The 57,671-nt window shown below is 56.2% G+C and carries 44 protein-coding genes and 3 tRNA genes (1 of these 47 running past the window's edge); 30 read left to right on the top strand and 17 right to left on the bottom strand.

The features are described 5' to 3' along the window. The 3 genes in view from ptrA to recD are tightly spaced (each overlapping or abutting the next) and all read left to right on the top strand, a layout consistent with a single transcriptional unit that may run on beyond the window. On the top strand, positions 1–1,876 hold the 3' portion of the coding sequence (gene ptrA, locus DD606_RS01780; protein ID WP_048209543.1) for a pitrilysin. Its footprint begins 1,007 nt before the window's first position; the window shows 1,876 of its 2,883 coding nt (coding positions 1,008–2,883); its start codon lies off the left edge, out of view; the stop codon is at positions 1,874–1,876. Next, positions 1,873–5,415 carry an exodeoxyribonuclease V subunit beta gene (gene recB / locus DD606_RS01775; RefSeq protein WP_129258107.1) on the top strand — a complete coding sequence of 1,181 codons (3,543 nt, stop codon included), beginning with the start codon at positions 1,873–1,875 and terminating at the stop codon, positions 5,413–5,415. The genes ptrA and recB overlap by 4 nt, the downstream gene beginning before the upstream one ends. Further along, positions 5,412–7,232: an exodeoxyribonuclease V subunit alpha gene (recD, locus tag DD606_RS01770; RefSeq protein WP_099544171.1), complete on the top strand. Its 1,821-nt coding sequence runs from the start codon at positions 5,412–5,414 to the stop codon at positions 7,230–7,232. Before recB ends, recD begins: the two co-directional genes overlap by 4 nt. Before the next feature lie 33 nt (positions 7,233–7,265). On the opposite strand, the gene argA is transcribed toward recD, so the two are convergent. Beyond that, positions 7,266–8,597 (bottom strand): amino-acid N-acetyltransferase, encoded by a 1,332-nt coding sequence (gene argA / locus DD606_RS01765; RefSeq protein WP_129258105.1) that lies wholly within the window; start codon positions 8,595–8,597, stop codon positions 7,266–7,268. Positions 8,598–8,824: 227 nt separating this feature from the next. On the opposite strand from argA, the gene amiC reads away from it, so the two are divergent. Further along, positions 8,825–10,078 (top strand): N-acetylmuramoyl-L-alanine amidase AmiC, encoded by a 1,254-nt coding sequence (gene amiC / locus DD606_RS01760; RefSeq protein WP_003862766.1) that lies wholly within the window; start codon positions 8,825–8,827, stop codon positions 10,076–10,078. Positions 10,079–10,167: 89 nt separating this feature from the next. Here the strand turns inward: amiC and DD606_RS01755 are convergent. The 3 genes from DD606_RS01755 to DD606_RS01745 all read right to left on the bottom strand — a co-directional run bounded on the left by DD606_RS01755 (position 10,168) and on the right by DD606_RS01745 (position 10,613). Then, positions 10,168–10,244, bottom strand: a tRNA-Met gene (locus DD606_RS01755). Positions 10,245–10,288: 44 nt separating this feature from the next. Next, a tRNA-Met gene (locus DD606_RS01750) sits at positions 10,289–10,365 on the bottom strand. A 171-nt stretch (positions 10,366–10,536) separates the two neighbouring features. Continuing rightward, positions 10,537–10,613, bottom strand: a tRNA-Met gene (locus DD606_RS01745). Between the two features lie 208 nt (positions 10,614–10,821). Between DD606_RS01745 and mltA the strand changes: the two genes are divergently transcribed. Together mltA and tcdA are read left to right on the top strand one after the other, a co-directional pair. Beyond that, positions 10,822–11,919, top strand: coding sequence for a murein transglycosylase A (gene mltA, locus DD606_RS01740; protein ID WP_003862765.1), 1,098 nt, complete (start codon positions 10,822–10,824; stop codon positions 11,917–11,919). A gap of 75 nt (positions 11,920–11,994) precedes the next feature. Next, positions 11,995–12,801, top strand: coding sequence for a tRNA cyclic N6-threonylcarbamoyladenosine(37) synthase TcdA (tcdA, locus tag DD606_RS01735; RefSeq protein WP_006811804.1), 807 nt, complete (start codon positions 11,995–11,997; stop codon positions 12,799–12,801). Here tcdA and csdE read toward each other — a convergent pair. Both csdE and csdA read right to left on the bottom strand, forming a co-directional pair. Further along, a complete protein-coding gene (gene csdE / locus DD606_RS01730; protein WP_003862762.1) occupies positions 12,792–13,238 on the bottom strand; it encodes a cysteine desulfurase sulfur acceptor subunit CsdE in 447 nt (148 codons plus the stop codon). The genes tcdA and csdE overlap by 10 nt on opposite strands. Beyond that, entirely contained in the window at positions 13,238–14,443 is a 1,206-nt protein-coding gene (gene csdA / locus DD606_RS01725; protein WP_022651789.1) for a cysteine desulfurase CsdA, read from the bottom strand. Before csdA ends, csdE begins: the two co-directional genes overlap by 1 nt. Positions 14,444–14,634: 191 nt before the next feature. Between csdA and DD606_RS01720 the strand changes: the two genes are divergently transcribed. The 4 genes from DD606_RS01720 to rlmM all read left to right on the top strand — a co-directional run bounded on the left by DD606_RS01720 (position 14,635) and on the right by rlmM (position 17,658). Next, complete coding sequence (locus DD606_RS01720) at positions 14,635–14,862, top strand: YgdI/YgdR family lipoprotein (RefSeq protein WP_003862759.1); 228 nt, start codon at positions 14,635–14,637, stop codon at positions 14,860–14,862. A gap of 350 nt (positions 14,863–15,212) precedes the next feature. Continuing rightward, positions 15,213–16,130 carry a glycine cleavage system transcriptional regulator GcvA gene (gene gcvA / locus DD606_RS01715; RefSeq protein ID WP_003862758.1) on the top strand — a complete coding sequence of 306 codons (918 nt, stop codon included), beginning with the start codon at positions 15,213–15,215 and terminating at the stop codon, positions 16,128–16,130. Between the two features lie 39 nt (positions 16,131–16,169). After that, entirely contained in the window at positions 16,170–16,565 is a 396-nt protein-coding gene (locus tag DD606_RS01710) for a DUF423 domain-containing protein (RefSeq protein ID WP_003862756.1), read from the top strand. Next, positions 16,558–17,658, top strand: a complete 1,101-nt coding sequence (gene rlmM, locus DD606_RS01705) for a 23S rRNA (cytidine(2498)-2'-O)-methyltransferase RlmM (protein ID WP_003862754.1) — start codon at positions 16,558–16,560, stop codon at positions 17,656–17,658. Before DD606_RS01710 ends, rlmM begins: the two co-directional genes overlap by 8 nt. A 57-nt stretch (positions 17,659–17,715) precedes the next feature. Here rlmM and xni read toward each other — a convergent pair whose 3' ends face one another. The 5 genes from xni to queF all read right to left on the bottom strand — a co-directional run bounded on the left by xni (position 17,716) and on the right by queF (position 24,131). Next, a complete protein-coding gene (xni, locus tag DD606_RS01700) occupies positions 17,716–18,471 on the bottom strand; it encodes a flap endonuclease Xni (RefSeq protein WP_063979317.1) in 756 nt (251 codons plus the stop codon). Positions 18,472–18,583: 112 nt separating this feature from the next. Next, positions 18,584–19,951, bottom strand: a complete 1,368-nt coding sequence (locus DD606_RS01695; protein ID WP_003862751.1) for an L-serine ammonia-lyase — start codon at positions 19,949–19,951, stop codon at positions 18,584–18,586. 62 nt (positions 19,952–20,013) lie between these two features. Continuing rightward, complete coding sequence (locus DD606_RS01690) at positions 20,014–21,303, bottom strand: HAAAP family serine/threonine permease (RefSeq protein ID WP_003862749.1); 1,290 nt, start codon at positions 21,301–21,303, stop codon at positions 20,014–20,016. 504 nt (positions 21,304–21,807) lie between these two features. Next, a complete protein-coding gene (gene ppnN / locus DD606_RS01685; protein WP_003862748.1) occupies positions 21,808–23,172 on the bottom strand; it encodes a nucleotide 5'-monophosphate nucleosidase PpnN in 1,365 nt (454 codons plus the stop codon). Between the two features lie 116 nt (positions 23,173–23,288). Beyond that, positions 23,289–24,131: an NADPH-dependent 7-cyano-7-deazaguanine reductase QueF gene (queF, locus tag DD606_RS01680; protein ID WP_023323687.1), complete on the bottom strand. Its 843-nt coding sequence runs from the start codon at positions 24,129–24,131 to the stop codon at positions 23,289–23,291. A 69-nt stretch (positions 24,132–24,200) separates the two neighbouring features. Between queF and syd the strand changes: the two genes are divergently transcribed. The 8 genes from syd to DD606_RS01635 all read left to right on the top strand — a co-directional run bounded on the left by syd (position 24,201) and on the right by DD606_RS01635 (position 32,534). After that, positions 24,201–24,746 (top strand): SecY-interacting protein, encoded by a 546-nt coding sequence (gene syd / locus DD606_RS01675; protein ID WP_003862744.1) that lies wholly within the window; start codon positions 24,201–24,203, stop codon positions 24,744–24,746. A gap of 631 nt (positions 24,747–25,377) precedes the next feature. Beyond that, positions 25,378–25,707: a YqcC family protein gene (locus tag DD606_RS01670; protein WP_045897941.1), complete on the top strand. Its 330-nt coding sequence runs from the start codon at positions 25,378–25,380 to the stop codon at positions 25,705–25,707. Further along, entirely contained in the window at positions 25,704–26,489 is a 786-nt protein-coding gene (gene truC / locus DD606_RS01665) for a tRNA pseudouridine(65) synthase TruC (RefSeq protein WP_109949009.1), read from the top strand. Before DD606_RS01670 ends, truC begins: the two co-directional genes overlap by 4 nt. A 15-nt stretch (positions 26,490–26,504) precedes the next feature. Continuing rightward, positions 26,505–26,954: a flavodoxin gene (locus tag DD606_RS01660; protein ID WP_023295346.1), complete on the top strand. Its 450-nt coding sequence runs from the start codon at positions 26,505–26,507 to the stop codon at positions 26,952–26,954. Between the two features lie 308 nt (positions 26,955–27,262). Continuing rightward, a complete protein-coding gene (gudP, locus tag DD606_RS01650) occupies positions 27,263–28,618 on the top strand; it encodes a galactarate/glucarate/glycerate transporter GudP (protein WP_003862734.1) in 1,356 nt (451 codons plus the stop codon). After that, on the top strand, positions 28,618–29,958 hold the full coding sequence (locus tag DD606_RS01645) for an enolase C-terminal domain-like protein (RefSeq protein WP_003862733.1): 1,341 nt from the start codon (positions 28,618–28,620) through the stop codon (positions 29,956–29,958). The genes gudP and DD606_RS01645 overlap by 1 nt, the downstream gene beginning before the upstream one ends. A 15-nt stretch (positions 29,959–29,973) precedes the next feature. Beyond that, the gene (gene gudD, locus DD606_RS01640) at positions 29,974–31,311 is read left to right on the top strand and encodes a glucarate dehydratase (protein ID WP_003862731.1); all 1,338 of its coding nucleotides are present in this window, start codon (positions 29,974–29,976) and stop codon (positions 31,309–31,311) included. A gap of 77 nt (positions 31,312–31,388) precedes the next feature. Further along, positions 31,389–32,534: a glycerate kinase gene (locus tag DD606_RS01635; protein ID WP_023314755.1), complete on the top strand. Its 1,146-nt coding sequence runs from the start codon at positions 31,389–31,391 to the stop codon at positions 32,532–32,534. A 50-nt stretch (positions 32,535–32,584) separates the two neighbouring features. Here DD606_RS01635 and barA read toward each other — a convergent pair whose 3' ends face one another. Continuing rightward, positions 32,585–35,344 (bottom strand): two-component sensor histidine kinase BarA, encoded by a 2,760-nt coding sequence (barA, locus tag DD606_RS01630; protein ID WP_003862726.1) that lies wholly within the window; start codon positions 35,342–35,344, stop codon positions 32,585–32,587. Between the two features lie 57 nt (positions 35,345–35,401). Between barA and rlmD the strand changes: the two genes are divergently transcribed. The 5 genes from rlmD (at position 35,402) to eno (ending at position 43,084) form a co-directional block, all read left to right on the top strand. Further along, complete coding sequence (gene rlmD / locus DD606_RS01625) at positions 35,402–36,700, top strand: 23S rRNA (uracil(1939)-C(5))-methyltransferase RlmD (protein WP_048244844.1); 1,299 nt, start codon at positions 35,402–35,404, stop codon at positions 36,698–36,700. 51 nt (positions 36,701–36,751) lie between these two features. Continuing rightward, a complete protein-coding gene (gene relA, locus DD606_RS01620) occupies positions 36,752–38,983 on the top strand; it encodes a GTP diphosphokinase (RefSeq protein WP_058674934.1) in 2,232 nt (743 codons plus the stop codon). A gap of 67 nt (positions 38,984–39,050) precedes the next feature. Further along, positions 39,051–39,842 (top strand): nucleoside triphosphate pyrophosphohydrolase, encoded by a 792-nt coding sequence (gene mazG, locus DD606_RS01615; protein ID WP_129258104.1) that lies wholly within the window; start codon positions 39,051–39,053, stop codon positions 39,840–39,842. A 223-nt stretch (positions 39,843–40,065) separates the two neighbouring features. After that, the gene (gene pyrG / locus DD606_RS01610) at positions 40,066–41,703 is read left to right on the top strand and encodes a glutamine hydrolyzing CTP synthase (protein WP_003862718.1); all 1,638 of its coding nucleotides are present in this window, start codon (positions 40,066–40,068) and stop codon (positions 41,701–41,703) included. 82 nt (positions 41,704–41,785) lie between these two features. Beyond that, positions 41,786–43,084, top strand: coding sequence for a phosphopyruvate hydratase (gene eno / locus DD606_RS01605; protein WP_006811784.1), 1,299 nt, complete (start codon positions 41,786–41,788; stop codon positions 43,082–43,084). 52 nt (positions 43,085–43,136) lie between these two features. Here eno and DD606_RS01600 read toward each other — a convergent pair whose 3' ends face one another. Next, positions 43,137–43,961 (bottom strand): MurR/RpiR family transcriptional regulator, encoded by an 825-nt coding sequence (locus DD606_RS01600; protein WP_015571725.1) that lies wholly within the window; start codon positions 43,959–43,961, stop codon positions 43,137–43,139. Between the two features lie 166 nt (positions 43,962–44,127). Here DD606_RS01600 and DD606_RS01595 point away from each other — a divergent pair, with 166 nt between their 5' ends. The 3 genes from DD606_RS01595 to queE are packed head-to-tail and all read left to right on the top strand — an operon-like array spanning position 44,128 to position 47,120. Beyond that, positions 44,128–45,687, top strand: a complete 1,560-nt coding sequence (locus DD606_RS01595) for a maltose/glucose-specific PTS transporter subunit IIC (protein WP_017382825.1) — start codon at positions 44,128–44,130, stop codon at positions 45,685–45,687. After that, positions 45,687–46,394, top strand: a complete 708-nt coding sequence (locus DD606_RS01590) for an N-acetylmannosamine-6-phosphate 2-epimerase (protein WP_023314748.1) — start codon at positions 45,687–45,689, stop codon at positions 46,392–46,394. The genes DD606_RS01595 and DD606_RS01590 overlap by 1 nt, the downstream gene beginning before the upstream one ends. A 54-nt stretch (positions 46,395–46,448) precedes the next feature. After that, positions 46,449–47,120 (top strand): 7-carboxy-7-deazaguanine synthase QueE, encoded by a 672-nt coding sequence (queE, locus tag DD606_RS01585; RefSeq protein ID WP_006811780.1) that lies wholly within the window; start codon positions 46,449–46,451, stop codon positions 47,118–47,120. A gap of 17 nt (positions 47,121–47,137) precedes the next feature. On the opposite strand, the gene DD606_RS01580 is transcribed toward queE, so the two are convergent. Beyond that, entirely contained in the window at positions 47,138–48,535 is a 1,398-nt protein-coding gene (locus DD606_RS01580) for an MFS transporter (protein WP_045343916.1), read from the bottom strand. Positions 48,536–48,562: 27 nt separating this feature from the next. After that, positions 48,563–49,732 (bottom strand): M20 aminoacylase family protein, encoded by a 1,170-nt coding sequence (locus tag DD606_RS01575; protein WP_063158761.1) that lies wholly within the window; start codon positions 49,730–49,732, stop codon positions 48,563–48,565. A gap of 171 nt (positions 49,733–49,903) precedes the next feature. Between DD606_RS01575 and DD606_RS01570 the strand changes: the two genes are divergently transcribed. Then, complete coding sequence (locus DD606_RS01570; protein ID WP_129258102.1) at positions 49,904–52,258, top strand: helix-turn-helix domain-containing protein; 2,355 nt, start codon at positions 49,904–49,906, stop codon at positions 52,256–52,258. On the opposite strand, the gene queD is transcribed toward DD606_RS01570, so the two are convergent. Beyond that, positions 52,243–52,608: a 6-carboxytetrahydropterin synthase QueD gene (queD, locus tag DD606_RS01565; protein ID WP_006811776.1), complete on the bottom strand. Its 366-nt coding sequence runs from the start codon at positions 52,606–52,608 to the stop codon at positions 52,243–52,245. The genes DD606_RS01570 and queD overlap by 16 nt on opposite strands. Before the next feature lie 303 nt (positions 52,609–52,911). Here queD and cysJ point away from each other — a divergent pair, with 303 nt between their 5' ends. The 3 genes from cysJ to cysH are packed head-to-tail and all read left to right on the top strand — an operon-like array spanning position 52,912 to position 57,179. Beyond that, on the top strand, positions 52,912–54,717 hold the full coding sequence (gene cysJ, locus DD606_RS01560) for an NADPH-dependent assimilatory sulfite reductase flavoprotein subunit (protein ID WP_023314744.1): 1,806 nt from the start codon (positions 52,912–52,914) through the stop codon (positions 54,715–54,717). Further along, entirely contained in the window at positions 54,717–56,429 is a 1,713-nt protein-coding gene (cysI, locus tag DD606_RS01555) for an assimilatory sulfite reductase (NADPH) hemoprotein subunit (RefSeq protein WP_003862696.1), read from the top strand. Before cysJ ends, cysI begins: the two co-directional genes overlap by 1 nt. Positions 56,430–56,444: 15 nt before the next feature. Further along, positions 56,445–57,179, top strand: coding sequence for a phosphoadenosine phosphosulfate reductase (gene cysH / locus DD606_RS01550; protein WP_032610046.1), 735 nt, complete (start codon positions 56,445–56,447; stop codon positions 57,177–57,179). 226 nt (positions 57,180–57,405) lie between these two features. Here cysH and DD606_RS26160 read toward each other — a convergent pair. Continuing rightward, positions 57,406–57,671 (bottom strand): hypothetical protein (locus DD606_RS26160; protein WP_214442972.1); only part of this gene is annotated, 266 nt, incomplete at its 5' end.

The following is a 57,671-nucleotide window of genomic DNA, read 5'->3' as shown; positions in this document are numbered from 1 at the left end:
TCGCGCTGACTCCGATCCCGTTGTAAATGGGAATAGCGGCGTGCTGGCCATCTCCGCGACGCTGACCGATAAAGGGCTGGCTCACCGGGACGACGTCGTTGCGGCCATTTTCAGTTACCTCTCTCTGCTGCGCGACAAAGGCGTCGATAAACGCTACTTTGACGAGCTGGCGCACGTGCTGGATCTCGATTTCCGCTATCCCTCTATCACGCGTGATATGGACTACGTTGAGTGGCTGGCAGATACCATGATCCGCGTGCCGGTGGAACATACGCTGGATGCGGTAAATATTGCCGACCAGTTTGACGCCGGAGCGCTCAAAGCGCGTCTGGCGATGATGACTCCGCAGAATGCCCGCGTCTGGTATATCAGCCCGAACGAACCGCATAACAAAATGGCCTACTTCGTTGATGCCCCGTATCAGGTTGAAAAAATCAGCGAACAGACCTTCGCGGGCTGGCAGAAAAAGGCGGGGGAAATTGCGCTGAAGTTACCGGAGCTTAACCCCTACATCCCGGACGATTTCTCGCTGATCAAACCCGCAAAGGCGTATCCGCACCCGGAGCTGATTGTTGATGAGCCGACGCTGCGCGTGGTCTACACCCCAAGCCGCTATTTCGCCGACGAGCCAAAAGCGGATGTCAGCGTGGTGCTGCGTAACCCCAAAGCAATGGACAGCGCCAGAAACCAGGTGCTGTTTGCGCTTAATGATTATCTGGCCGGTATTGCCCTCGATCAGCTCAGCAACCAGGCTGCCGTTGGTGGTATCAGTTTCTCCACCAACGCCAATAACGGCCTGATGGTGAATGCCAACGGCTATACCCAGCGTTTGCCGCAGCTGTTCCAGGCGCTGCTGGACGGTTATTTCAGCTATACGCCTACGGAAGAACAGCTCGAGCAGGCTAAGTCCTGGTATGCCCAGATGATGGATTCTGCCGAGAAGGGTAAAGCCTACGATCAGGCGATTATGCCAGCACAGATGCTGTCGCAAATTCCGTACTTCCAGCGCGAAGATCGCCGCGCGATATTGCCCTCAGTCACCTTAAAAGAGGTGCTGGCTTACCGTGATGCGCTGAAAACCAATACCCGTCCGGAGTTCCTGGTTGTAGGGAATATGAGCGAAGATCAGGCTAAAACGCTGGCGCAAAACGTCCGTGCGCAACTGGGTTCAAAAGGCGATGAGTGGTGCCGTAACCAGGATGTGCTGGTAGAGAAAAAGCAGAACGTGATCTTCGAAAAAGCGGGAAGCAGCACGGATTCCGCGCTGGCCGCGGTGTTTGTCCCTGTCGGTTATGACGAATTTACCAGCTCTGCCCAGAGTGCTGTGCTTGGTCAAATTATTCAGCCGTGGTTTTACAACCAGCTGCGCACCGAAGAGCAGCTGGGCTATGCGGTGTTCGCTTTCTCCATGAATGTGGGCCGTCAGTGGGGGCTGGGCTTCCTTCTGCAAAGCAGTGACAAGCAACCCGCTTACCTGTGGCAGCGTTATCAGGCGTTCTTCCCGCAGGCGGAAGCAAAACTGCGCGCCATGAAGCCGGAAGAGTTTGCCCAAATCCAGCAGGCGGTTATCGCCCAGGTGATGCAACCGCCGCAGACGCTGGGTGAAGAGGCCTCGCAGCTGAGCAAAGATTTTGATCGCGGTAATATGAAATTTGATTCGCGTGATAAAATAGTGGCCGAAATAAAACAGCTGACGCCACAAAAGGTTGCCGATTTCTTCCATCAGGCGGTAGTAAAACCGCAGGGTATGGCCATCCTGTCTCAGGTTTCTGGCAGCCAGAACGGGAAAACGGACTACGTAAAATCAAAAGAGTGGACCGTCTGGAAGAGCGTCAGCGCGCTGCAACAAACAATGCCCTGGAGTAAGAAAGAATGACCCATACCGCTGAGCCGCTTGATCCCCTAAGTTTACCTCTACAGGGTGAGCGACTGATTGAAGCCTCAGCGGGAACGGGAAAAACCTATACCATCGCCGCGCTCTATCTGCGTCTGCTGTTGGGGCTCGGCGGCAACGCCGCTTTTTCGCGCCCGTTAAGCGTGGAAGAGCTGCTGGTGGTAACCTTCACCGAAGCGGCCACTGCCGAGCTGCGTGGCCGTATTCGCAGCAACATTCATGAGCTGCGCATTGCCTGTCTGCGTCAGACGACGGATAACCCCCTCTACGCGAGCCTGCTGGACGAGATTGCGGATAAGCAACAGGCCGCGCAATGGCTGCTGCTGGCCGAACGGCAAATGGATGAAGCGTCCGTCTTCACCATTCACGGTTTTTGTCAGCGCATGCTGAGCCTGAATGCGTTTGAATCCGGCATGCTCTTTGAGCAGCAGCTTATTGAAGATGAATCCGAGCTTCGCTATCAGGCCTGTGCGGATTTCTGGCGTCGACACTGTTATCCGTTGCAGCGCGACATTGCCGAAGCGGTTCACGCCCTGTGGAAAGGTCCGGAAGAGCTTCTTCGCGCCATCGACCGTTACCTGCAAGGCGAGGCGCCGGTCATTAAATCTCCTCCGCCTGCCGATGAAACGCTGGCCTCGCGCCATGAAAAGATCGTCGCCAAAATTGCCGCGCTTAAGCAGAAGTGGAATGAGTCGGTCGGTGAAATTGATGCAATCATCGAAAACTCAGGCATCGACAGACGCAAGTTCAACCGTGGGAACCAGGGGAAGTGGATCGAAAAGATCAGCGCCTGGGCCCAGGAGGAGACGCGGGGCTACCAACTTCCGGACGCACTGGAAAAATTTTCGCAACGCTTTTTGACCGAGCGAACCAAAGCCGACGGTATTGTGCCTGAGCATCCCCTGTTTGTGGCGATTGAAGCGCTGCTTGCGGAGCCATTAACGCTCAATGACCTGATGATCACCCGCGCCATGACGGAGATCCGCCAGGCCGTCGCGCGCGAAAAACGTCGCCGGGGCGAGCTGGGGTTTGATGACATGCTGAGCCGCCTGGACGAAGCCCTGTCCAGCGAGAATGGTGAAGCGCTCGCCAGCGCGATCCGTACCCGTTTTCCGGTGGCGATGATTGACGAATTTCAGGACACCGACCCCCAGCAGTACCGCATTTTTCGCCGCATCTGGCGACAGCAGCCCGACACTGCCCTGTTGTTGATTGGCGACCCTAAACAGGCGATTTACGCCTTCCGTGGGGCAGATATCTTCACCTATATGAAAGCCCGTAGTGAAGTTGTCGCGCATTACACGTTAGACACCAACTGGCGTTCCGCTCCGGGGATGGTTGAGAGCGTCAATGCGCTGTTCAGCCGTATGGAGACGGCGTTCATGTTCAAGGAAATCCCTTTTCTGCCGGTGAAATCCGCCCCAAAAAACGCATCCCTGCGCTTCGAAGTCAGTGGCGCGGAGCAGCCCGCCATGACCTTCTGGCTGCTTGAAGGGGAAGGCTATGGCGTTGCTGATTATCAGGCGGCGATGGCCCAGCACTGCGCCGCGCAAATCCGTGACTGGCTGAGCGCAGGCAACCGCGGCGAGGCGCTGCTGTGGAAGGGGGAACAGGCAAATCCTGTTAAAGCCTCTGATATTACCGTGCTGGTGCGCAGTCGTCAGGAAGCGGTGTTAATCCGCGATGCGCTAACATTGCTGGATATTCCGTCAGTGTATCTCTCTAACCGTGACAGCGTGTTCGACACGCTGGAAGCCCAGGAAATGCTCTGGCTGCTTCAGGCGGTACTGGCGCCGGAGCGCGAAAATACGCTTCGAAGCGCGCTGGCCAGCTCTATGCTGGGGTTGAACGCGCGCGATATTGATGAGCTCAACCATGACGAAAACGCATGGGATGCGGTGGTTGAAGAGTTTGTCCATTACCGTGAACGCTGGCAAAAACGCGGCGTCATGGCGATGCTGCGCGAATTGATGACGCGGCGTCAGATTGCCGAAAATATGCTGGCGTCATCCGGCGGTGAAAGGCGTCTTACCGATATTTTACACATTAGCGAACTGTTGCAGGAAGCCGGCACCCAGCTTGAAAGTGAACATGCCCTCGTGCGCTGGCTGGCGCAGCAAATCGCGGATCCAAACAGTAACGCCTCAAGCCAGCAGATGCGTCTTGAGAGCGATAAGCATCTGGTGCAAATCGTCACCATTCACAAATCGAAAGGTCTCGAGTATCCGCTGGTCTGGCTGCCCTTTATCGCCAACTACCGCGTTCAGGATCAGGCCTATTATCATGACCGCGAGACTTTCGATGCGGTGCTCGATCTCAGCAAGGCGGAAACCAGCGTTGAGCTGGCGGAAGCGGAGCGTCTGGCGGAGGATTTGCGCCTGCTTTACGTGGCGCTGACCCGTTCTGTCTGGCATTGCAGCCTGGGCGTCGCGCCGGTTTTCCGCCGTCGCGGGGAGAAAACAGGGGAGAGCGATTTCCATTTAAGCGCCTTAGGGCGGCTTATTCAGCGTGGTGAGCCGAAAGATGCGGCGGGGTTGCGCCTCTGTATTGAGTCGCTTTGCGGAGACGATATCGCCCTGCATATCCCTTCTCTGCCAGACAACAGCCGCTGGGAAATGGCGCAAGAGCCCGTGACCGATCTTAACGCGCGCCAGATCACACGGGTGCTTGCCGACGACTGGCGCGTCACCAGCTACTCTGGCCTGCAACAGCACGGGCAAAGTATTGCGCAGGATCTCATGCCGAAGCTGGACGTGGATGCCGCAGGGGTAGGCGATGTTCCGGTTGAACCGACGTTAACTCCGCATCAGTTCCCACGCGGCGCGTCGCCGGGCACCTTTTTGCACAGCCTTTTTGAAGAGCTTGATTTCACCCAGCCTGTCAGTGAGGAGTGGGTGCTGAAGATGTTGCAGAGCGGAGGCTATGACGCGCACTGGCAGCCCGTTCTCACTGACTGGATCAACGCCATTTTGCAAGCGCCGCTGACGGCGCAGGGCTTCTCTCTTCGCCAGTTAACGGCCAAAAATAAGCAGGTTGAGATGGAGTTTTATCTGCCCGTCGCAGGCCCGCTTAAGGCCGACGCGCTCGATGCGCTTATCCGTCAGTACGATCCGCTGTCAGCCGGTTGCCCGCCGCTGAACTTCCGTCAGGTGCAGGGCATGCTGAAAGGGTTTATCGACCTGGTCTTCCGTCACGAAGGACGGTACTACCTGCTGGATTACAAATCAAACTGGCTGGGCGAGAACAGCGCAGCCTATACCCAGCAGGCGATGGCGGCGGCCATGCAAATGCATCGCTACGATCTGCAATATCAGCTCTATACCCTGGCGCTGCACCGCTATTTGCGCCACCGTATTGCGGATTACCGCTACGACGATCATTTTGGCGGCGTCATCTACCTGTTCCTGCGCGGGGTTGACGCTGCCGATCCGCGCTCCGGGATCTTCAGCACTCGTCCGGATGCGGAATTGATTAATAAAATGGATAACCTGTTTGCAGCAAACACGGAGGAGATGGCATGACGATGCAGGACTTATTGCTGGATGCGGTAGAGCAACGCGTGCTGCGTCAGCTGGACGTGCAGTTTGCCATGATGATTGCCGCTGACCAGCCCGCCGTGATGCTTGCCGCTGCCCTGTTGAGTAAAGATGCCGGAGAGGGGCATGTGTGTCTGCCGCTCTCGCGTCTGGTGGTTGACGAGAAAATGCCGCCTGTCCTCCAGTCCTGCTTTGCGCTGCTGGGAGATAAGGTGGACTGGCAGAAAATCTTGCGGGAATCGTCAGCCGTTGGGCCGGGAGACAACCAGGCACCGCTGATCCTGACGGGGGAGCGCTTATACCTGAACCGCCTGTGGCGAAATGAATTGACGGTAGCGCGTTTCTTTAGTGAGACCAATGCGCCGCTTCCCTGCGACGAAGCACAGCTTCGCCAGACGCTGGACAGGCTGTTTGACTCCGGTGAGGACACAGACTGGCAGAAAGTGGCGGCGGCCGTCGCCCTGACGCGGCGGATCTCGGTGATATCCGGCGGCCCGGGAACGGGGAAAACAACGACCGTCGCAAAGCTGCTGGCAGCCCTGATACAGCTTTCAGGAGAGCAGCGATGCCGTATTCGTCTGGCGGCGCCCACCGGGAAGGCTGCGGCGCGTCTGACCGAATCACTGGGCGGCGCGATGCAACAGCTGCCGCTCACTCAGGAGCAGCTTGCGCTTTTCCCGGGTGAAGCAAGTACTCTGCACCGTCTGCTCGGTGCGCAGCCGGGTAGCCAGCGGCTGCGCTACCATGCGGGTAATCCGCTGCATCTGGACGTGCTGGTGGTGGATGAAGCCTCCATGATCGACCTGACCATGATGTCGCGCCTGATTGATGCTCTGCCACCCCATGCGCGGGTGGTTTTCCTGGGCGATCGCGACCAGCTCGCCTCTGTAGAAGCCGGGGCGGTGCTGGGGGATATCTGTACCTACGCCAGTTACGGTTATACCGCCGCGCGGGCGCAGGAGCTCGCCCGTCTGACCGGTTGTTCGCTTGAACCCGATCACACGCCGATCGCGGGCGCACTGCGTGACAGCCTCTGCCTGCTGCAAAAAAGCTACCGTTTCGGTAGCGACTCCGGCATCGGCCAGCTGGCTGCGGCGGTCAACCGTGGCGACAGGCACGCCACGCGCACGGTGTTTGACGGTTCCTTCACTGACATTGAAAAGAAATCGCTGCAAAGCGGGGAAGAGTATCAGGCTATGCTTGAGGAGGCTCTCCAGGGATACCAGCATTTTCTGAGCTGCGTGCAGCAGCGCAGTCAGCCCGGACAGGTCATCGCCGCATTTGGCGAATACCAGCTTCTGTGCGCATTGCGGGAAGGGCCGTTTGGCGTCACGGGCCTGAACGACAGGCTGGAGCAGTTGCTGGTGCAGAAACGCAAAATTAACCGTCAGCTGCATTCGCGATGGTATGAAGGCCGGCCAGTGATGATCTCCCGCAACGACAGTGCGCTGGGGCTGTTCAACGGGGATATCGGCATTGCGCTCGATCGCGGTAACGGTCTGCGCGTCTGGTTCCAGCTACCGGACGGTAGCGTGAAGTCCGTCCAGCCCAGCCGCCTGCCAGAGCATGAAACGGCATGGGCGATGACGGTACATAAATCTCAGGGCTCCGAGTTCAACCATGCGGCGCTGATCCTGCCGACACAGCTGTCGCCGGTAGTGACCCGCGAACTGGTCTACACCGCCATTACCCGTGCGCGCCAGCGCCTGTCGCTGTATGCGGATGAGCGCGTGTTGAGTCAGGCGATTGCCACCCGTACCGAGCGCAGAAGCGGATTAAGCGCGATATTTGAATCTGTCTGAGTGAACACCCTCTCCAACAGGAGAGGGTGACTGTTATCCCAGGTCCGCCATTAACACCTTCGAGCGGCGCTGGTAGTTGTACATCTCTTTCTTACTTTCCGGCAGGGAATCAATATCCACCGGCGTGAAGCCGCGCTCCTGGAACCAGTGAATACTGCGCGTGGTGAGCACGAACAGCTTGCTCAGACCCATCTGGCGCGCCTGTGCCGCCACGCGTTCAAGCAGCACTTCCCCCCGTGAGGAGCTACGGTAATCAGGATGCACGGCGACGCACGCCATTTCGCCAATCTGCTCTTCCGGGAACGGATAAAGCGCCGCACAGGCAATGGTCAGGTTATCGCGCTGAATGATGGTGAACTTGTCGATCTCCATCTCCAGCTGCTCCCGGGAGCGGCGAACCAGAATGCCCTGTTGTTCCAGCGGACGGATCAGCTCCAGAATGCCGCCGATATCGTTGATGGTGGCACGGCGGATCTGCTCGGCGCTCTCCATGACGATCTGCGTACCGATCCCGTCCCGGGAGAACAGTTCCTGCAACAGCGCACCGTCTTCCTGATAGCTGATCAGGTGGCTGCGGCGCACCCCGCTGCGGCACGCTTTAACGGCGCCGCGCAGAAAACGCACGGTACCGGAATAGTAATCGCCTTCTGCTTCCAGCGCTTCCACGCGCGCCTGGGCTTCATTCGGAAAAAGTTCTGGCACAATTACGCCCTCATCGTTCACGACACCCTGCGAGGAGCAAAAGCCGATCATTTTTTCCGCTTTCAGCTTGATGGCCAGCTGGGTGGCAATCTCTTCTGAGGTCAGATTAAAACTTTCACCCGTTACGGAGACGGCAACGGGCCCCATCAGGACGATCGCGCCATTGTCTAACTGGCGGTGAATGGCGTCTTCATCAATACGGCGGATGCGACCGCTGTGGCAGTAATCCACGCCATCGTCCACGCCGAGCGGCTGAGCGATGATAAAGTTGCCGCTCACCACGTTAATGTGCGCGCCCTGCAACGGCGTATTATTCAGGCTCATCGACAGGCGGGCGGTGATATCGAGCTGCAACAGACCCGCCGCCTGTTTGACCAGTTCGAGGGTTTTCGCATCCGTCACGCGCGTGTGTTTGTGGTAGATCGGCTCATGGTGATGGGCGGCCAGGTTGGCTTCGATTTGCGGACGTGCGCCATACACCACCACCAGACGGATGCCGAGGCTGTGCAGCAGGCCGATATCATTGACGATGCTGGAAAAGTTTTCATGCTCAATGGCTTCGCCGCCAAGCATGATGACAAACGTTTTTCCCCGATGGGTGTTGATATAGGGAACAGAATGGCGGAATCCCTGGACCAGTTCGGTTCTGCGTTCCTTAACCATGACACAACCCTTAGTGAATGTTTATTCGTAATTTATGTATTTTTATTCGATCGTGGCCGCGTGTGCAAGCCTAAATTTTCTGCGACCCACAGAAAATAATAAGTAATCCGTGCGTTAACGTATGATTGTTTACCCTTTTATAGATGACAGTTTATGCGTCATTCGTTAAAGTTTTCGGTCAATTTGGGCGTTTTGTTCATCAATCAGATTTCTTGCTCGGGAGAAGCATGTCGGGATCCAATTCAGCAATAAGCCGCCGCCGCCTGTTAAAAGGGGCCGGGGCGATGTGGTTGCTTAGCGTCAGCCAGGTGGGTCTTGCCGCCACAAGCCAGGTAGTCGCGGTGCGCGTCTGGCCGTCGTCGACCTATACGCGCGTGACGGTCGAGTCCAATCGCGTGCTGAAATACAAGCAATTTGCCCTCAGCAATCCTGAACGTGTGGTGGTTGATCTCGAAGGTGTGAACCTCAACTCCGTGCTTAAAGGCATGGCAGCACAAATCCGTGGCGACGATCCGTTTATCAAATCGGCGCGCGTCGGGCAGTTCGATCCGCAAACCGTGCGCATGGTGTTTGAGCTGAAGCAGAACGTGAAACCGCAGCTCTTTGCCCTTGCGCCTGTTGCCGCCTTTAAGGAGCGTCTGGTGATGGATCTCTATCCAGCGAATGCGACGGATATTCAGGATCCGCTCCTGGCATTACTTGAGGATTACAACAAAGGCGATCTCGACAGCCAGGTTCCGCCAGCGCAAAGTGGTCCAAAGCCTGGCAAGGCGGGGCGCGATCGCCCGATTGTGATCATGCTCGATCCTGGCCACGGCGGAGAAGATTCCGGCGCCGTCGGGAAATATCGCACCCGCGAAAAAGATGTGGTGCTGCAAATTGCCCGTCGTCTGAAGGCGTTGATCGACAAAGAGGGCAATATGCGCGCCTATATGACGCGCAACGAAGATGTCTTTATTCCGCTGAAGGTCCGCGTGGCAAAAGCGCAAAAGCAGCGCGCGGATCTGTTTGTCTCTATTCATGCGGATGCCTTCACCAGCCGCCAGCCGAGCGGATCCTCAGTGTTTGCCCTGTCAACAAAAGGGGCGACCAGCACCGCGGCGAGATACCTGGCGGACACGCAGAACGCCTCGGATTTAATCGGTGGTGTGAGCAAAAGTGGCGACCGTTACGTCGACCATACGATGTTTGATATGGTGCAGTCGCTGACTATTACCGACAGCCTGAAGTTTGGTAAAGCGGTGCTGGGCAAACTGGGCCGGGTCAACAAGCTGCACAAAAACAGCGTCGAGCAGGCCGGATTTGCGGTACTGAAAGCGCCGGATATTCCTTCCATTCTGGTCGAAACCGCGTTTATCAGTAACGTGGAAGAGGAACGTAAGCTCAAGACGGCTAAATTCCAGCAGGAAGTGGCGGAGTCGATTCTGGCGGGGATCCGGGCCTACTTCTCAGACGGGGAAACGCTGGCGCGGCGGGGGTAGGGCATTAAGCCGGGTATCATGCCCGGCATTTTCACAAACGCCAGATACAAAAAAACACCCTTCAGGGTGTTTATTGTTTTAAGAAGTGTTGGTTGCGGGGGCCGGATTTGAACCGACGACCTTCGGGTTATGAGCCCGACGAGCTACCAGGCTGCTCCACCCCGCGTCCGTCTTTCTACACTTGTAGAAACTTACTTCTTCAAATTTGATTGGTTGCGGGGGCCGGATTTGAACCGACGACCTTCGGGTTATGAGCCCGACGAGCTACCAGGCTGCTCCACCCCGCGTCCGTCTTTTTGCTTCGTATTTCAAACCACATCTGCGTTGACTTTCCTCGTTCACCTCAGTCACTTACTGGAGTAAGCTCCTAAGGATTCACTGCGTCGTCGCCTTGCTGTGATTCGAACTACTTCGCAAAAACTTCTACAGTCGTAGAAGATACTTCATCAAATTTTAATTGGTTGCGGGGGCCGGATTTGAACCGACGACCTTCGGGTTATGAGCCCGACGAGCTACCAGGCTGCTCCACCCCGCGTCCGTGGAAGCGCACTATACTCGGATAGGTTTGTGATGCAACCCCTTTTTCACATAATTCATTATTTTGTATGCAAAATGAACGGCAAAAGCCACTTTGGACTATTTTTTGTGCAGAATTTGCCAAAGGGAAGGCGATTGCATTTCATTAACACGGTGGGTTTGTTATCTTCATCTCGCGGAATTGGGCAACTAAAAGACGAGATATAATGAAAGGACGTTGGGCGAAGTATCTGATGACAGGCGCAATGGTGGCGATTCTTGCGGCCTGCTCTTCCAAACCGACCGATCGCGGTCAACAGTATAAAGACGGGAAATTATCCCAGCCTTTCTCTTTAGTTAACCAGCCCGATGCCGTGGGTGCTCCAATCAATGCCGGGGATTTCTCCGAGCAGGTGTACCAGATCCGCAAAGCGTCGCCGCGCCTGTATGGCGCACAGAACAACGTTTATAGTGCCGTGCAGGACTGGCTGCGTGCAGGCGGTGATACCCGCAATATGCGCCAGTTTGGTATCGATGCCTGGCAGATGGAGGGGGCGGATAACTACGGTAACGTCCAGTTTACCGGTTACTACACCCCGGTTGTCCAGGCGCGACACACGCGCCAGGGCGAGTTCCAGTATCCCATTTACCGTATGCCGCCGAAACGCGGTCGTCTGCCGTCCCGCGCCGAGATCTACGCCGGCGCGCTGAGCGAAAATTATGTTCTGGCCTACAGCAACTCGCTGATGGACAACTTCATTATGGACGTGCAGGGCAGCGGCTATATTGATTTTGGCGACGGCTCGCCGCTGAACTTCTTTAGCTATGCCGGTAAAAATGGCCATGCCTATCGCAGCATCGGTAAGGTGCTGATCGACCGTGGCGAAGTGAAACGAGAAGATATGTCGATGCAGGCTATCCGCGAATGGGGCGAAAAGCACAGCGAAGCGGAAGTGCGTGAGCTGCTTGAGCAGAACCCATCGTTTGTTTTCTTCAAACCGCAGAACTTTGCGCCGGTGAAAGGGGCGAGCGCCGTCCCGCTGATTGGCCGCGCTTCTGTGGCATCGGATCGTTCGATTATTCCGGCGGGTACCACTCTGCTGGCGGAAGTTCCACTCCTCGACAACAACGGCAAATTCAACGGCAAGTATGAATTACGCCTGATGGTGGCGCTGGACGTGGGTGGGGCGATTAAAGGCCAGCACTTCGACATTTATCAGGGCATCGGCCCGGATGCCGGCCATCGTGCAGGCTGGTATAACCACTACGGACGCGTGTGGGTGCTGAAGACAGCGCCGGGTACCGGAAACGTATTCAGCGGCTGATTGTGGTATTCTGAGCGCAAGACGGATTACGGTTCAGGGTGAGGAATACCTCACCCTTTTTACATCTGAGGTTTTATGTCTGTGGTAATCAGCGATGCCTGGCGCCAGCGTTTCGGCGGCACGGCACGGTTATATGGTGAAAAAGCCCTGCAACTGTTCGCGGATGCGCATGTCTGCGTGGTGGGCATTGGTGGCGTGGGTTCGTGGGCGGCAGAAGCGCTGGCGAGAACCGGCATTGGCGCAATTACGTTGATTGATATGGATGATGTCTGCGTGACTAACACTAACCGTCAGATCCACGCCCTGCGTGATAACGTCGGTCTGGCGAAGTCCGAGGTGATGGCGGAGCGTATTCGTCTCATCAACCCGGAGTGCCGGGTGACGGTGATCGACGACTTTGTGACGGCAGATAACGTCGCGGAGTACATGAGCAAAGGCTACAGCTATGTGATTGACGCCATCGACAGCGTGCGGCCAAAAGCGGCGCTGATCGCTTACTGTCGTCGTTACAAGGTGCCGCTGGTCACGACCGGCGGCGCGGGCGGGCAAATCGATCCGACGCAGATCCAGGTGGCGGATCTGGCGAAAACCATTCAGGATCCGCTGGCTGCCAAGCTGCGTGAACGCCTGAAGAGCGACTTCAATGTGGTGAAGAACAGCAAGGGCAAGCTGGGCGTCGACTGCGTGTTCTCCACCGAAGCGCTGGTCTACCCGCAGGCGGATGGTTCAGTTTGTGCGATGAAAAGCACGGCGGAAGGGCCAAAGCGGATGGATTGTGCCTCTGGGTTTGGAGCGGCCACCATGGTGACCGCCTCCTTCGGCTTTGTGGCGGTCTCTCACGCCCTGAAGAAGATGATGGCGAAGGCGGAACGTCAGGCCTGAGCCTGACGGGCGGCATCCAGCACCGCGTCGTTTAGCGCAATCAGTCCCTGACCGCGCGAGGCGCTAAGCTGCGCGCGAAGCCCCAGCTCATCAAACAGCGCCAGCGGAGAATGCGCCAGCAGCTCTGCGGCGCTCTTCCCTTCGATTGCGGTCAACAGCACCGCCAGCAGACCGCGAACAATGCGTCCCTCGCTGTCGCCGAAGAAATGCAGTTTCTCACCGGATACGCTAAACCCAAGCCAGACGCGGTTCTCGCAGCCTGCGATCTCCTTCGCCTGTAATTTCAGCTCGTCTGACAGTGCAGGCAACTGTTTGCCCAGCAGGATCAGCTGACGATATTTATCTTCCCACTGCGTGAGCGGGACAAAGGTCTGTTTTAACGTCTCTTCAGTAATAACGGTGCCGAACGGGTGTCCGGCTAAAGCTGAACTTGTCATTAATCCACCAGTAATTCCAGGGCGCGGTCGACGGCGGAAACCAGCGCATCGACGTCACTTTTTGTATTGTACGGTGCAAACGAGGCGCGCAGAGTACCGCTCACGCCAATAGCCGCCAGCAGCGGCTGGGCGCAGTGCTGTCCGGCACGCAGGGCAATGCCGTATCCGGCAAGTAGCGTTACCATGTCGCTATGGTGCACGCCCGCGAAATCAAAGGCGAGCAGGCTGGAGTCCTGCACGCGGAACGAGCGAAAACCCGGACGTTTTTTCAGTTCTTCTTCCGCCAGCGTCGCCAGACCCCGGCTCCAGCTTTCAGCCTGAACCACGTCCGTTTCTGCCAGCCATTCGAGCGCCGCGCTCAGGCCAATAACCCCGGCCACGTTCGGTGTACCGGCTTCCAGGCGGTAGGGCACATCCTGCGTTTTAAAACCGTCGAAGGTGACTTCGGTAATCATCTTGCCGCCGCCGAGCCACGGCGTCATCCGGGCCAGCAGTTCAGGTTTGCCGTACAGCGCGCCGATACCGGTTGGCCCGTACAATTTGTGCCCTGAGAAGGCATAGAAGTCGATATCCAGCGCCTGCACATCAGCCGGAAAATGCACCACACCCTGCGCACCGTCGACCATCACCACCACGCCGCTGGCATGGGCAATCTCAATGGCACGCGCCAGATCCGGACAGCCGCCGGTGACGTTGGACATCTGCCCCAGCGCCAGAATACGGCTGCGCGGCGTAATCAGCTCAGGCAGACGCGCCACGTCAGGCAGGAAGTCCGCACCCAACGGGAGCTTTACAACCTGTGCCCCGGTTTGTTCGGCCACCATTAGCCAGGGCACCAGGTTGGCGTGGTGTTCCGCCTCGCTGACGATAATCTCATCCCCGGGCTGCAACAGCGGACGCGCGTAACATTGCGCCACCATGTTAATGGCCTCGGTGGTGCCCCGCGTCCAGACGATGTTCTTACCGCTGTCAGCATTGATCAGGCGCGCGACCTGATCCCGTGCGGCTTCGTATTGCGCCGTTAAGCGCTGCGCGTCGGCATACTGGCTGCGGTGCACGTTCCCTGCGCTCAGGCTGTAAAACTGGCGGGTTGCCTCAATCACCGCCTGCGGTTTAAGGGCCGTGGCAGCGCTATCAAGATAAATGCCGGCATCGGCCAGCGCGGGAAACTGTGCGCGAAACTGCGCAGGACTGAAAGCGTTCATGGAATTCCTCATATCGATTCTACGATCGTCGCGCAAATTCATCGGCAGGGCAAGGAAGTTGATATCTATCAGATTTGTCTGCTTATCCTGGCGAGTCTGAAAAAGCAGGTTATGCTAAATAGTGTTAGGCGGATGTTTTAGCCTGTTATAAATCGAGGTTTGAATAGCATTAATTGCTAAAGGAGATAATCATGAAAAAGACAGCTGCAATCATTTCTGCCTGTGCGTTGACCTTTGCCCTGAGCGCCTGTTCTGGAAATAACTACGTAATGCATACCAACGATGGTCGATCTATCGTCTCTGAAGGGAAACCGACAACCGATAATGATACCGGGATGATTTCATACAAAGATGCTAACGGGAACAAACAGCAGATCAATCGCACTGACGTGAAAGAGATGAAGGAAATCGAGCATTAACAGTTAGATAAGCGAAAAAAAAGCACCGCAAGTTGGCGGTGCTACATTAATCACTATGGACAGACAGGGTAAATGTACAGGAAGTGAAAAATTGGTAGCGTTGCTACCGTGGTCTGAATCGCAGACCAATTGCAAACACAACAACACAACATCACAACCGTAAGCCAAAAGCCCTTCAGAACACGCATTCCAAAAAAAGCTTTTCGTTCCGGCTCAGGAAGTGCCGCCACTATAGGTATTTGCTGGTAGTTCCTCAACGGACAAATTATAATGGCTCAGATAAAAAAAACTAATAGGTTAAACGTTGTTTCCTATATGTTAAATCTCGTTAACATCTAAGCCAGATAACCATGTCCAAGCGATTGCCACCCCTTAATGCATTACGTGTTTTTGATGCAGCAGCACGCCACCTCAGCTTCACCCGCGCAGCCGATGAGCTTTTTGTGACACAGGCCGCAGTAAGTCATCAAATCAAGTCTCTGGAGGATTTTCTGGGGCTTAAGCTGTTCCGTCGACGCAACCGTTCGTTGCTGTTGACCGAAGAGGGGCAGAGCTATTTTCAGGATATTAAAGAGATTTTTTCCCAGCTGACGGAAGCCACTCGCAAGCTTCAGGCCCGGAGCGCAAAAGGCGCCCTGACTGTGAGTTTATTGCCCAGTTTTGCCATTCAGTGGCTGGTGCCGCGACTCTCAAGCTTTAACTCAACTTATCCGGGAATCGATGTCCGAATCCAGGCGGTGGACCGTCAGGAAGACAAGCTTGCAGATGATGTGGACGTGGCGATTTTTTACGGTCGCGGTAACTGGCCGGGCTTGCGTGTGGAAAAATTATACGCAGAATATCTGTTGCCGGTCTGTTCACCGCTGCTGCTGACGGGGGATAAAGCGCTCAAAACGCCCGCCGATCTGGCGCAACATACGCTTTTGCACGATGCGTCGCGTCGCGACTGGCAAACTTATACCCGCCAGTTAGGTCTTAATCATATAAACGTGCAGCAGGGGCCCATTTTTAGCCACAGCGCGATGGTGCTACAGGCTGCCATTCACGGGCAGGGCGTGGCGTTGGCAAACAACGTTATGGCGCAGTCCGAAATTGAGGCAGGCCGTCTGGTTTGCCCATTTAACGATGTACTGGTCAGCAAGAATGCATTTTATCTGGTTTGTCATGACAGTCAGGCAGAACTGGGTAAAATAGCCGCTTTCCGGCAGTGGATACTGGCGAAAGCGGCAAGCGAGCAAGAAAAATTCCGCTTCAGGTATGAACAATAACGTTTGTGTGCCGGGCACGCATCAATTCAGGACTTAAACATGACCAGCCGATTCATGCTGATTTTCGCCGCGGTGAGTGGCTTTATTTTTGTAGCTCTGGGCGCGTTTGGCGCGCATGTCTTAAGCAAATCTCTGGGCGTTGTGGAGATGGGTTGGATCCAGACCGGCCTTGAATATCAGGCGTTCCACACGCTGGCAATTTTTGGGCTGGCGGTGGCGATGCAGCGCCGCATCAGCATCTGGTTTTACTGGAGCAGCGTCTTTCTGGCGCTGGGTACCGTACTGTTCAGCGGCAGTCTTTACTGTCTGGCGCTGTCGCATTTACGCCTGTGGGCGTTTGTTACACCTGTCGGCGGCGTCAGCTTCCTGGCGGGTTGGGTGTTAATGTTTATCGGAGCTATCCGTCTGAAACGCAAGGGCGTTGTTCATGAATAAGGTTGTTTTATATTGTCGCCCGGGGTTTGAGAAAGAGTGCGCCGCGGAAATCACCGATAAAGCGGCGAAGCGTGAAGTCTTTGGATTCGCTCGCGTCAAAGAGAACGCGGGCTATGTGGTATTTGAATGCTATCAGCCTGATGATGCCGACAAGCTGGCGCGCGAACTGCCGTTCAGCTCATTGATTTTCGCCCGTCAGATGTTTGTCGCGGGTGAACTGCTGAAAGATCTTCCGCCGGAAGATCGCATCACGCCGATTGTTGGCCTGTTGCAGGGCGTGGTGGAGAAGGGCGGCGATTTGCGCGTGGAAGTGGCCGACACCAACGAAAGCAAAGAGCTGATGAAGTTCTGCCGTAAGTTCACCGTGCCGCTGCGCGCGGCGCTGCGTGATGCGGGTGTGCTGACAAACTACGAAACGCCAAAGCGCCCAGTCGTGCATATCTTCTTTATTGCGCCAGGATGTTGTTACGCAGGCTACTCGTATACCACCAATAACTCGCCGTTCTTTATGGGGATCCCGCGTCTGCGCTTCCCGGCAGATGCGCCGAGCCGTTCAACCCTCAAGCTGGAGGAGGCGTTTCACGTCTTTATCCCGGCGGACGAGTGGGACGAACGGCTGGCAAACGGCATGTATGCCGTCGACCTTGGCGCGTGCCCGGGCGGCTGGACCTATCAGCTGGTGAAACGCAACATGTGGGTATCGTCCGTTGATAACGGCCCAATGGCGCAAAGCCTGATGGACACCGGACAGGTCACCTGGCTGCGTGAAGATGGTTTCCGCTATCGCCCGAACCGCAACAACATCTCCTGGATGGTGTGCGACATGGTAGAAAAACCGGCGAAAGTGGCCGCGCTGATGGCCTCCTGGCTGGTGAACGGCTGGTGTCGTGAGACGATTTTCAACCTCAAGCTGCCGATGAAAAAGCGCTACGAAGAGGTGTCGCAGAACCTGGCTTATATTCAGCAGCAGCTGGATGAACACGGGATTAACGCGGAAATCCAGGCGCGTCAGCTTTATCACGACCGCGAAGAAGTGACGGTGCATATCCGTCGTTGGTGGGCGGCCGTGGGGGGGCGTCGCGACGAGCGATAACGTTTGTAACGCCCGGTGGCGCTGCGCTTACCGGGCCTACAAAATCGTGTAGTTGTTTTAACGCTCTAACCTTAACTGCTGTAAATTCCCGTCCAGTTGTAAATCCGTCTGTAGCGTCGCCACCTCCCGGCAGATAAGCGCCATTTCTTTATGCGCCTCCAGCTTTTTGCGCCATTTTTCCGGCACCTCGTTCAGCCGGGCGTACATCCCTTCCAGACTCTGAAACTCCGTCAGCAGATGTGCGGCGCTTTTGGGTCCAATACCGGCGACACCCGGCACTTTAGAGCTGCTGATCCCCGCCAGCCCCCAGTAATCCGGCAGTTGCTCAGGCGATACGCCAAACTCGCTGGCAATGAACGGCGCGTCCAGCCAGCGTTTTTGAAAATAGTCGCGAATACGGATAGTGGGGGAGAGCAGCTGGCAGTAGCCTTTGTCGGTTGAAACGATAGTCGCCTGATGTCCGGCGCTCGCGACTTTAACCGCCAGCGTTGCGGCTAAATCGTCAGCCTCATTACCGTGGGCGCCCCAGCACGGAACGCCGCGCTGCTCAAAGGCCGCGCGGATAGCGGGCATTTCTGCGTGCAGATCGTCCGGCATCGGCGCACGCCCGGCTTTGTAGTCCGGCAGGCGCTGGTGCCGCCAGCCCGTGTTGCGGGCTTCGTCATCAAAAACCGCGACCGCATGGGTGGGTTCACTGTGGCGGATAAGCTGCTCCAGCGCGTGTAAACAGGTGTCCTTGCAGGGTGTGCCCTGTACCGCATGAATACGGCGAATCAGGTTAAGAGCATCGACGATAAGCAAATGAACGGCCACAGATAATCTCCCTTCTGTCTAATGGGTGAAGGGTAACACTGAGCGCAGCATGAAACTATGAATGGTGGGGAAAACAGGAAGAAGCCTCGCAAAACGAGGCTTCCTGAGAGGCTTAATCGCAGGTGACGATCTTCATCGCCAGGCCACCGCGGGAGGTTTCGCGGTATTTGGCGTTCATATCTTTGCCGGTTTCGTACATGGTTTCGATAACCTTGTCGAGGCAGACGCGCGGTTCGCTGGTACGACGCAGCGCCATACGGGCCGCGTTCACTGCTTTCACCGAGGCGATGGCGTTACGTTCGATGCATGGCACCTGGACCTGTCCGCCGACCGGATCGCAGGTCAGCCCCAGGTTATGTTCCATGCCGATTTCCGCCGCGATACAAACCTGCGCAGGGCTTGCGCCCAGCAATTCGGCCAGACCCGCCGCCGCCATAGAGCAGGCTACGCCCACTTCACCCTGACAGCCTACTTCCGCGCCAGAAATTGAGGCGTTCATCTTGTACAGTGAGCCAATCGCACTGGCGACCAGCAGGTAGCGTGCAAGTGAGTTTGCGTTCACTTCACGGATAAACTTGTCGTAATACGCCAGGACCGCCGGAACAATGCCGCACGCCCCGTTGGTTGGTGCGGTGACGACGCGGCCGCCCGCGGCGTTCTCTTCGTTCACCGCCAGCGCGAACATGTTGATCCAGTCGACGACGGCCATCGGATCGGTGGTGGTTTTGTCGGCGCTGACCAGCATGCGGCGCAGCGCAGCCGCACGACGCGGAACACGCAGTTTACCCGGCAGCACGCCTTCGGTGGTGATCCCGCGCTCAATGCCGCTGCGCATCACTTCCCAGACGTTAGCGAAGTGCTGTTCCAGTTCCTCTTTGCTGTGCAGGGCCAGCTCGTTTTTCATCATCAGGCCGGAGAGAGAAAGCCCTGTCTCCTGGCAGTGACGCTGTAAGTCGGCCGCGTTTTTGTAAGGGTACGGCACATCAACAGCAGAATTGGTGCTTTGACCAAAATGGTCCTCGTCGACGATAAACCCGCCGCCGATGGAGTAATACGTCTGGCTGTAAACCGCTTTGTCGCCGGCCAGCGCGGTAATGCGCATGCCATTTTCGTGCAGCGACAGGTTATCCGCATGGAAATTCATGCAGTGATCAACCGGGAATTCAACCTCATGCTCGCCGTTCGCCAGCAGCAAACGACCGTGGGTGTTCACGTCCTGGATAAAGCCAGGTATTGCATCAATATCAACGGTATCCGGCAGATTACCCGCCAGCCCCATGATAATGGCAATATCGGTATGGTGGCCTTTACCGGTCAGGGAAAGGGAACCATATACATCGACAACCACGCGGGTGATGTCGTGCAAAATGCCGCGTGCAATCAAGTCATCCGTGAATTGTTTACCGGCTTTCATTGGTCCGACGGTGTGAGAGCTGGAAGGACCAATACCGATTTTGAAGATATCGAATACGCTAATCATGATGCGTCCATTGCTTCAGTCAGAGGGGAGAAGTGCGCCGTCCGCAGACGGCGCAGGAGGTATTAGCTGAACAGCGAGTAGAAAATAGCGGAGATGGCAATCAGGCCCATCACAACAACGAACACGTTGCTGATATGGCCGCTGTATTTGCGCATCGCAGGCACTTTCTGAATCGCGTACATCGGCATCAGGAACAGGATCATCGCGATAATCGGGCCGCCCAGGGTTTCAATCATGCCCAGAATGCTTGGGTTCAGGGTGGCTACCGCCCAGGTGGTCACCAGCATGAACAGTGCAGTGATTTTGTTCAGACGGTTGATTTCAATGGTCTTGCCTTTACCACGCAGAGATTTAATCACCATGCCGTTGAAGCCTTCACGTGCGCCCAGGTAGTGGCCCAGGAAGGATTTGGTGATGGCGATAATCGCTATGATCGGCGCCATCCACGCAATCAGCGGTGCGTTAAAGTGGTTTGCCAGGTAAGACAGAATAGAGATGTTCTGCTCTTTCGCCGCCGCCAGATCCGCCGGGGAGAGGCTCAGCACGCAGCTGAACACGAAGAACATTACGGTCAGTACCATCATGATGTGCGCGCGAGCCAGGATGCTGGAGCACTTCTTCTCTGCGCCATTGCCGTACTCTTCACGCTTCGCTACTGCGAAGGAAGAGATGATTGGCGAGTGGTTGAAGGAGAATACCATCACCGGGATCGCCAGCCACAGGGTCAGCAGCAGACCGTTGCCGGTCGTGGATGCGCTGCTCAGAGACAGGGTTTCCAGCGCAGCGCCGTTCCACTGTGGGATCAGGTACAGAGCCAGCACCATCAGAGCCGCAACAAACGGGAACACCAGCACGCTCATCGCTTTCACAATCATCTGCTCGCCGAAGCGCACGATGGTCATCATACCGACGATCAGGATCAGGGACAGAATCGCACGCGGCGGCGGGGTCATCTGAAGCTGGTGCATCATAAAGCTTTCAACGGTGTTGGTAATAGCAACGCTGTACACCAGCAGAATCGGGTAAATCGCGAAGAAGTAGAGCAGGGTAATCAGCTTACCTGCGCCGACGCCGAAGTGTTCTTCAACGACTTCAGTGATGTCTTCGCCCGGATTTTTACCGGACAGCACGAAGCGGGTCAGGCCGCGGTGTGCAAAGAAGGTCATCGGGAAAGCGATGAGGGCCATGATGATCAGCGGGATCATACCGCCGACACCTGCGTTGATAGGAAGGAACAGTACACCAGCGCCGATTGCTGTGCCGTACAGGCCAAGCATCCACATGGTATCCGTTTTGCGCCAACCGCTTCGGGATTCAATCGAAGCAACGGTGCTGGTTTGAGTGGTTTCCATCTGTATCTCCTGGAGGAAGCAAATTGTCAGGTTTTTAGTCAAATCCGATGAAAAAGTGCCTGACGGTAATATGAAATTCGTTCAGTGACGGTTTTTTAATAATTTTTGCCCGTAACTATTGGCGGGCGGAAAGATACATTCTAGTTATGAATCTATCAGTGATCGCGATCCCAAATGCAATAATCCACTTGTGATGTGGGTATCTTTAGACCATTTATCTGTTAAAAAAACATCAAAGAGAATTTACGGGCGCGAAGGCTACCATTAACGACATGTTTTCGAAAAGGTCGACCCGCGAGATAGGTGTCTTTCGCTGTAAAGAAATGGGATTTTAGGATTTTCTGGCGGGTAATTTCGATTAAGGCTGATTATTTACGGTTTCAAAATCGAGGTAATCGTTTGCGCAGGCGTCAGATTTGTTAATAACATTGAAGATCGCTATGAATTGCATCACTAATAAAAAAGCCGGATGACGATCCGGCTTGAGAGGAGAGAAATGTCGCTTTACTTGATGATTTCGTAACACGGAATATAGGCAGAGCCTGGAAGCTTCATGCGGTGCTGAGCGACAAAGCCCTGCAACATGTCATCCATGCGGCGCATCATCTCCGGGTCACCGTGGATCTTATACGGCCCGAACTCTTCAATTGCGCGGATCCCTACCTCTTTCACGTTCCCCGCCACGATGCCAGAGAAGGCGCGACGCAGGTCGGCAGCCAGCACTTCCACCGGCTGATCCGGATAGAGTTTGAGGTTCGCCATGTTCTCATGCGACGGCTCGAAGGGTATCTGAAGATCCGGTGCGATACGGATGGACCAGTTAAAACTGTAGGCATCCCCGGTATCACGACGATTCTCTTTCACCAGCGGCATCGCTTTTTTCATCTGACGGGCCACTTCTGCGGCATCGTCAATAATAATGCGGTAGTGACGGCGCGCATCTTCGCCCAACGTATGCACGATAAACTCGTCCAGCACGCGGAAGTAGTCGGCGCTCTCTTTCGGGCCGGTCAGGATCAGCGGCAGAACCTGATCTTTGTTAGCCGGGTTCATCAGGATCCCCAGCAGATAAAGCAGCTCTTCCGCCGTGCCTACGCCGCCCGGGAAGATGATGATGCCGTGCGCGATACGGACAAACGCCTCAAGACGTTTTTCGATATCCGGCATAATAATCAGTTCGTTAACCAGCGGGTTAGGCGGCTCAGCGGCGATGATCGATGGCTCGGTCATGCCGATAAAACGGCCTTCTTTATAGCGCTGCTGTGCGTGTCCTACTGCCGCGCCTTTCATCGGCGCTTCCATCGCGCCAGGACCGCAACCGGTACAGATATTCAGTTCGCGCAGGCCGAGCTGCGTCCCTACGCGGCGGGCATACAGGTATTCGGTTTCGTTAATGGAGTGACCGCCCCAGCAGACGACCATGTTCGGCGCTTCGCCCACGTGCAGGGCACGGGCGTTACGCAGAATGGAGAAGACCAGGTTGGTGATATGAACGGAACTTTCCAGGTCAAGATGCTGGAAACGTCCGGCATTGCTGATCTGTCCGTTAACAAACAGAATGTCGCGCAGCACGGCAAACAGGTTGGCCTGAAGTGAGCGAATAATACGCCCGTCGACAAAAGCGTCTTCCGGCGGGTTGATCACTTCGAGCTTCACCCCGCGCTCGCGGCGCAGCACGTTGATATCAAAACTTTCGAAGCGGGACAGCAGCTCTTTACTGTTGTCGGTCAGGCTTCCGGAGTTCAGTACGGCAAGTGAACAGTTACGAAACAGTTGATAAAGGTCGCTACTGGCGGTGCGTTTAAGCATGTCCACTTCCAGTTGCGACAACATATCCATAGAGCCAAGCGGGCTAATATGTGTAATCAAGTGAGCTCCTTATGGGACGATTATCGTCTTTCCCTGTTGATTACAATAGCCCTGGCTTATGACGTTTCACAACACTTCGGGCGGAATACCGCCCGCATATTGTGAAAATATTTATCTTACTGGCGCACCAGCCGTCCGGTGGCAGGCACAAAATCGGTATTGGTGCGCCACGGGTTGATATCTAGGCCGCCGCGACGGGTGTAGCGGGCGTAAACGCTCAGCTTTTCGGGCTGGCAGAAACGCTGGATGTCGTTGAAGATGCGCTCCACGCACTGCTCGTGGAATTCGTTGTGATGACGGAATGACACCAGGTAACGCAGCAGCTTTTCACGGTCAATCTGCGGGCCGCGGTACTGGATCTGTACCGAGCCCCAGTCCGGCTGATGGGTGATAAGGCAGTTGGATTTCAGCAGATGGCTGACCAGCGTCTCGTTGACCACTTTTCCGCCCGCCGCGTTTTCCAGGTAGTCGCTGCTAAATTCATAGCTTTCCACCTCAATGTCCTGATCGTCGATGCAGGTGCCGTGGAAATGGGCGATGGGCTGACCTTCCAGCTCATGCAGACGGTATAACGAGACGGTTACGTTCCCCTGCGCGCACGCGCTTAAATCACGTTCAAGCGTCTGTTGCACCTCGTCCCAGCTGTTAAATTTGGTCTGGTTAAAGCTGTTGAGATAGAGCTTAAAGCTCTTGGATTCGACCAGGTTTACGCTGGCGTAATCCAGTTCAACGTGGCCCACGGCCACCTGCGGCAGACCGCGCGCATTCAGCCAGGAGAGTTCGTACAGCGTCCAGATGTCGCCGCCGACAAACGGCAGCGCGTCAGCGTGCAGCCCGAGCGGATCGCGGTTCAGACTACGCGGCACGCCCTGCAACAGGCTTGCATCGTAGGTGTCGCGGTAATCGGTCGATTTTCCCAGCGTTAAGCCCGTTAACGCCTGATGATTTTCGTAAGACATGTTTCATAGCCACTTTACAGGTACACTTATGGGCTGAGTTTATCCTGTCTTACAAGAAGAGAGAAATCGGTGGATATCGAAACTGCAAATGCCCTGACGTCCTTCACGACCCGCTATTGCGATGCCTGGCATGAAAAGCGGGGGACGTGGCCGCAAAGTACTGACTTATATGGCGTGCCGTCACCGTGCATTATCGCTTCGCAGGATGATTACGTTATCTGGCAACCGAAACCGTTCATGGGCGAGCAGAATGTAAATGCTGTTGAACGCGCGATGGACCTTGTGATACAACCTGCGCTTCATGCATTTTATACCACGCAGTTTGCCGGGGATATGACTGCATGTTTTGCAGGACAGCCGCTGACGCTGCTGCAAACCTGGAGCGAAGACGATCTGCAACGCGTTCAGGAAAACCTCATTGGTCACCTGGTCACGCAAAAACGGCTTAAGCTCTCTCCGACTCTCTTTATTGCGACGCTCGACAGTGAACTGGACGTCATTTCTGTCTGCAACCTGTCTGGCGAGGTCATTAAAGAGACGCTCGGCACCCGCAATCGCGACGTTCTCGCGCCTTCACTTGCGGATTTCCTTACCCGAATTGAGCCTCTTCTGTAATCCATGATGCTACTGGGCGTGTGAGAGATCTCTTACACGCGCTGTGAGACATCGCCGAAACAATTAGCATTGTCTTAGGAATTTCAGATTAATATTAACTTCTCTTTCAATAAGTTAGTGGTTTTCTGAAAGGAAATCCCCCGTTTCGCCTGGCTTACATTGCTCACAAGGTGGGTTGTAAGACGAAGCAGAATAGCGGATTCTATCTGTGTCGACAGGATGCCGACACGAGAAACGAACATCAGGATGATGGCGTTTCTTACCAGGGACACGTCAGGATGACGCCGCAGGAAGGCTTCAGGATGAAGCAAAGTGGATCACGCAGGATGCGTAAGGGACACCTCCAGGAAGGAGAACGAGAGCCGGTCAGGATGGTCGGTGGGTCAGGATGGCCAGGACGTTTCAGGATGAAACCTACACATCAGGACGATGTGAGCAGGAAGCAAAAGGTAAAGGGATGACCAGGCCTTCGGGCATCAGGAAAAGTTGTCACGGATGAGCAGGGAGCACGTATTGTAGCTGGAATGCTGCGAAACGAACCGGGAGCACTGTTTTTACAGTGCTCCCTTTTTTATTTCTGTCTTCCGCAATGCTATGCTTCGCGCCATTCCGTTTTTCAGTTGAGGTATATATGTCGCATCATGACAGCGTTCGTGCGCAGTTGCACGCCATCGAAGCCCTTATGCGCCAGCATCAGCTGTGGCAGGATAACGCGCCGCAGCCAGACGCGTTCGTCAGCACCCAACCGTTTTGTCTGGATACGCTGGACCCGTTCGAGTGGCTCCAGTGGGTCTTAATTCCGCGTATGCATGCGCTGCTGGAAGGTGGCCACGCGTTGCCCGCGTCTTTTGCCGTCTCTCCCTATTACGAAATGGCGCTGGAAGCGACCCACCCGGCGCGTACTATGATGCTGGTGGAGCTGGAGAAGCTGGATGCGCTTTTCGCCGGTGACGATGCATGACGCTTGAGATCCTTTATCAGGATGAGTGGTTAGTGGCGGTGAATAAACCGTCCGGCTGGCTGGTGCACCGTAGCTGGCTCGATCGCGATGAGAAAGTGGTGGTCATGCAAACCGTGCGCGATCAAATCGGTCAGCACGTTTTTACTGCCCATCGTCTCGATCGGCCAACCTCTGGTGTTCTGCTGATGGGGCTTTCCAGTGAGGCCGGGCGCCTGCTGGCGCAGCAGTTTGAACGGCACCAGATCCAGAAACGCTACCACGCCATCGTGCGTGGCTGGCTGATGGATTCCGCCACGCTTGATTATCCCCTGGTGGAGGAACTGGATAAAATCGCCGATAAATTTGCCCGCGAAGATAAAGGCCCGCAGCCAGCGGTGACCGACTATCGTGGTATGGCGACCACAGAACTGCCGGTGGCGACCAGCAAATTTCCGACCACGCGATATAGTCTGGTGGAGCTTTTGCCCAAAACCGGGCGCAAGCACCAGCTTCGCCGTCACCTTGCACATCTGCGCCACCCCATTATTGGCGACAGCAAGCACGGCGATCTGCGCCAGAACCGCAGCGCGGCCGAGCACTTTGGCTGTAACCGGCTGATGCTGCACGCCAGCGAGCTACGCCTGACGCACCCGTTTACCGGCGAACCGCTGACTATTCGCGCGGGGCTGGACGAGGTCTGGATGCAGGTGCTGTCACAGTTTGGCTGGCTGGGACAACTCCCCGAAAATGAAAGGGTTGAGTTTGCCGCAGGCAACGTTCAGGATGAACAGCAAGCGCAATAATTACGGGAGCAAAGCATGGCTGAAGTAGGCATTTTTGTCGGGACAATGTACGGCAACTCGCTGCTGGTGGCGGAGGAAGCGGAAGCAATCCTCGTAAACCAGGGCCATAAAGCAACGGTCTATGAAGATCCGGAGCTGGCGGACTGGGAAAAGTATAAAGATAAATACATCCTGGTGGTGACCTCCACCACCGGGCAGGGCGATCTACCGGACAGCATCGTCCCGCTTTTCCAGGGCATTAAAGACCAGCTTGGCTATCAGCCAGATGTTCACTATGGCATCATTGCCCTCGGCGATAGCTCTTACGCCAATTTCTGCGGCGGCGGTAAACAGTTCGACGCGCTGTTGCAGGAACAGAGCGCTCAGCGCGTCGGAGAGATGTTGCTGATTGATGCGGGTGAACACCCTGAGCCAGAAAGCGAGTCAAATCCCTGGGTTGAACACTGGGCCACGCTCCTGAACTAACCCTGTACTAAACGAACGCCAGGCCGGGTAAGGCGAAGCCGCCACCCGGCAACGAAGCCGCATCCTATCCTCAATTCCGTGAAGTATCTTCCACCACTTTGGGCTTATGCCCCAAACCACGTTCCCCACGCCCGTCAATGTTGTGTTCCTGCACGGTGAGAGAACCGGTCACTCCTTCATATACTTTTCCCGTCACTATAAAACGGCTTCTGGCCGTACCAAAACCAAACACAAATCTCTCATTCTGATTACCCTACAGGTGCTGTACAGAATGAACCAGGCGAAAGCTATGTTTCAGGAGTGCAACAATGAGTACATTAAGCCACGCGGCGAGCAGCGCTGAGAAGCGCACCAACGCCCGCTACTGGATAGTGGTGATGCTGTTTATCGTCACCTCTTTCAACTACGGCGACCGTGCCACGTTATCCATTGCCGGCTCTGAGATGGCAAAGGACATCGGACTTGATCCGGTGGGTATGGGTTATGTTTTCTCCGCATTTTCATGGGCCTACGTAATCGGCCAAATCCCTGGCGGCTGGCTGCTGGACCGCTTTGGCTCAAAACGGGTCTATTTCTGGTCCATTTTCATCTGGTCGATGTTTACCCTGTTACAGGGCTTCGTGGATATCTTTAGCGGCTTCGGCATTATCATTGCGCTCTTTACCCTCCGCTTCCTGGTGGGCTTAGCGGAAGCGCCATCGTTCCCTGGCAACAGCCGTATTGTGGCCGCCTGGTTCCCGGCGCAGGAGAGGGGTACGGCGGTAGCGATCTTTAACTCGGCGCAATACTTTGCGACGGTTATTTTCGCGCCAATCATGGGCTGGCTGACGCATGAGGTGGGCTGGTCACACGTCTTCTTCTTCATGGGCGGGCTGGGGATCGTCATCAGCTTCATCTGGCTGAAAGTGATCCACGAACCAAACCAGCATCCGGGCGTGAACAAGAAAGAGCTGGACTACATTGCTGAAGGCGGGGCGCTGATCAACATGGATCAGAAAACCCAGAAAGCTAAGGTCCCGTTCAGCCAGAAATGGGGGCAGATCAAACAACTCGTCGGCTCACGAATGATGATCGGTATCTATCTCGGCCAGTATTGCATTAACGCCTTAACCTACTTCTTCATCACCTGGTTCCCGGTTTACCTGGTGCAGGCGCGCGGCATGTCGATTCTGAAGGCGGGGTTTGTCGCCTCCGTGCCGGCCATCTGCGGCTTCGTGGGTGGGGTGCTTGGCGGGGTCATCTCCGACTGGTTGATGCGTCGTACCGGTTCGCTGAATATTGCGCGTAAAACGCCAATCGTGCTCGGCATGCTGCTCTCCATGACCATGGTGTTCTGTAACTACGTCAGCGCGGAGTGGATGATTATCGGCTTTATGGCGATGGCCTTCTTCGGTAAAGGCATTGGCGCACTGGGCTGGGCGGTGATGGCAGATACCGCGCCGAAAGAGATCAGCGGCCTGAGCGGCGGTCTGTTCAACATGTTTGGCAACATTTCCGGCATTGTCACCCCAATCGCTATCGGTTACATCGTCGGCACCACCGGCTCCTTCAATGGTGCGCTGATTTATGTAGGCGTCCATGCGCTGGTGGCGGTACTCAGTTACCTGGTGCTGGTGGGTGACATCAAACGAATCGAACTGAAACCTGTTGGGGAGCGCGGATGATGACAACGCAATCAAGCCCGATCGTGACGGAGATGAAGGTCATCCCGGTGGCGGGGCAGGACAGCATGCTGCTCAACATTGGTGGCGCGCATAACGCCTGGTTCACCCGCAACATTGTGGTGCTGACCGACAGCGCAGGGAACACCGGCGTCGGGGAAGCGCCTGGCGGAGAGGTGATTTACCAGACGCTGGTCGACGCCATCCCGCAGGTGGTTGGGCAGGAGGTCGCCCGTCTCAACAAGGTGGTTCAGCGGGTGCATAAGGGCAACCAGTCGGCGGATTTTGATACCTTCGGCAAAGGTGCCTGGACGTTTGAACTGCGCGTTAACGCGGTGGCGGCGCTGGAGGCGGCTCTCCTCGATTTACTGGGCAAGGCGCTGAACGTGCCGGTCTGCGAACTGCTGGGGCCAGGCAAACAGCGTGATGCGGTAACGGTGCTGGGCTATCTGTTCTACGTTGGCGACCGGACTAAAACCGATCTGCCGTATCTGGAACGCTCGCCGGGTAGCCACGAGTGGTATCACCTGCGTCATCAGGAGGCGCTCTCTGGCGAGGCGGTGGTACGCCTGGCAGAGGCGGCGCAGGATCGCTACGGCTTTAAAGACTTCAAGCTGAAAGGCGGCGTTCTGCCGGGCGAGCAGGAGATTGACAGCGTGCGCGCGTTGAAAAAACGCTTCCCGGAGGCACGCATCACCGTCGATCCGAACGGCGCCTGGCTGCTGGATGAAGCTATCGCGCTGTGCAAAGGGCTGGGCGACGTGCTGACCTACGCGGAAGATCCGTGCGGTGCCGAGCAGGGCTTTTCTGGCCGCGAGGTGATGGCCGAATTCCGCCGCGCTACCGGGCTGCCGGTTGCGACCAACATGATCGCCACCAACTGGCGCGAAATGGGCCATGCGGTGATGCTGAATGCGGTGGACATACCGCTGGCGGACCCGCACTTCTGGACCCTTTCCGGCGCGGTGCGCGTGGCGCAGCTGTGCGATGACTGGGGCCTCACCTGGGGCTGCCACTCCAATAATCATTTCGACATTTCGCTGGCGATGTTTACCCACGTTGGCGCGGCGGCGCCGGGCAACCCGACCGCCATCGATACGCACTGGATCTGGCAGGAAGGCGAAGCGCGCCTGACCAAAAATCCACTTGAAATCAAAAACGGCACAATTGCCGTACCGGATGCGCCGGGGCTGGGCGTGGAGCTTGACTGGGATCAGATCCACAAGGCGCATGAAGCGTATAAAAAACTGCCGGGCGGCGCGCGCAACGACGCAGGCCCGATGCAGTACCTTATCCCCGGCTGGACATTTGACCGTAAGCGCCCTGTATTTGGACGTCACTGATAAAAGGATCGAACGATGAGCACATTTTCTACCCCTGTAGTTACCTCCATGCAGATCATTCCTGTCGCGGGACATGACAGCATGCTGATGAACCTGAGCGGCGCCCATGCGCCGTTCTTCACCCGTAATATTGTGGTGATCAAGGACAACTCAGGGCATACCGGTGTCGGTGAAATCCCGGGCGGGGAGAAGATCCGTAAAACGCTGGAGGACGCCATTCCGCTGGTGGTGGGTAAAACGCTGGGCGAGTACAAAAATGTGCTGACTCGCGTGCGCACGACCTTTGCCGATCGTGATGCGGGTGGCCGTGGTCTGCAAACGTTTGATCTGCGCACCACTATCCATGTGGTCACGGGCATTGAAGCCGCGATGCTGGATCTGCTGGGCCAGCATCTGGGCGTCAATGTCGCCTCCCTGCTGGGCGACGGCCAACAGCGCAGCGAAGTGGAAATGCTCGGCTACCTGTTCTTTATCGGCAACCGCAAACTCACCCCGCTGCCGTACCAGAGCCAGCCGGACGAAAAATGCGACTGGTATCGTGTGCGTCACGATGAAGCGATGACCCCGGACGCGGTGGTGCGCCTGGCGGAAGCCGCGTATGAAAAATATGGCTTTAATGACTTCAAGCTGAAAGGCGGCGTACTGGCGGGTGAAGAAGAAGCAGAGGCGATCGCCGCGCTGGCGAAGCGCTTCCCGCAGGCGCGCGTCACGCTGGATCCGAACGGTGCCTGGTCGCTTGATGAGGCGATCAAAATCGGTAAGCAGCTTAAAGGCGTGCTGGCCTACGCGGAAGATCCGTGCGGCGCCGAGCAGGGGTTCTCCGGACGTGAAGTAATGGCGGAGTTCCGTCGCGCCACCGGGCTGCCAACCGCCACCAACATGATCGCGACCGACTGGCGTCAGATGGGGCACACGCTCTCGCTGCAATCGGTGGACATTCCGCTGGCAGACCCGCACTTCTGGACGATGCAGGGCTCGGTTCGCGTGGCGCAGATGTGCCATGAGTTCGGCCTGACCTGGGGCTCCCACTCCAACAACCACTTCGACATCTCGCTGGCGATGTTCACCCACGTGGCGGCCGCTGCGCCGGGCAACATTACCGCCATCGACACCCACTGGATCTGGCAGGAGGGCAACCAGCGCCTGACCAAACAGCCGTTTGAAATCAAAGGCGGCATGGTGCAAGTTCCTGCTACGCCGGGGCTGGGCGTTGAGCTGGATATGGACCAGGTCATGAAAGCGCATGAGCTTTACCAGAAACACGGCCTGGGCGCGCGTGATGACGCGCTGGCGATGCAATACCTGATCCCAGAGTGGAGATTCGACAATAAACGTCCGTGCATGGTACGATAAGCTCATTGGGACCGCTCCCATGAGTGGTCCCTTACGTGGTGTATGCTTAACGTAACTAACATGCGTAAGGATGGCTTATGAAAATTGTTATCGCTCCGGACTCGTATAAGGAAAGCTTGAGCGCGCTGGAGGTGGCGACAGCGATAGAGGTCGGTTTTCGCGAAATTTTCCCGTCAGCGGACTATGTCAAATTACCGGTTGCCGATGGTGGCGAAGGGACGGTGGAAGCGATGGTGGCAGCCACGCATGGGCGTCTTGTCCATGTTCCTGTTACCGGGCCTTTGGGTGAACGCGTGGAAGGGTTTTTCGGGTTATCCGGAGACGGGAAAAGCGCCTTTATCGAGATGGCGGCAGCGAGCGGTCTGGAGCTTGTTGCTCCTGCAAAGCGTAACCCGTTAATCACCACCTCCTGGGGAACCGGGGAACTGATCCGTCATGCGCTGGATGCGGGCGTTAAGCATATCATTATTGGCATTGGAGGCAGCGCGACCAATGACGGTGGCGCAGGCATGGTGCAGGCGCTGGGCGTAAAACTGCTGGATGCGAAAGCGCAGCCCGTTGGGCCGGGCGGCGGCGAACTGGCAAGCCTTGCGCATATCGATCTTAGCGGGCTGGACAAGCGGCTGGCAGCCTGTCGAATTGAAGTGGCCTGCGATGTGACCAACCCCCTGATCGGCGAGACAGGTGCTTCTGCGGTATTTGGTCCGCAGAAAGGGGCGACGCCGGAGATGGTCAGGACGCTGGACAACGCGCTTGCGCATTACGCAAAAATTATCGCCCGGGATATGGATATTGACGTCTTAAACCTGGCGGGCGGTGGTGCGGCCGGCGGAATGGGGGCGGCGCTGTATGCATTTTGCGGCGCACAGCTCCGTCAGGGGATTGAGATTGTCACCGATGCCCTGCATCTCGATGAACAGGTCGCGGACGCCGATCTGGTGATCACGGGCGAAGGGCGTATCGACAGCCAGACGATCCACGGAAAAGTGCCCGTTGGCGTGGCGAGAGTCGCGAAACGCTATAACAAGCCGGTTATTGGCATTGCCGGCAGCCTGACGGCGGATGTTGGCGTGGTGCATGAGCACGGACTGGATGCCGTATTCAGCGTGATTTACACCATCTGCTCGCTGGAGGATGCGCTGGAAAATGCGCAACAGAATGTACAGATGGCCGCAAGGAATATTGCGGCGGTGATAAAGATGGGGCAGGGGATGTCGCGTTAACGTTCGTGCTCCTGTAGGCCCGGTAAGCGAAGCGCCACCGGGCTTTGGTCTTAGCTCCCCAACACCTTCATTGCTTCCCGCGTCACGTTGTCCATCTCGTCCAGCAGCTCCAGGAACTCCGGTTCGAGATCGGATTCTGGCGTACCCGCGCGGAGCTGCTGTTCAAGCAACTGGCAGAGATTTTTCAACCGCGGTACGCCGCTGTAGCCGCAGCTGCCGTGCAGTTTATGAATGGCTTCCAGCAGTCCTTCGGGGTTTTCACCCACCAGCTGTTCTTCAACCTTGTTACGGATCTCAGGCAGGAAGTCCACCAGCATTTGCAGCATATCGCGGGCCAGATCGGGTTTGCCTGCCGCCTGGCGCAGTGCCAGTTGCCAGTCAAACGTGGCATTCTGGTTAACGCTGATCTCCGGCGATTCAGCTGTAATGGTGTATGTCCCGCCAATGTGCCCCGGCTTGTAGCGCAGCAGCAGGCTGTGCAGCTTCTCTTCGTCGATCGGTTTCGCCAGATAATCGTTCATGCCCGCACCCAGCAGTTTCTCTTTTTGCCCCGCCATCGCGTGCGCCGTCACGGCAATCACCGGCGTCTGCTGCTGGTGCGGAAGCTGGCGAATCAACTCGCAGGCGCGGATGCCATCCATGCCCGGCATCTGAATATCCATCAGGATCAGGTCGAACTGCATCTGTTTGGCTTGTTCCACGGCTTCGGCGCCGCTGGTACACAGCTCAACGTGCTGAACCTGATCCTCAAGCAGCACGCCAATCAGCTTCAGGTTCGCCGGGTTATCGTCCACGGCCATCACCGTCATCGGCAGCTTATGTTCGTCGTTTTCCAGCGGCAGGGACTGATGCGTCAGACGGCAATATTCGGTCAGCGCAGGTAACAGCCGTGTGGCGGTGAGGGGTTTCAGCAGACACGCCGCCGCTCCGTCGTTTTTCAGCTCTTCGGCGTTGATTTGGGCGTGGCACGGCAGCGCCAGCAGCAGGTAGTCCGTCATTGAGGCCGCCTTCGCCAGGCGTTCCTGCTGCATGGTCAGTTCTCCGGTAAACGTCACCGGAATCCCCAACAACAGGATATCGTAATGATCGTTCGCCAGCGCGGAGAAGGTCGGGCTGTAGATGACCTCCAGCGGCGTGCTGCTTAATACATCCAGCGTACACTGCGCCGCCGCGGCGTTCGGTTCCACATAGGCCAGACGCATCCCTTTCAGGCAGCCGGTGACCGGGCCGTCGGTCTGCACGTTCGGGTTAAGATCAAGGTTGATATGGAACCAGAAGGTTGAGCCCCGGTTAGGCTGGCTGTGGAAGGAGATATCGCCTCCCATCTCTTTCACCAGCTTTTGGGTGATCACCAGCCCCAGGCCCGTTCCGCCGTGACGACGGGAAATGCTCGCATCGGCCTGGCGGAAAGCCTGGAACAGACGCGTCTGATCGCGCTCCGGAATACCAATGCCGGTATCCCGGATCTGCACTTCAATCTGGACTTTGTTATTACTGAGCGCCCTTTTTTCGACCAGAATGTCGATGTTGCCGCTCTCGGTGAACTTAATCGCGTTGCCCACCAGATTGGTAATGACCTGTTGCAGGCGCAGCGGGTCGCCAATGACGTTATCCGGCACATCATTTTTAATATTGAGCGTCAGTTCCAGACCCTTATCATGCGATGAGTGGGCAAGAAGCGTGACCACGTCATCCAGCGTGCTGCGCAGCGGGAAGGGAATACTCTCCAGAATCAGCTTGCCCGCTTCCAGCTTCGAGAAGTCCAGTACGTCGTTAATAATGGTCAGCAGGTTATTGGCTGAGCGTTCAATGGTATGCAGATGGTCACGCTGGGTTGGGTTAAGCTCGCTTTTGAGCGTCAGACGGGTAAAGCCAATCACCCCGTTCAGCGGCGTGCGCAGCTCGTGCGACATGTTCGCCAGGAATTCAGACTTAATACGCGCCGCCTCCTGAGCACGTTTTTTCGCCAGATCCAGCTCCACGTTCTGGATCTCCATCTGCTCCAGCGTTTCGCGCAGGTCAGAGGTGGCCTGGTCAACGTTGTGCTGCATCTCTTCGTGATAAGCCGCCAGCGACATCGCCATTGAGTTGATGCCGTTTTTCAGCATATCCAGCTCGCCGAGCATAAAGCCTTCCACGCGGCTGTCGAGCTGACCCCGGCGGATCCGGTCAACGGTATTCACCATGTTGCGGATAGGCCCCGTGACGTCGCGCATCAGTCGCCAGCCGAAGATCAGCGCGATGCCAATACAGAACAGCATCATCACGCCGGAGATGAAAATTTCTTTGTACTGCTGGAGCCGCACCGACTTGAGATCCAGCTCCAGCGCCACATATCCAAGCATATTATTGCTGGACTTCGCATCGGACTGGGCAGATTCGTCGGGTGAATAGCTTTCGGAGATAATCGGCGTGCGCAGGATCATGATATCGCCTCGCCGCAACACCGTAAGATGACGCGGGAAGGGGGTACCATCCGGGATTTTCAGCGACGTGGGATCCAGATGGAAATTCGAGGTGACGAACAGACGGTTATGCTCATCATAAACGGAAATGGCGCGTACGATCTCTGAATGACGGCGGTGCAATACGCTGATTAACTGACCAATGGATTCACGGTTTTGCAGGTTCATGCCGTACTCGCTGGAGACGGCCAGCGGTTCGATAATACTGGCCCCGGCATCTTCAAGCTGTCTCTGCAAATCGTTATAGCGATGCACCACAAAGAAAATGCTCAGCAGCAAACCGATGAGAACGGTAGGAGCGAGGATCAAAATCATCATGCGCGCGCGCAGGCTGTAGTTGGTCATGGAGTTCCGTTATGGGACAATCAGGCTAATTATGTTTATTTGAGAACAATCTCGGCGATGGCGCAATTCTACTCTGCAAAACGACGCGTGACGACGCGTCAGATCATAACTGTTGAAGCCTCTGACCTCGATCCTTTTGGACAGGGGGTGGCGCGTCACAAGGGTAAAACACTGTTTATCACAGGTTTGCTGCCAGGAGAACGTGCAGATATTACGCTGACGGAAGACAAACGTCAGTATGCGCGCGGTCAGGTCAAGCGCCGTCTTAATGATAGCCCGGAGCGCGTGACGCCTCGCTGCCCCCATTTTGGCGTCTGCGGTGGCTGCCAGCAACAGCATGCCAGCACTGAATTACAGCAAAAAAGTAAAAGCAGCGCGCTGGCCCGCCTGGTCGGACACGACGTGAATGACATCATTGCCGATCGGCCCTGGGGCTACCGTCGCCGCGCTCGCCTGAGCCTCAGCTACCAGCCCAAAACCGAGCGGCTGGAGATGGGGTTTCGCAAAGCCGGCTCCAGCGATATCGTCTCTGTCACGCAGTGCCCTGTTTTGGTGCCCCATCTTGAGGCATTGCTCCCGGACGTGCACCACTGTCTTGCATCGCTGGATGGCGTGCGTTCGCTCGGCCATGTCGAACTGGTGCTGGCCAACAGTGGCCCGCTGATGGTGCTGCGCCACACCGCGCCGCTGTCAAAGGCGGATCGCGAAAAACTGGAACGCTTTTCGCATTCTCATGAGCTTGCGCTTTTCCTCGCGCCGCAAAGCGAGATACTTGAGCAGGTCAGCGGAGAAGCGCCCTGGTATGCGTCAGACGGGCTACGCTTAACGTTCAGCCCGCGGGATTTTATCCAGGTTAACGACGGCGTGAACCAGCAGATGGTGGCGAATGCGCTGGAATGGCTCGACGTACAGCCCACTGACCGGGTGCTCGATCTGTTCTGCGGCATGGGGAACTTTACCCTGCCGCTGGCCCGCAGAGCAGCAAGCGTGGTCGGAGTGGAAGGCGTTGAGGCGCTGGTGGCGAAAGGCCAGGAGAACGCCCAAAAGAACGGTTTGCAAAATGTGACATTCTTTCATCAAAATCTTGAGGATGATGTCACTCAGCAACCGTGGGCTAAGCAGGGCTTTGATAAGATCCTGCTCGATCCGGCGCGCGCAGGTGCGCCGGGCGTGATGCAGCATATAATTAAACTCGCGCCTGAACGCGTGGTCTATGTTTCCTGTAACCCGGCGACGCTTGCCCGTGACAGCGAAGCATTATTGAGCGGGGGTTACCAGATTCGACGTCTGGCAATGCTGGACATGTTCCCGCACACTGGTCATCTGGAATCGATGGTGTTGTTCGAGCACATCTAATGAGTTTGGCTTGTCGACTTCGACAGGCCCTTGTCCCTAAAGGAGAGGACGATGGTTGCGGTAAGAAGTGCACATTTAAATAAAGCTGGTGAGTTTGACCCTCAAAAATGGATCGCAAGTCTGGGGATTTCCAGCCAGCAGTCGTGTGAACGCTTAACCGAAACCTGGGCCTATTGTTTACGCACAACGCAGGGGCATCCGGACGCTGAACTGCTGTTGTGGCGCGGCGTGGAGATGGTTGAAATTCTCTCCATGCTGAACATGGACATCGAAACGCTACAGGCCGCACTGCTGTTCCCCCTGGCGGACGCCGACGTGGTGACGGAAGACGTCCTGCGTGAAAGCGTCGGCCAGTCCGTCGTGGCGCTCATCCACGGCGTGCGTGATATGGCAGCCATTCGTCAGCTTAAAGCCGCGCAAACTGACTCTGTCTCTTCCGAGCAGGTGGATAACGTTCGTCGTATGCTGCTGGCGATGGTAGATGATTTCCGCTGCGTGGTGATCAAGCTGGCCGAACGGGTTGCCCATCTGCGTGAAGTAAAGGATGCGCCGGAAGACGAGCGCGTCCTGGCCGCTAAAGAGTGTACGAATATCTATGCGCCGCTGGCGAACCGTCTGGGTATCGGGCAACTGAAGTGGGAGCTGGAAGATTACTGCTTCCGCTACCTGCATCCGGCGGAATACAAACGCATTGCAAAACTGCTGCACGAACGCCGCATCGACCGCGAGCACTATATCGATGAATTTGTCAGCGGGCTGCGCCAGTCGATGAAAGAGGAGAATGTGCGCGCCGAGGTCTACGGGCGTCCAAAGCACATCTACAGCATCTGGCGCAAAATGCAGAAGAAACACCTCGCCTTTGACGAGCTGTTTGACGTGCGCGCGGTGCGTATCGTGGCGGAGCGTCTTCAGGACTGCTATGCCGCGCTGGGGATAGTGCATACTCACTTCCGCCATCTGCCGGATGAGTTCGATGACTACGTCGCGAACCCGAAACCAAACGGCTATCAGTCTATTCATACCGTGGTGCTCGGCCCTGGCGGCAAAACGGTGGAAATTCAGATCCGTACCAAACAGATGCACGAAGACGCCGAGCTGGGCGTGGCGGCGCACTGGAAATATAAAGAAGGTACCTCCGGCGGCGGTCGCTCCGGTCACGAGGACCGTATCGCCTGGCTGCGTAAGCTGATTGCGTGGCAGGAAGAGATGGCCGACTCCGGCGAAATGCTCGACGAAGTGCGCAGTCAGGTCTTCGACGATCGTGTCTACGTCTTTACCCCGAAAGGGGACGTGGTTGATTTGCCGGCAGGCTCCACGCCGCTCGATTTCGCCTACCACATCCACAGCGATGTGGGGCACCGTTGCATCGGGGCGAAGATCGGCGGACGTATCGTACCGTTTACCTACCAGCTCCAGATGGGCGATCAGATTGAAATCATCACCCAGAAGCAGCCAAACCCAAGCCGCGACTGGCTGAACCCGAACCTCGGTTACGTTACCACCAGCCGTGGGCGCTCAAAAATTCACGCCTGGTTCCGCAAGCAGGATCGTGACAAGAACATCCTTGCCGGTCGCCAGATCCTGGACGACGAGCTGGAACATATTGGCATTAGCCTGAAAGAAGCGGAGAAGTTCCTGCTGCCGCGCTACAACTTCAACGAGCTCGACGAACTGTTAGCGGCGATTGGCGGCGGTGATATCCGCCTGAACCAGATGGTGAACTTCCTGCAAGCGCAGTTCAACAAGCCAAGCGCGGCAGAGCAGGATGCGGCAGCCCTGAAACAGCTCCAGCAGAAAACCTATGCTCCGCAGCAGCGCAGCAAGGACAATGGCCGCGTAGTGGTTGAAGGGGTGGGTAACCTGATGCACCACATTGCCCGCTGCTGCCAGCCGATCCCGGGAGATGATATTGTCGGCTTTATCACCCAGGGGCGCGGGATCTCGATTCACCGCTCCGACTGCGACCAGCTTGCAGAGCTGCAATCGCATGCGCCGGAACGTATCGTGGAAGCCGTCTGGGGGGAGAGCTACTCGGCGGGTTACTCGCTGGTGGTGCGCGTCACTGCCAACGACCGCAGCGGCCTGCTGCGCGACATCACCACCATTCTCGCCAACGAGAAGGTCAACGTGCTGGGCGTTGCCAGCCGCAGCGATACCCGCGAGCAGCTTGCCACCATCGATATGACCATCGAAATCTATAACCTTCAGGTGCTGGGCCGCGTACTCGGCAAACTGAACCAGGTGCCGGATGTGATTGACGCGCGTCGTCTGCACGGCGGCTAAACATCCTCTTCTGTAGGCCGGGTAAGGCAACGCCGCCACCCGGCTCAGGCATTAAATGGAATCTGTTATGACTCAAATCGACCGCCTGCTCGGCATCATGAAACGCCTGCGCGACCCGGAAAACGGCTGCCCGTGGGATAAAAAGCAGACTTTCACCACCATTGCGCCTTACACGCTGGAAGAGACCTACGAAGTGCTGGACGCCATTTCGCGAGAGGATTTCGACGATCTGCGCGGTGAGCTGGGCGACCTGCTGTTCCAGGTGGTGTTCTACGCGCAGATGGCGCAGGAAGAGGGGCGCTTTAACTTTGACGATATCTGCGCCGCTATCAGCGACAAGCTGGAGCGTCGTCATCCGCATATCTTTGGTGATGCCTCCGCAGGTAACAGTGTGGAAGTGCTGGCGCGCTGGGAGCAGATAAAAAGCGCTGAACGCGCTGAAAAATCCCAGCACTCGGCGCTGGACGACATTCCCCTGAACCTTCCCGCGCTGATGCGCGCGCACAAAATTCAAAAGCGCTGCTCGGCGGTAGGGTTTGACTGGACCTCTCTCGGCCCGGTGCTGGAAAAAGTACACGAAGAGATCGACGAAGTGATGCATGAAGCGCAGCAGGCCGTTGTGGATGAAGCAAAGCTGGAAGAGGAGATGGGCGATCTGCTGTTTGCAACCGTCAACCTTTCACGCCACCTCGGTGTAAAAGCGGAAACCGCCCTGCAAAAAGCGAACATTAAATTCGAACGACGCTTTCGCGAAGTTGAGCGGATTGTGGCCTCGCGCGGCCTGGAAATGAGCGGGATTGACCTCGACGCGATGGAAGAAGTCTGGCAGGAAGTAAAACGCCAGGAACATGATCTCTAACGAGATTTTGCGATCAAGCGCAATTTGTGTGATTTTTTAAATGACAAGCGCTTGATTTGCGTCAAAAACATTTACCCAAAAGGGGCTATTTTCTCACTCCTTATGTTTGTCATGGCCTGGAATGGAGACGGAGAATGAAAGTTTGTGGCGCTCGTCGTGTTCGGGTATACTACTTTCCCGTCCTGGTTATTCCATCGTTTCACCCTAACTTCTCAGGTTCAGCATGACAACGAACTATATTTTTGTGACCGGCGGGGTCGTATCCTCTCTGGGTAAAGGCATTGCCGCAGCCTCCCTCGCAGCCATTCTTGAAGCCCGTGGCCTCAATGTGACCATGATGAAACTGGATCCGTACATCAACGTCGATCCTGGCACCATGAGCCCAACCCAACACGGGGAAGTGTTCGTTACTGAAGACGGCGCTGAAACCGATCTGGATCTTGGCCACTACGAGCGTTTCATCCGTACCAAAATGACCCGTCGTAACAACTTTACGACTGGTCGTATCTACTCTGACGTTCTGCGTAAAGAGCGCCGTGGTGACTACCTGGGCGCGACCGTGCAGGTCATCCCACACATCACTAACGCCATTAAAGAGCGTGTCCTTGCCGGTGGCGAAGGGCATGACGTTGTGCTGGTTGAAATCGGCGGTACCGTGGGGGATATCGAATCCCTGCCATTCCTCGAAGCGATTCGTCAGCTGGCGGTAGATATTGGTCGTGAGCACGCGCTGTTCATGCACCTGACGCTGGTGCCTTACATGGCGGCAGCAGGTGAAGTGAAAACCAAACCGACTCAGCACTCTGTTAAAGAGCTGCTCTCCATCGGTATTCAGCCTGACATCCTGGTTTGCCGTTCCGATCGCGCGATTCCGGCGAACGAACGTGCGAAAATTGCATTGTTCTGTAACGTGCCTGAAAAAGCCGTTATTTCAATGAAAGATGTCGATTCCATTTATAAAATTCCGGGCCTGTTGAAATCACAGGGTCTGGACGATTATATTTGTAAACGATTCAGCTTGAACTGTCCGGAAGCTAACCTGTCTGAATGGGAGCAGGTGATTTACGAAGAAGCCAATCCGGGCGGCGAAGTGACTATCGGTATGGTCGGCAAGTACATCGAACTGCCAGATGCCTATAAGTCAGTTATCGAAGCGCTGAAACACGGTGGTCTGAAGAATCGCGTCTCTGTGAACATCAAGCTGATTGATTCGCAGGATGTGGAGACGCGCGGCGTCGAAATTCTCAAAGATCTGGATGCGATTCTCATCCCTGGCGGCTTCGGCTACCGTGGTGTTGAAGGCAAGATCGCCACTGCACGCTATGCGCGTGAAAACAATATTCCATACCTCGGTATCTGCCTGGGTATGCAGGTTGCGCTGATTGAATTTGCGCGCAACGTAGCGGGAATGGAAAACGCGAACTCTACGGAATTTGTGCCAGACTGTAAGTACCCTGTTGTGGCGCTGATTACGGAATGGCGCGACGAAGACGGTAACGTCGAAGTCCGTACCGAGAAGAGCGATCTGGGTGGCACCATGCGTCTTGGCGCACAGGCCTGCCAGCTGTCCGACGATAGCGTGGTACGCAAGCTGTACGGCGAGCCGGTCATCACCGAGCGCCATCGTCACCGCTATGAAGTCAACAACATGTTGTTGAAACAAATTGAAGCTGCGGGTCTGCGTGTTGCGGGCCGTTCCGGGGATGATCAGTTAGTCGAGATCATCGAAGTGCCTAACCATCCGTGGTTCGTGGCCTGCCAATTCCACCCGGAATTTACTTCAACGCCGCGTGACGGGCATCCGCTGTTTGCAGGCTTCGTGAAAGCCGCCAGCGAGTACCAGAAGCGTCAGGCGAAGTAAAAAAAGTTAGAACGGCAACGCGTACCTTTGGTACGCGTTGTTTGTCTGGAGTTTTAGTTTAACTTGTACTGAGGAAAATCTAATGTCCAAAATCGTTAAAGTCATCGGTCGTGAAATCATCGACTCCCGTGGTAACCCGACCGTTGAAGCTGAAGTTCATCTGGAAGGTGGTTTCGTCGGTATGGCAGCGGCTCCATCAGGTGCTTCTACAGGTTCCCGCGAAGCGCTGGAACTGCGTGATGGCGACAAATCCCGTTTCATGGGCAAAGGCGTACTGAAAGCGGTTGGCGCTGTTAACGGTCCTATTGCTCAGGCTATCGTTGGCAAAGATGCTAAAGATCAGGCTGGCATCGACAAGATCATGATCGATCTGGACGGTACTGAAAACAAATCTAACTTCGGTGCGAACGCAATCCTGGCGGTTTCCCTGGCGAACGCCAAAGCGGCAGCAGCAGCTAAAGGCATGCCACTGTTCGAGCACATCGCTGAACTGAACGGCACCCCAGGCAAATACTCTATGCCTGTACCAATGATGAACATCATCAACGGTGGTGAGCACGCAGACAACAACGTTGATATTCAGGAATTCATGATTCAGCCAGTTGGCGCGAAAACCCTGAAAGAAGCGGTACGTATGGGTTCTGAAGTGTTCCACAACCTGGCTAAAGTTCTGAAAGCTAAAGGTATGAACACGGCTGTTGGTGACGAAGGCGGCTACGCGCCAAACCTGGGTTCTAACGCAGAAGCACTGGCTGTTATCGCTGAAGCGGTTAAAGCAGCAGGCTACGAGCTGGGCAAAGACATCACCCTGGCGATGGACTGCGCAGCATCTGAATTCTACAAAGACGGTAAATACGTTCTGGCTGGCGAAGGCAACAAAGCGTTCACCTCTGAAGAGTTCACCCACTTCCTGGAAGACCTGACCAAACAGTACCCAATCGTTTCTATCGAAGACGGTCTGGACGAGTCTGACTGGGATGGTTTCGCATACCAGACCAAAGTACTGGGCGACAAAATCCAGCTGGTTGGTGACGATCTGTTCGTAACCAACACCAAGATCCTGAAAGAAGGCATCGAGAAAGGTATCGTTAACTCCATCCTGATCAAATTCAACCAGATCGGTTCTCTGACCGAAACGCTGGCTGCGATCAAAATGGCGAAAGACGCTGGCTACACCGCGGTTATCTCTCACCGTTCTGGCGAAACTGAAGATGCTACCATCGCTGACCTGGCTGTTGGTACCGCTGCTGGCCAGATCAAAACCGGTTCTATGAGCCGTTCTGACCGTGTTGCTAAATACAACCAGCTGATTCGTATCGAAGAAGCGCTGGGCGAAAAAGCACCTTACAACGGTCGTAAAGAGATCAAAGGCCAGGCATAAGCCTGAACCTTCGTTCTTACGAAAAAACCCGCTTCGGCGGGTTTTTTGTTTTCTATAGCAGAAGCGGCAACGTGGCGCTTGCCGTTTGCTGGCTGACGTCACCGTAATGGCTGTCTACTGCAATAAGGGAAGTGGTTAACAGTTCAACCAGCAGCATCACGCCAACCTTGGCATTGAGCGCACCCGCGCTCAGCGGTCCCTCGGGTTTGGCTGCAACCAGCTGTAAATCGCTCAGGGAGGCCAGCGGGCTGCGGGGCGTATTGCTGAGCGCCAGTACCTTAACGCCCCGCTTGCGGGCGAGTTTCACCACGTGAAGCAGATCCCGTGTAGAGCCAGAACTTGAGATGGCCACCACCAGCGTCTCTTTCGAGAGCGTCGTCGCATTCATGGCGGCGCGATGCATATCGCTAAACAGCTGTGCAGGTTTGCCGAGTCGCAGCAGCTTGTAATGCAAATACTCTCCCAGGATCGCGCTGGCCGCCACCCCGTAAATTTGCACTGACTGCGCCTGATGCAGGGCCAGTGTCGCCTGTTCAAGTTGGGCCCGGTCGAGGAGTTTTGCGGTATCTTGCAGCGCCTGGACAGACTCATCCACCACGTTATCTATTGCATCTCCTGCCTGACGCTCAGGCAAACCCTGCTGAATATCCAGCGCAAGCGCCATTTTAAATTCGTTATACCCCTTACAGCCCAGCGTGCGGCAAAGGCGTGTGACGCTGGCCTCGCTGGTGCCGCTTTCACGCGCCAGCTCGGTGATCGTCAGGTAGAGCACCCTGGCAGGATCGTTGAGAACAAACTCCCCCAGTTTTTGTTGCGTTGGGCTGTACCCGGAAGCCTCCTGGCGTAGCTTCAGCAGCAGGTTTTCATGGTCCGACATGCTAGATCCTTAATGCGTTTCTCTGCCAACTAGTGTGGCGGAAAGCGGGGGAGAGATGCCAGTCATTTCGAAAAAGTATGATCGGCGTCCTGGTTTTTGGTGGTAATTTTCACAATTGAAAATATATGTGGTAAAAATTCTCATCAACAACCAGGGGGATATAAAAATGATGCAAATGTTCAGCGGAGCGTCTTCCGGCGGATGGTTTGAAAAAGCGCAGCGCTTCGGCAAATCCTTTATGTTACCCATCGCCATACTGCCCGCAGCAGGTCTGTTGCTGGGGATCGGCGGGGCGCTATCGAATCCGAATACGCTTACCGCGTATCCATTTTTAGACGTTGGCTGGCTACAGGCCATCTTTACCATCATGAGCAGCGCAGGCTCGATTGTGTTTGCAAACCTGTCGGTACTGTTTGCTGTTGGGGTCGCCGTTGGGCTGGCGAAAAATGATAAAGGCACGGCAGGGCTGGCGGCGTTGCTCGCTTATCTGGTGATGAATGCCACTATCAATGCGCTGCTGATCCTGACCGGAAAACTGGCGCATGAGAACCCGGGCGCCGTAGGGCAGGGCATGACGCTGGGTATTCAGACGCTTGAAACGGGCGTGTTTGGTGGGGTAGTTATTGGGCTGGTGACCTGCGCGCTGCATCATCGATTTAATAAAATCGCGCTTCCGCAATTCCTGGGCTTTTTTGGCGGCTCACGCTTCGTTCCCATTATCAGCTCACTGGCGGCGATACTCGTCGGCGCGCTGATGACCGTGGTCTGGCCGCATTTTCAGAAGCTGATCTTTGGCCTCGGCGGGCTGGTGGATGCCACCGGCTATCTGGGGACTTTGCTGTACGGCTTCATCCTGCGCATGCTTGGCCCGTTTGGTTTGCACCACATCTTCTATCTTCCGTTCTGGACCACCGCGCTTGGCGGCAGTGAAATTGTTAACGGTCACCTGGTTGAGGGCACGCAGCGGATCTTCTTCGCCCAGCTCGCCGACCCGAACACGCAGCATTTCTATGAGGGCACGTCGCGCTTCATGTCCGGGCGCTTTATTACCATGATGTTTGGTCTGCTGGGCGCCTGCCTTGCGATGTACCACACGGCCAGGCCGGAGAACAAAAAGCGGGTTGCCGGGCTGCTGCTCTCTGCGGCGTTAACCTCATTCCTGACGGGAATTACCGAGCCCATAGAGTTCTCATTCCTGTTTATTGCCCCGGTGCTGTACGTCATTCATGCGCTGTTTGACGGGCTGGCGTTCATGCTCGCGCACATGCTGCACATCACCATCGGACAAACATTCTCCGGCGGGTTTATTGATTTCGTGCTGTTCGGCATTTTGCAGGGGGAAGCGAAAACTAACTGGATGTTCGTCCCGCTGGTGGGCGTACCGTGGTTCTTCCTTTACTACTGTACCTTCCGCTATCTGATCAAACGTTTTGATTTTGCCACGCCGGGCCGTGAAAAGGAGGCGTTGGCTGACGAGGCTACCCTGCCGCAAAGCGAGCGCGCCGCGGCGGTGATCGCCGGGCTGGGAGGAAAAGACAATCTGGATGACGTTGACTGCTGCGCCACGCGCCTTCGCGTCACGGTGAAAGACGGTAGCAAAGTCAATGAATCTGCACTGAAAGCGACCGGCGCCCGCGGCGTAATCGTCCGCGGCAACGGTGTCCAGGTCATCTATGGCCCGCACGTCACCATTATCAAAAACGAAGTGGAAGAGATCTTATCGTAATGAAAACTGTACTGGATAACCTGAAAGGAAAACTGGTCGTCTCCTGCCAGGCGCTGGAAAATGAACCGCTGCACAGCCCGTTTATTATGTCGCGAATGGCGCTGGCGGCAGCCCAGGGCGGTGCCGCTGCGATCCGCGCCAATAGCGTGGTGGATATCGAGGCTATCAAAGGGCTGGTCTCACTGCCGGTCATCGGCATCATCAAACGAGACTATCCGGACAGCGAGGTGTTCATCACCGCGACGCTCAAAGAAGTGGATGAGCTGATGGCGGTCGCCCCGGAGATCGTTGCGCTGGATGCGACCGCCCGGAAACGGCCCGGTGGCGTATCGCTGGACATGCTGATCGCGCAGATCCGCACCCGTTACCCGTCGCTGCTGCTGATGGCGGATATTGCCACCGTGCAGGAGGCCGTGACCGCGCAGGCGCTGGGGTTTGATTGTGTCGGAACCACCCTTTACGGTTATACGGCGGAGACCGCGGGCCATTCGCTACCGGAAAATGACTGCGCGTTTTTGAAAGAGGTGCTGTCTGCCGTCACGATCCCCGTGATTGCCGAAGGTAACGTGAATACCCCCGATCGCGCGGCCAGGTGTCTGGCGCTGGGGGCGCACACGGTTGTCGTCGGCGGGGCGATCACCCGACCGCAGCAAATTACGGAACGGTTTATGGCGGCAATTGGCGCGCAAAGCACCGATGGAGCATGATCATCTGACGGGGATCTGCGATACTTATCGTTTATCCCCTTAACAGAGTTGACTATGCAGTACCCGATTAACGAGATGTTCCAGACCCTTCAAGGCGAGGGTTACTTTACCGGCGTTCCCGCTATCTTTATTCGTTTACAGGGATGCCCGGTTGGCTGCGCCTGGTGTGATACCAAACATACGTGGGATAAGCTCGCAGATCGGGAAGTGTCGCTGTTCAGCATTCTGGCGAAAACCAAAGAGAGCGATAAATGGGGCGCGGGCAGCGCGGAAGATCTGCTTGCCATTATTGGTCGTCAGGGCTGGACGGCGCGGCATGTGGTGATCACCGGCGGGGAACCCTGCATTCATGATCTGATGCCGCTCACCGAACTGCTCGAAAAGAACGGCTATAGCTGTCAGATTGAAACCAGCGGTACCCATGAAGTGCGCTGCTCCCATTCAACGTGGGTAACGGTTTCACCGAAAGTGAATATGCGCGGCGGGTATGACGTACTATCGCAGGCGCTTGAGCGTGCTGATGAGATCAAACATCCGGTGGGGCGCGTGCGTGACATCGAAGCGCTGGACGAACTGCTGGCGACGCTGACGGACGAAAAGCAGCGCGTGATCGCGCTACAGCCTATCAGCCAGAAAGACGATGCAACCCGTCTGTGCATTGAAACCTGTATCGCCCGCAACTGGCGCCTGTCGATGCAGACGCACAAATATCTGAACATTGCCTGATACTTTTGTGGCCCCGCTTAACGCGGGGCTTTTGTTGTTGGCAGTAAAGCCCAGGTCACGACTGCCGACCCAAGGCAAATCGCACTGTTGAACAGCAAGGCATACTGCGCGGCACTGGCCGTTCCCATCGGCAGCCATAGGGCGTACAGCGATGCGGTGACCGCGATCCCCATTGCGCCGCCCAGGGAACTGCCCATCTTATAGATCCCTGAAGCCACCCCCACTTTGTTTTCAGGGGCATTCATTACCGCCGTGTCCGTTGAGGGCGTGGCGTAACATCCGAGCCCCAGCCCGAATAAAATATTGCTCAGAAAGACGGTGACAATGTAGACCTCTTTGCTTAAGAAGGTGCATGAAATCAGCGAAATACCTGTTGCGGTCAGCAGCGGGCCGGTCATCATCGGCAGCCTGGCGCCATAGCGCTGAAGCAGTTTTTCACCCACCCGGATCATCGCCAGTACGGTAACCAGATACCCCAGCGTCATCATGCCTGTCTGTAGCGGTGACAGATGATGGCCCTGCTGCAACCAGATGCTGGCGATCATCATGGTGCCAATGCAGCCGTTGAGCAGGAAATTTGAGAATACCGAGGCGCTATAGGCCCGGTTTTTGAACAGGGCGAAATCGATCAGTGCCGCATCGCCTTTCCGTCGCCCGGTAACGACAAAGCACATCAGTGCAATCACGGCTCCACACAGTACAAGAAGCGATAAACTGCTGCTCCAGCCCCAGCTGTGTCCTTTGCTGATAAACAGATTGAACAGCACCAGCATAAGGACAAAACTCACCAGGCCGCTGATATCCAGTTTGTGTCGACACGCATCAGGGCTGCGGCTTTCCGGGGTGGCGCGGATAAGCAATAGCGCGGCCAGAGCCACCACCATGGAGAAAATAAATATCCAGCGCCAGCCCAGCGTGGTGGCGATGGCGCCTCCCACAAACGAGCTCAGGCCACTGCCGCCCCAGGAGCCGATAACCCAAAAGCTGATGGCGCGCTGGCGTGCTTTACCGTCATACCAGGTCTTAATCAGCGCCAGCGTGGCGGGCATGATGCAGGCCGCTGATAGCCCCTGTATCGCTCTTCCCAACAGAAACAGGACGGGCTCCCATGAAATGAACAGCAGACCACTCCCGATCATGCTCAGGATCAGGCCAATCATGGTCAGGCGCATGCGCCCAAACTTATCGGCAAACCCACCGCAGGCAACGACAAAACAGCCGCTGAACAATGCGCTCAGGCTGACGGCCAGCGTAAGGGTTTCGAGGGCAATATCGAGGCTATTCTGCATGGCCGGAACCACGTTGATAACCGACTGGGCAAACAGCCAGAATGTCAGAACGCTCATGACGATACCCGCCAGCAGCCGATCGTTACCGGCGTAGGCGGATGCGCCTGTCAGGGAAACGGTACTCATAGTGCAGCCCTCCCGGGAAGGTGCGAATCAGCGCAGATAGTGTTCGGTCAGTGCGGCCCACAGCGCCGCGCCGGTGAGGAGAATGTTGTCGTTAAAGTCGTAGCCCGGGTTATGTACCATGCAGCGGTCAGGCTCATCCCCGGCGCCAAGCGTGAAATAGCATCCATTGGGATTTTTCTCGAGCATGAAAGCAAAGTCCTCGCTGCCCATAAACGCATTGACCTCCGCGACGGCATCCTGACCGAACAGATCGGTGGCGACGTTGCGCACCATCTCATTGGCTTGCGGATTGTTTTTCAGTACCGGGCTGCCGTTAATGTGTCGAATGGTGGCCGTCGCATTGAAACTTTCCGCCTGTGCAACGGCGATATCATGGATACGCTGTAGCACGGTTTGCCGCACGCGTTCATCCAGCGTGCGCACGGTAAGTTTCATCAATACTTTGTCGTTGATAATGTTGGGGGCATGTCCGGCCTGAATGCTGCCTACGGTAACGACGGCAGGCTGGAAGGGGGTAATGTTGCGCGAAATAATGGACTGTAAAGCGATAGTTATATGACAGGCAACCAGGGTGGCGTCAACGGTATGTTCTGGCACCGCACCGTGCCCCCCCACGCCGTTAACCTCAATATGAAGAGTGTCGGAAGAGGCCATCATGGCACCATCGCGCAGACCAATTTTTCCGAGGGGCTGTGACGGCATATTGTGCAGACCAAAGATGTGGTCGCAGGGGAACAGGTCAAACAAACCGTCCTCTACCATAACGCGTCCGCCATACAGAAGTTCTTCCGCGGGCTGAAAAATAAGGTGCAGCGTGCCGTTAAAATTGCGGGTGCGTGCCAGGTACTCCGCTGCATACAGGAGCGTTGTGGTGTGGCCGTCATGACCGCAGCCGTGAAATTTACCCTCAACGGTACTACTCCACGCCTTGCCGTTGTTTTCCTGCATTGGCAGCGCATCCATATCGGCGCGCAGGCCCAGGCGTTTATGCCCGTTACCCACCTTCAGTGTGCCGACCACACCGGTTTTCGCCAGCCCGCGATGAACCTCATATCCCCATTCCTGAAGCAGCGCTGCAACGCGATCGCTCGTATTGTGCTCCTCAAAACCAATTTCAGGATGCTGATGAAAATAGCGCCGTAATTCAGTGAACCGAGCTTCGTTGCCACGCAGAGCTTCGATAATTGGATGTGTCATTTTTGTTATCCTTTTTCTGCCAAACGATGATAATTTCGAGTCTATGACGATCGTACTGCCTGAAAATGCAATTTTTTGTTGTAAAGCGACGGCTTTGTTTTGATTGTTTTTCATACAATTCAGTTATGACAAAAAAGAGCAGGTCATTATTTGTCTTTGGTGAGGGGTAAGATGGCGCAACGGGGAGATGAATTTTGGATAGAGATTCAGGACATTCGCCACTGCGTGGAGGATGAAGGCGATACGCTAACGTTGCTCTGGGTGCTGGAAGGGCGGGCAGAGCTGAACACCGATGCGGGACGTGACATCCTGGAGGCCAATACCCTTGCCATCATCAACCGTCATCGGCGCTGGCAGTTCACGAGCGAAACGGCAAATGTCACCCTGCGCGTAACCCTTTCCGGGCGCTGGGTCGTCCAGCTCTGCAATGATTTTTTTGCCCATGATTATGCTGTACCGGCAGAAGCCGGAGGCGTCTGGCCCCAGTGCGATGCGCTTCGCGATCTGCTGCGCCAGCTTCTTGTGGTCACCCTCATCAACGACCCGCACCGCTACCGGCTGGAGGCGTACCGCTGGCTGAGCGAGATTTTGCTGTTGCTGACCAGCCGCTTTCAACAGCCCGCCCGTATGCTGTCCCGGGAACTTTCCTCAGCGCACAGCAAACGCATCGCCCGGGTGATAGAGCGGATCAATGCCAGTTATTCCCGCCGTATTACGCTTGCGGAAATCGCCGCGAGTGAATATGTTTCTGAAGCCTGGCTCTCTCGTCTCTTTCGCAAGGAGGTGGGGATCAGTTTCATGCAGTACATCACCCGCCTGCGGCTGGAAAAGGCGGCCAACGCTCTCCGGCTGACGAACCGACCGCTGCACCAGATTGCGCTTGAGCAGGGTTTCGCCAGCACGCGCATGATGAGCGATCGGTTCAGGCGTGTTCACAATATGTCTCCGGGTGAGTTTCGTAAGGCCCGACGCCAGCACCCGGAGGCGGCACGTATTCGGACGGACAGGCGTGAGCAGCGCTATCCGGTCGACGTGGACAAGCTGTTTAGCCTGCTCAATGAACCGGTGGCGCGCGGTTGGGGAGCCTCGCCGCTCGTCGTTCACCCGCAGCAGGAGCAGAGACTGGATCTTGAGCAGCTCAATCCTCTTTCTGCCTCGCTGCGCCGTATGCGGGTGGTCATAACCCTGCGTGAGCTCGACGATTTGCTCCGTGAGGACGTTCGACAAAATCTGGAGGCGATAAATGAGGCTATTCCCATTGAGGGAATTGATATCGCCGAACCTTTTCTCAGCAGTCGTCTGTTTGCTACCGGGTGGGATGACCCCCAGATGGCAGGCTACGCCTGCTGGTACAATCTGCATCAGCTCTTCACCTGGCTGGCAAAAAAGCAGTGGACGGTGCTACTGCACACCGGCGTAACGACCCGCCGCGATCTTCTCACCCGCTTTTTACAACAGTCGGTTAATCATTTTGCGCCAGAGATCACCGCGGGCTGGCACTTCGTCATGCACTGGTCAACACAGGCGAGTGAGGAGACCCGGGAGCAGGTCTGGCTGGCCCAGCAAAAGGCAATACGAACTTATCTTCCGCAGGCAAAGTTTGGTTTATGGCACCGATTTGCCCCCGTCAGCGCGGGCGTAAGCGACGATACCCTGTTCAGTTCAGCCATCCTGATGCAGGCCGATTTTCTTGCCTGTTCTGCCGATGCCAATGAACTTCTCGATCCCGCGCAGCTGGAGGTAACCCCTCTCTCCTCAACGGAAAATTATCCGATACTGAAGGTCCGCCAGATCCTCGCTGCCCTTCGCCTGCGAAAATGTTCGCTTCCCGTCTGGCTTCTCTCCTGGAATACCCTCACCGGCAACACGCGGGCGACAAACGGCTGGTTTTTTCGTGGGGCGCTGCTGATGCAGAACCTGCTCGGGCTTTCGGAGCAGGTCTGGCTGGCGGGATTCTGGCTCAATTCGGGCCTTCAGGGAGAAGCCCGTGCGAACAACACCATCGATACCTCAAGCCTTGCGCTACAGTATAACCATGGTCTGCCGCGTCCGGTTTATTGGGTACTCTGGCTCTGGCAACGTCTGCGGGGCGAGGTGCTGGTCAATGATAAGCGTGTCCTGCTTACGCGCCATCGCAATGGTTATCAGCTGTTGCTGCGTAATGTGGTGGTTTTTAATCCACTCCTATCCAGTGAAGAAGCCTTCATCCAGCGTTTTCGCCAGCAGTATCATTTACACCTGAAGGGAATGCGCGGTAAATGGCGAATTAAATGCCATCTGTTTGATCAGCACAACGGCGCGCTCTATCCGTTGCTTGAAGGGGTTGGTAGCGAAAGCGGCCCTGATGAAGAGATGTGGCGCTGGATAGCGCATAAAGCGCGTCCAACGCTTTCCGTACGCGATGAACGCCTTTATGACGGCTGGCAACTGAGTGAATCACTGGAGAGTAATGCGCTGGTGCTCTACGAGTTTACGCCGCTCGTGCCTCATGAGGCCGAAACGGAGGAGATTCACTCCCCGCGGTAGACGCAGCCTGCCGTGCAGGTCTCTTTGATCATCACCGCACTCAGCAGCGGCACCAGCGGTTTCATCTGATCCCAAATCCATTTCGCCAGCACCTCGCTGGTCGGGTTTTCAAGGCCCGGAATATCATTCAGATAGTAGTGATCGAGACGATCGTAGGTCGGCTTAAACGCGGCCTTCAGTTCGGCAAAGTCCATGATCCAGCCCGTATGGGGATCGACTTCACCGGTGATTTCAAGACGCACCATAAACGAGTGTCCATGCAGGCGGCCACATTTGTGCCCGGCAGGAACGTGTGGAAGGTGGTGTGCGGCTTCGAAGGTGAAATCTTTAAACAGTGTGGTGGACATCATAGCTCTCAGGAATGCGGAAAAAACCGCCGCATAGTACCGGAAAGCACAATTTTTATCATTAACTAAAACGGCTCTGAACTGTCGCCGCCTCGTATTCATGGTGTTTATCGACTTTTGTTGTTTTATTTCAGACAGTTGTTTAATCGCTTTTATCGTTAAGAACGATAACTAAAACAGGTTAGTCCATTTGGTTATTTATTATTTCCATCCCTTCTTTAATTGTTATTATCCCCGCCGTTAACCTTATCTTCAGTTTGGATTTATTCGCTTAAAGTCCGCTTTGCTACTGGAACATAACGACGCATGACAACACAGGCCCCACCTTCAAATTTGCTTCCCCTTAACCCGGAGCAACTGGCGCGCCTCCAGGCCGCGACTTCCGATTTTTCACCCACCCAGCTCGCCTGGGTCTCCGGCTATTTCTGGGGAATGCTGAACCAGCAGCCGGGTGCTGTGGCTGGCGTCCCGCCAACGGCCGTTGAAATTCCTGCCATCACGCTTATCTCCGCTTCGCAAACGGGTAATGCCCGTCGTGTGGCCGAAGCGCTGCGTGATGACCTGCTCGCCGCGAAGCTGAACGTTAACCTGGTCAACGCCGGGGATTATAAATTCAAACAGATCGCGTCAGAAAAACTGCTGGTGGTGGTGGCGTCAACGCAGGGCGAAGGCGAGCCTGCGGAAGAAGCCGTCGCGCTGCATAAGTTCCTGTTCTCGAAAAAAGCGCCAAAGCTCGAGGGCACCGCCTTTGCCGTCTTCGGCCTCGGTGACACGTCCTATGAATTTTTCTGCCAGTCCGGTAAAGATTTCGACAGCAAGCTGGCGGAGCTGGGTGCAGAGCGCCTGCTGGATCGCGTAGACGCTGATGTCGAATACCAGGCCGCCGCCGCCGAATGGCGGGCGCGCATCGTTGAGGTGCTGAAGGCCCGCGTCCCGAAAGAGACGCCAGCGCAGGCCGCCGTTACCGCAGCGGGCACCGTCAACGAAATCCACACCAGCCCTTACACGAAAGAGGCGCCGCTGACGGCGAGCCTGTCGGTAAACCAGAAAATCACGGGCCGTGATTCGGAAAAAGACGTGCGCCATATCGAAATCGATCTCGGTGACTCCGGCCTGCGTTATCAGCCTGGCGATGCGCTGGGCGTCTGGTATCAGAACGATCCGGCGCTGGTGAAAGAGCTGGTCGAACTGCTGTGGCTGAAAGGCACGGAGCCGGTCCAGGTGGAGGGTAAAACCTTACCGCTCTCTGAGGCGCTTCAGTGGCATTTCGAGCTGACGGTGAATACCGCCAACATCGTTGAAAACTACGCCACCTTAACCCGCAGCGAATCGCTCCTTCCGCTGGTCGGGGATAAGGCGAAGTTACAGCAATACGCGGCGACAACGCCGATTGTCGATATGGTGCGTTTCTCACCGGCACAGCTGGATGCCGACGCGCTGATCGGCCTGCTGCGTCCACTGACGCCGCGTCTTTACTCCATCGCCTCCTCACAGGCGGAAGTGGAAAACGAAGTCCACATCACCGTTGGCGTGGTGCGTTACGACATCGAAGGCCGCGCGCGGGCGGGCGGGGCCTCGGGCTTCCTGGCCGACCGCGTGGAAGAAGAGGGCGAGGTGCGCGTCTTTATCGAGCACAACGACAACTTCCGTCTGCCGGCGAACCCGGAAACGCCGGTGATCATGATTGGCCCGGGCACCGGCATCGCACCGTTCCGCGCCTTTATGCAGCAGCGTGCAGCGGACGAGGCACCGGGTAAAAACTGGCTGTTCTTCGGCAACCCGCATTTTACCGAAGATTTCCTCTACCAGGTTGAATGGCAGCGCTACGTCAAAGAGGGTGTGCTGACCCGCATCGATCTGGCCTGGTCTCGTGACCAGAAAGAAAAAGTATACGTACAAGACAAACTGCGCGAACAGGGCGCAGAGCTGTGGCGCTGGATCAATGACGGTGCCCACATTTATGTCTGCGGCGACGCCAATCGCATGGCGAAAGACGTTGAGCAGGCACTGCTGGAAGTGATTGCCGAATTCGGCGGTATGGATGCCGAAACGGCGGATGAATTTTTAAGTGAGCTGCGCGTAGAGCGCCGTTATCAGCGAGATGTCTACTAATGAGCGAAAAACATCCTGGCCCACTGGTGGTCGAAGGCAAACTGTCTGATGCCGAGCGCATGAAGGTAGAGAGCAACTACCTGCGCGGTACCATTGCCGAAGATTTAAATGACGGCCTGACCGGCGGTTTCAAAGGCGACAACTTCCTGCTGATCCGTTTCCACGGTATGTACCAGCAGGACGACCGCGATATCCGCGCCGAACGTGCCGAGCAGAAGCTGGAGCCGCGTCACGCGATGCTGCTGCGCTGTCGTCTGCCGGGTGGCATCATCACCACCAAACAGTGGCAGGCGATCGACAAGTTTGCCCATGACAACACGATTTACGGCAGCATTCGTCTGACCAACCGTCAGACCTTCCAGTTCCACGGCATTCTGAAGAAGAACGTCAAGCCGGTTCACCAGATGCTGCACTCCGTGGGTCTGGACGCGCTGGCGACCGCCAACGACATGAACCGTAACGTGCTTTGCACCTCGAATCCGTACGAGTCCGAACTGCACGCCGAAGCGTACGAGTGGGCGAAAAAAATCTCCGAACATCTGCTGCCACGCACGCGTGCCTATGCGGAGATCTGGCTCGATCAGGAGAAAGTCGCCACCACCGATGAAGAGCCGATCCTCGGTCAGACCTACCTGCCGCGTAAGTTCAAAACCACGGTGGTGATCCCGCCGCAGAACGATATCGACCTGCACGCCAACGACATGAACTTCGTGGCGATTGCCGAAAACGGCAAGCTGGTCGGCTTTAACCTGCTGGTGGGCGGCGGTTTGTCCATTGAGCATGGGAACAAGAAAACCTACGCCCGCACCGCGAGCGAGTTCGGCTTCCTGCCGCTGGAGCACACGCTGGCAGTGGCTGAGGCGGTGGTTACTACCCAGCGCGACTGGGGTAACCGTACCGATCGTAAAAACGCGAAAACCAAATACACTCTGGAGCGCGTAGGCGTCGAGACGTTCAAAGAAGAAGTGGAGCGTCGCGCGGGCATCAAGTTTGAGCCGATCCGCCCTTACGAATTTACCGGTCGCGGCGATCGCATCGGCTGGGTTAAAGGTATCGATAATAAATGGCACCTGACGCTGTTTATCGAAAACGGCCGTATTCTTGATTATCCGGGCCGTCCGCTGAAAACCGGCCTGCTGGAAATCGCGAAGATCCACAAAGGCGAGTTCCGTATCACCGCTAACCAGAACCTGATCGTCGCCAGCGTGCCGGAAAGCGAAAAGGCGAGAATTGAAGAGCTGGCCCGCGAGCACGGGTTGATGAATGCGGTGAGCGCGCAGCGTGAAAACTCGATGGCCTGCGTGTCGTTCCCGACCTGTCCGCTGGCGATGGCCGAAGCCGAGCGTTTCCTGCCGTCCTTCACTGATAAAGTGGAAGCGATTCTGGAAAAACACGGTATTCCGGACGAGCATATTGTTATGCGCGTGACGGGCTGCCCGAACGGCTGCGGCCGCGCGATGCTGGCCGAACTCGGTCTGGTAGGGAAAGCGCCGGGTCGCTATAACCTGCACCTGGGCGGTAACCGTATCGGGACGCGTATTCCGCGTATGTTCCGCGAGAACATCACCGAGCCGGAAATTCTCGATTCCCTCGACGTGCTTATCGGACGCTGGGCGAAAGAGCGCGAAGCGGGTGAAGGCTTCGGCGACTTTACGGTACGTGCGGGCATCATTCGCCCGGTGCTCGATCCCGCAAGGGATTTCTGGGAGTAACCACGAGAGGTAATTATGTCCGTACTCGATCTAAACGCGCTTAACGCATTGCCAAAAGTCGAACGCATTCTGGCACTCGCAGAAACTAACGCCCAACTGGAAAAGCTGGACGCCGAAGGGCGCGTGGCGTGGGCGCTGGAAAACCTGCCGGGAGACTATGTGCTTTCGTCGAGCTTTGGCATTCAGGCGGCGGTCAGTCTGCATCTGGTGAATCAGATCCGTCCGGACATTCCGGTGATCCTCACCGATACCGGCTATCTGTTCCCGGAGACCTATCAGTTTATCGACGAGCTGACGGATAAGCTCAGGCTGAACCTGAAAGTCTACCGTGCGACGGAAAGCGCGGCCTGGCAGGAGGCGCGTTACGGCAAGCTGTGGGAGCAGGGCGTTGAGGGCATTGAGAAATACAATGAGATCAACAAGGTCGAGCCGATGAACCGGGCGCTAAAAGAACTGAACGCTCAGACCTGGTTTGCGGGCCTGCGCCGCGAGCAGTCCGGGAGCCGGGCAACGCTGCCGGTGCTGGCGGTGCAGCGCGGCGTGTTCAAAGTGCTGCCGATCATCGACTGGGATAACCGCACGGTGTACCAGTATCTGCAAAAGCACGGGCTGAAGTACCATCCGCTGTGGGATCAAGGCTACCTGTCGGTAGGCGACACCCACACCACGCGTAAATGGGAACCGGGAATGGCGGAAGAAGATACGCGATTCTTCGGGCTGAAGCGCGAGTGCGGGCTGCACGAAGGGTAATGTTTTTTCGCCCGGTGGCGCTGCGCTTACCGGGCCTACAACGGCTTAATTCTCCCTCTCCCCGTGGGTGGTTCCCCAGTAATTTGAAAGCAAAAGCGATAACGTTGCCTCAGAATAACTGAGGGCTTTCAGCGATGCCTCGGTCCGGCTGTAAATCGCTGAGGCGTTTCCTGTAGGCCGGGGCGAGGCGCAGGGATGCGCCGAGAGGGCGGGCTTTACAGGGATGTTACCTCCGCCCGTCCCCGATAAGCCGGAAGGAAAAAGCCGGAGGCACCGCGAAGCGGCGATTTTCCGCCGGAAGCCCGGGTCGCCAGGGTGGTGGCGACTGAGCCACCCTGGCACGTTCACCGGTCATGTCGTGACAGAGTAGCAAGGAACATAAAGTGAACGGAATGACCACCAGAGCCGTATGTTCCCCCTCACCCCAGCCCTCTCCCTCAAGGGAGAGGGGGCCGTCTGTGCAGGCATTATTTTGTGGGGAACCCTCAGCCC

The organism is Enterobacter cloacae complex sp. GF14B (assembly GCF_004136805.1).
Classification (GTDB): domain Bacteria; phylum Pseudomonadota; class Gammaproteobacteria; order Enterobacterales; family Enterobacteriaceae; genus Enterobacter; species Enterobacter hormaechei_C.
This window is presented reverse-complemented; position numbering and strand designations above follow the sequence as displayed.

Excerpts from the sequence above, each read along its gene's own strand:
- DD606_RS01580 (WP_045343916.1), bottom strand. The coding sequence starts at position 48,535 with ATGAGTACCGTTTCCCTGACAGGCGCATCCGCCTACGCCGGTAACGAT.
- gudP (WP_003862734.1), top strand. The coding sequence starts at position 27,263 with ATGAGTACATTAAGCCACGCGGCGAGCAGCGCTGAGAAGCGCACCAAC.
- argA (WP_129258105.1), bottom strand. The coding sequence starts at position 8,597 with ATGGTTAAGGAACGCAGAACCGAACTGGTCCAGGGATTCCGCCATTCT.
- eno (WP_006811784.1), top strand. The coding sequence starts at position 41,786 with ATGTCCAAAATCGTTAAAGTCATCGGTCGTGAAATCATCGACTCCCGT.
- csdE (WP_003862762.1), bottom strand. The coding sequence starts at position 13,238 with ATGACAAGTTCAGCTTTAGCCGGACACCCGTTCGGCACCGTTATTACT.
- recB (WP_129258107.1), top strand. The coding sequence starts at position 1,873 with ATGACCCATACCGCTGAGCCGCTTGATCCCCTAAGTTTACCTCTACAG.
- mltA (WP_003862765.1), top strand. The coding sequence starts at position 10,822 with ATGAAAGGACGTTGGGCGAAGTATCTGATGACAGGCGCAATGGTGGCG.
- DD606_RS01670 (WP_045897941.1), top strand. The coding sequence starts at position 25,378 with ATGTCGCATCATGACAGCGTTCGTGCGCAGTTGCACGCCATCGAAGCC.
- DD606_RS01690 (WP_003862749.1), bottom strand. The coding sequence starts at position 21,303 with ATGGAAACCACTCAAACCAGCACCGTTGCTTCGATTGAATCCCGAAGC.
- tcdA (WP_006811804.1), top strand. The coding sequence starts at position 11,995 with ATGTCTGTGGTAATCAGCGATGCCTGGCGCCAGCGTTTCGGCGGCACG.
- DD606_RS01695 (WP_003862751.1), bottom strand. The coding sequence starts at position 19,951 with ATGATTAGCGTATTCGATATCTTCAAAATCGGTATTGGTCCTTCCAGC.
- cysI (WP_003862696.1), top strand. The coding sequence starts at position 54,717 with ATGAGCGAAAAACATCCTGGCCCACTGGTGGTCGAAGGCAAACTGTCT.
- cysJ (WP_023314744.1), top strand. The coding sequence starts at position 52,912 with ATGACAACACAGGCCCCACCTTCAAATTTGCTTCCCCTTAACCCGGAG.
- DD606_RS01645 (WP_003862733.1), top strand. The coding sequence starts at position 28,618 with ATGACAACGCAATCAAGCCCGATCGTGACGGAGATGAAGGTCATCCCG.
- gudD (WP_003862731.1), top strand. The coding sequence starts at position 29,974 with ATGAGCACATTTTCTACCCCTGTAGTTACCTCCATGCAGATCATTCCT.
- rlmD (WP_048244844.1), top strand. The coding sequence starts at position 35,402 with ATGGCGCAATTCTACTCTGCAAAACGACGCGTGACGACGCGTCAGATC.
- DD606_RS01595 (WP_017382825.1), top strand. The coding sequence starts at position 44,128 with ATGATGCAAATGTTCAGCGGAGCGTCTTCCGGCGGATGGTTTGAAAAA.
- relA (WP_058674934.1), top strand. The coding sequence starts at position 36,752 with ATGGTTGCGGTAAGAAGTGCACATTTAAATAAAGCTGGTGAGTTTGAC.
- gcvA (WP_003862758.1), top strand. The coding sequence starts at position 15,213 with ATGTCCAAGCGATTGCCACCCCTTAATGCATTACGTGTTTTTGATGCA.
- DD606_RS01570 (WP_129258102.1), top strand. The coding sequence starts at position 49,904 with ATGGCGCAACGGGGAGATGAATTTTGGATAGAGATTCAGGACATTCGC.
- queF (WP_023323687.1), bottom strand. The coding sequence starts at position 24,131 with ATGTCTTACGAAAATCATCAGGCGTTAACGGGCTTAACGCTGGGAAAA.
- pyrG (WP_003862718.1), top strand. The coding sequence starts at position 40,066 with ATGACAACGAACTATATTTTTGTGACCGGCGGGGTCGTATCCTCTCTG.
- DD606_RS01600 (WP_015571725.1), bottom strand. The coding sequence starts at position 43,961 with ATGTCGGACCATGAAAACCTGCTGCTGAAGCTACGCCAGGAGGCTTCC.
- queD (WP_006811776.1), bottom strand. The coding sequence starts at position 52,608 with ATGATGTCCACCACACTGTTTAAAGATTTCACCTTCGAAGCCGCACAC.
- mazG (WP_129258104.1), top strand. The coding sequence starts at position 39,051 with ATGACTCAAATCGACCGCCTGCTCGGCATCATGAAACGCCTGCGCGAC.
- DD606_RS01710 (WP_003862756.1), top strand. The coding sequence starts at position 16,170 with ATGACCAGCCGATTCATGCTGATTTTCGCCGCGGTGAGTGGCTTTATT.
- barA (WP_003862726.1), bottom strand. The coding sequence starts at position 35,344 with ATGACCAACTACAGCCTGCGCGCGCGCATGATGATTTTGATCCTCGCT.
- DD606_RS01590 (WP_023314748.1), top strand. The coding sequence starts at position 45,687 with ATGAAAACTGTACTGGATAACCTGAAAGGAAAACTGGTCGTCTCCTGC.
- rlmM (WP_003862754.1), top strand. The coding sequence starts at position 16,558 with ATGAATAAGGTTGTTTTATATTGTCGCCCGGGGTTTGAGAAAGAGTGC.
- DD606_RS01575 (WP_063158761.1), bottom strand. The coding sequence starts at position 49,732 with ATGACACATCCAATTATCGAAGCTCTGCGTGGCAACGAAGCTCGGTTC.
- amiC (WP_003862766.1), top strand. The coding sequence starts at position 8,825 with ATGTCGGGATCCAATTCAGCAATAAGCCGCCGCCGCCTGTTAAAAGGG.
- DD606_RS01720 (WP_003862759.1), top strand. The coding sequence starts at position 14,635 with ATGAAAAAGACAGCTGCAATCATTTCTGCCTGTGCGTTGACCTTTGCC.
- DD606_RS01660 (WP_023295346.1), top strand. The coding sequence starts at position 26,505 with ATGGCTGAAGTAGGCATTTTTGTCGGGACAATGTACGGCAACTCGCTG.
- truC (WP_109949009.1), top strand. The coding sequence starts at position 25,704 with ATGACGCTTGAGATCCTTTATCAGGATGAGTGGTTAGTGGCGGTGAAT.
- cysH (WP_032610046.1), top strand. The coding sequence starts at position 56,445 with ATGTCCGTACTCGATCTAAACGCGCTTAACGCATTGCCAAAAGTCGAA.
- recD (WP_099544171.1), top strand. The coding sequence starts at position 5,412 with ATGACGATGCAGGACTTATTGCTGGATGCGGTAGAGCAACGCGTGCTG.
- csdA (WP_022651789.1), bottom strand. The coding sequence starts at position 14,443 with ATGAACGCTTTCAGTCCTGCGCAGTTTCGCGCACAGTTTCCCGCGCTG.
- queE (WP_006811780.1), top strand. The coding sequence starts at position 46,449 with ATGCAGTACCCGATTAACGAGATGTTCCAGACCCTTCAAGGCGAGGGT.
- DD606_RS01635 (WP_023314755.1), top strand. The coding sequence starts at position 31,389 with ATGAAAATTGTTATCGCTCCGGACTCGTATAAGGAAAGCTTGAGCGCG.